Origin of the sequence: Nocardiopsis halophila DSM 44494 (genome assembly GCF_000341245.1) — a bacterium.
GTDB lineage: Bacteria > Actinomycetota > Actinomycetes > Streptosporangiales > Streptosporangiaceae > Nocardiopsis_A > Nocardiopsis_A halophila.
This window is the reverse complement of sequence record NZ_ANAD01000017.1, coordinates 1-42841: the sequence shown is the minus strand read 5'-3', so window position 1 is coordinate 42841 and position 42841 is coordinate 1. Positions and strand designations below refer to the sequence as shown.

General features: G+C 72.0%; 45 protein-coding genes and 1 CRISPR repeat array. Of the genes, 30 read left to right on the top strand and 15 right to left on the bottom strand.

The features are described 5' to 3' along the window. The 4 genes from D450_RS0102085 to D450_RS0102070 all read left to right on the top strand — a co-directional run. The coding region (locus D450_RS0102085; protein WP_017537027.1) for a hypothetical protein at positions 1 to 415 on the top strand (415 nt) is incomplete at its 5' end. Further along, a complete protein-coding gene (locus tag D450_RS0102080; protein ID WP_017537026.1) occupies positions 412 to 669 on the top strand; it encodes a hypothetical protein in 258 nt (85 codons plus the stop codon). The genes D450_RS0102085 and D450_RS0102080, both read left to right, overlap by 4 nt. A 324-nt stretch (positions 670 to 993) precedes the next feature. Next, a complete protein-coding gene (locus D450_RS34390; RefSeq protein WP_241483026.1) occupies positions 994 to 1263 on the top strand; it encodes a hypothetical protein in 270 nt (89 codons plus the stop codon). 139 nt (positions 1264 to 1402) lie between these two features. Next, complete coding sequence (locus tag D450_RS0102070; RefSeq protein ID WP_017537024.1) at positions 1403 to 2188, top strand: hypothetical protein; 786 nt, start codon at positions 1403 to 1405, stop codon at positions 2186 to 2188. A gap of 239 nt (positions 2189 to 2427) precedes the next feature. On the opposite strand, the gene D450_RS0102065 is transcribed toward D450_RS0102070, so the two are convergent. Then, positions 2428 to 2862, bottom strand: coding sequence for a VOC family protein (locus D450_RS0102065; RefSeq protein ID WP_017537023.1), 435 nt, complete (start codon positions 2860 to 2862; stop codon positions 2428 to 2430). Between the two features lie 104 nt (positions 2863 to 2966). Between D450_RS0102065 and D450_RS0102060 the strand changes: the two genes are divergently transcribed. After that, positions 2967 to 3560: a TetR/AcrR family transcriptional regulator gene (locus D450_RS0102060; RefSeq protein WP_017537022.1), complete on the top strand. Its 594-nt coding sequence runs from the start codon at positions 2967 to 2969 to the stop codon at positions 3558 to 3560. 89 nt (positions 3561 to 3649) lie between these two features. After that, positions 3650 to 4447: a hypothetical protein gene (locus D450_RS33170; RefSeq protein WP_152520781.1), complete on the top strand. Its 798-nt coding sequence runs from the start codon at positions 3650 to 3652 to the stop codon at positions 4445 to 4447. Between the two features lie 91 nt (positions 4448 to 4538). Here D450_RS33170 and D450_RS0102050 read toward each other — a convergent pair whose 3' ends face one another. Both D450_RS0102050 and D450_RS0102045 read right to left on the bottom strand, forming a co-directional pair. Further along, a complete protein-coding gene (locus D450_RS0102050; RefSeq protein WP_017537020.1) occupies positions 4539 to 5432 on the bottom strand; it encodes an NAD(P)-dependent oxidoreductase in 894 nt (297 codons plus the stop codon). Between the two features lie 195 nt (positions 5433 to 5627). Then, a complete protein-coding gene (locus D450_RS0102045; RefSeq protein ID WP_275041880.1) occupies positions 5628 to 6494 on the bottom strand; it encodes an AraC family transcriptional regulator in 867 nt (288 codons plus the stop codon). A gap of 367 nt (positions 6495 to 6861) precedes the next feature. Between D450_RS0102045 and D450_RS0102040 the strand changes: the two genes are divergently transcribed. The 8 genes from D450_RS0102040 (at position 6862) to D450_RS0102000 (ending at position 13605) form a co-directional block, all read left to right on the top strand. Beyond that, complete coding sequence (locus D450_RS0102040; RefSeq protein WP_017537018.1) at positions 6862 to 7422, top strand: quercetin 2,3-dioxygenase; 561 nt, start codon at positions 6862 to 6864, stop codon at positions 7420 to 7422. Between the two features lie 217 nt (positions 7423 to 7639). Continuing rightward, positions 7640 to 8614, top strand: coding sequence for an alpha/beta hydrolase (locus tag D450_RS0102035; protein WP_017537017.1), 975 nt, complete (start codon positions 7640 to 7642; stop codon positions 8612 to 8614). Positions 8615 to 8840: 226 nt separating this feature from the next. Beyond that, positions 8841 to 9236 carry a hypothetical protein gene (locus D450_RS0102030; protein WP_152520780.1) on the top strand — a complete coding sequence of 132 codons (396 nt, stop codon included), beginning with the start codon at positions 8841 to 8843 and terminating at the stop codon, positions 9234 to 9236. Positions 9237 to 9658: 422 nt separating this feature from the next. Next, positions 9659 to 9862, top strand: coding sequence for a response regulator transcription factor (locus D450_RS0102020; protein ID WP_083932525.1), 204 nt, complete (start codon positions 9659 to 9661; stop codon positions 9860 to 9862). A gap of 108 nt (positions 9863 to 9970) precedes the next feature. Next, a complete protein-coding gene (locus D450_RS0102015) occupies positions 9971 to 10240 on the top strand; it encodes a metal-sensitive transcriptional regulator (RefSeq protein ID WP_017537014.1) in 270 nt (89 codons plus the stop codon). 172 nt (positions 10241 to 10412) lie between these two features. Then, positions 10413 to 11807, top strand: a complete 1395-nt coding sequence (locus tag D450_RS0102010) for an MBL fold metallo-hydrolase (RefSeq protein ID WP_017537013.1) — start codon at positions 10413 to 10415, stop codon at positions 11805 to 11807. 354 nt (positions 11808 to 12161) lie between these two features. Next, a complete protein-coding gene (locus D450_RS0102005) occupies positions 12162 to 12767 on the top strand; it encodes a rhodanese-like domain-containing protein (RefSeq protein WP_017537012.1) in 606 nt (201 codons plus the stop codon). A 52-nt stretch (positions 12768 to 12819) separates the two neighbouring features. Continuing rightward, the gene (locus D450_RS0102000; RefSeq protein ID WP_083932524.1) at positions 12820 to 13605 is read left to right on the top strand and encodes a sulfite exporter TauE/SafE family protein; all 786 of its coding nucleotides are present in this window, start codon (positions 12820 to 12822) and stop codon (positions 13603 to 13605) included. A gap of 34 nt (positions 13606 to 13639) precedes the next feature. Here the strand turns inward: D450_RS0102000 and D450_RS0101995 are convergent, their stop codons facing one another. Beyond that, positions 13640 to 14275: a maleylpyruvate isomerase family mycothiol-dependent enzyme gene (locus D450_RS0101995; RefSeq protein WP_017537010.1), complete on the bottom strand. Its 636-nt coding sequence runs from the start codon at positions 14273 to 14275 to the stop codon at positions 13640 to 13642. Between the two features lie 205 nt (positions 14276 to 14480). Here D450_RS0101995 and D450_RS0101990 point away from each other — a divergent pair, with 205 nt between their 5' ends. Together D450_RS0101990 and D450_RS0101985 are read left to right on the top strand one after the other, a co-directional pair. Next, on the top strand, positions 14481 to 15464 hold the full coding sequence (locus D450_RS0101990; protein ID WP_017537009.1) for an alpha/beta hydrolase: 984 nt from the start codon (positions 14481 to 14483) through the stop codon (positions 15462 to 15464). Between the two features lie 82 nt (positions 15465 to 15546). Next, positions 15547 to 16287: a siderophore-interacting protein gene (locus tag D450_RS0101985; RefSeq protein WP_017537008.1), complete on the top strand. Its 741-nt coding sequence runs from the start codon at positions 15547 to 15549 to the stop codon at positions 16285 to 16287. A gap of 318 nt (positions 16288 to 16605) precedes the next feature. Here D450_RS0101985 and D450_RS0101975 read toward each other — a convergent pair whose 3' ends face one another. Continuing rightward, positions 16606 to 16869 carry a hypothetical protein gene (locus tag D450_RS0101975; protein ID WP_017537006.1) on the bottom strand — a complete coding sequence of 88 codons (264 nt, stop codon included), beginning with the start codon at positions 16867 to 16869 and terminating at the stop codon, positions 16606 to 16608. Positions 16870 to 17397: 528 nt separating this feature from the next. Then, entirely contained in the window at positions 17398 to 18126 is a 729-nt protein-coding gene (locus tag D450_RS0101970) for a glucose 1-dehydrogenase (protein WP_017537005.1), read from the bottom strand. A 150-nt stretch (positions 18127 to 18276) separates the two neighbouring features. On the opposite strand from D450_RS0101970, the gene D450_RS0101965 reads away from it, so the two are divergent. From D450_RS0101965 to D450_RS34250, 3 genes are all read left to right on the top strand, one after another. Beyond that, entirely contained in the window at positions 18277 to 18846 is a 570-nt protein-coding gene (locus tag D450_RS0101965; protein WP_017537004.1) for a TetR/AcrR family transcriptional regulator, read from the top strand. A gap of 359 nt (positions 18847 to 19205) precedes the next feature. Beyond that, entirely contained in the window at positions 19206 to 20459 is a 1254-nt protein-coding gene (locus D450_RS0101960; protein WP_017537003.1) for an MFS transporter, read from the top strand. A gap of 30 nt (positions 20460 to 20489) precedes the next feature. Further along, entirely contained in the window at positions 20490 to 20906 is a 417-nt protein-coding gene (locus D450_RS34250) for a Dabb family protein (protein ID WP_017537002.1), read from the top strand. A 665-nt stretch (positions 20907 to 21571) separates the two neighbouring features. On the opposite strand, the gene D450_RS0101950 is transcribed toward D450_RS34250, so the two are convergent. Both D450_RS0101950 and D450_RS0101945 read right to left on the bottom strand, forming a co-directional pair. Further along, the gene (locus D450_RS0101950; RefSeq protein WP_017537001.1) at positions 21572 to 22729 is read right to left on the bottom strand and encodes a M20 family metallopeptidase; all 1158 of its coding nucleotides are present in this window, start codon (positions 22727 to 22729) and stop codon (positions 21572 to 21574) included. A 114-nt stretch (positions 22730 to 22843) separates the two neighbouring features. Continuing rightward, complete coding sequence (locus D450_RS0101945) at positions 22844 to 24388, bottom strand: AbgT family transporter (RefSeq protein ID WP_017537000.1); 1545 nt, start codon at positions 24386 to 24388, stop codon at positions 22844 to 22846. Between the two features lie 188 nt (positions 24389 to 24576). Here D450_RS0101945 and D450_RS0101935 point away from each other — a divergent pair, with 188 nt between their 5' ends. Beyond that, positions 24577 to 25599: an Lrp/AsnC family transcriptional regulator gene (locus tag D450_RS0101935; RefSeq protein ID WP_017536998.1), complete on the top strand. Its 1023-nt coding sequence runs from the start codon at positions 24577 to 24579 to the stop codon at positions 25597 to 25599. Positions 25600 to 25674: 75 nt separating this feature from the next. Here the strand turns inward: D450_RS0101935 and D450_RS0101930 are convergent, their stop codons facing one another. Beyond that, complete coding sequence (locus tag D450_RS0101930; protein WP_017536997.1) at positions 25675 to 26418, bottom strand: tetratricopeptide repeat protein; 744 nt, start codon at positions 26416 to 26418, stop codon at positions 25675 to 25677. Positions 26419 to 26553: 135 nt separating this feature from the next. Between D450_RS0101930 and D450_RS0101925 the strand changes: the two genes are divergently transcribed. Next, positions 26554 to 27075, top strand: coding sequence for a hypothetical protein (locus D450_RS0101925; RefSeq protein WP_017536996.1), 522 nt, complete (start codon positions 26554 to 26556; stop codon positions 27073 to 27075). A 7-nt stretch (positions 27076 to 27082) separates the two neighbouring features. Here D450_RS0101925 and D450_RS0101920 read toward each other — a convergent pair whose 3' ends face one another. Beyond that, positions 27083 to 27748, bottom strand: a complete 666-nt coding sequence (locus D450_RS0101920) for a TetR/AcrR family transcriptional regulator (protein ID WP_017536995.1) — start codon at positions 27746 to 27748, stop codon at positions 27083 to 27085. An 87-nt stretch (positions 27749 to 27835) separates the two neighbouring features. On the opposite strand from D450_RS0101920, the gene D450_RS0101915 reads away from it, so the two are divergent. Then, on the top strand, positions 27836 to 29062 hold the full coding sequence (locus D450_RS0101915; protein WP_017536994.1) for an MFS transporter: 1227 nt from the start codon (positions 27836 to 27838) through the stop codon (positions 29060 to 29062). A 90-nt stretch (positions 29063 to 29152) separates the two neighbouring features. Continuing rightward, positions 29153 to 29854, top strand: coding sequence for a DUF1963 domain-containing protein (locus tag D450_RS29195; protein WP_206539648.1), 702 nt, complete (start codon positions 29153 to 29155; stop codon positions 29852 to 29854). Between the two features lie 57 nt (positions 29855 to 29911). Here the strand turns inward: D450_RS29195 and D450_RS0101905 are convergent, their stop codons facing one another. Then, positions 29912 to 30946 carry a BtrH N-terminal domain-containing protein gene (locus tag D450_RS0101905; protein WP_017536992.1) on the bottom strand — a complete coding sequence of 345 codons (1035 nt, stop codon included), beginning with the start codon at positions 30944 to 30946 and terminating at the stop codon, positions 29912 to 29914. A 261-nt stretch (positions 30947 to 31207) separates the two neighbouring features. Here D450_RS0101905 and D450_RS0101900 point away from each other — a divergent pair, with 261 nt between their 5' ends. The 4 genes from D450_RS0101900 to D450_RS0101885 all read left to right on the top strand — a co-directional run bounded on the left by D450_RS0101900 (position 31208) and on the right by D450_RS0101885 (position 36137). Next, a complete protein-coding gene (locus D450_RS0101900; protein WP_026128329.1) occupies positions 31208 to 31861 on the top strand; it encodes a LysE family translocator in 654 nt (217 codons plus the stop codon). Between the two features lie 282 nt (positions 31862 to 32143). Next, a complete protein-coding gene (locus tag D450_RS0101895) occupies positions 32144 to 32839 on the top strand; it encodes an ABC transporter ATP-binding protein (RefSeq protein WP_017536990.1) in 696 nt (231 codons plus the stop codon). Continuing rightward, a complete protein-coding gene (locus tag D450_RS35100; protein ID WP_017536989.1) occupies positions 32839 to 35289 on the top strand; it encodes an FtsX-like permease family protein in 2451 nt (816 codons plus the stop codon). The genes D450_RS0101895 and D450_RS35100 overlap by 1 nt, the downstream gene beginning before the upstream one ends. A gap of 74 nt (positions 35290 to 35363) precedes the next feature. Then, on the top strand, positions 35364 to 36137 hold the full coding sequence (locus D450_RS0101885; RefSeq protein ID WP_017536988.1) for a maleylpyruvate isomerase family mycothiol-dependent enzyme: 774 nt from the start codon (positions 35364 to 35366) through the stop codon (positions 36135 to 36137). Positions 36138 to 36186: 49 nt separating this feature from the next. On the opposite strand, the gene D450_RS0101880 is transcribed toward D450_RS0101885, so the two are convergent. After that, entirely contained in the window at positions 36187 to 36648 is a 462-nt protein-coding gene (locus D450_RS0101880; RefSeq protein ID WP_017536987.1) for a nuclear transport factor 2 family protein, read from the bottom strand. A gap of 86 nt (positions 36649 to 36734) precedes the next feature. Between D450_RS0101880 and D450_RS0101875 the strand changes: the two genes are divergently transcribed. After that, positions 36735 to 37358, top strand: coding sequence for a TetR/AcrR family transcriptional regulator (locus D450_RS0101875; protein WP_017536986.1), 624 nt, complete (start codon positions 36735 to 36737; stop codon positions 37356 to 37358). Between the two features lie 87 nt (positions 37359 to 37445). Then, a complete protein-coding gene (locus tag D450_RS0101870; protein ID WP_017536985.1) occupies positions 37446 to 37748 on the top strand; it encodes a LapA family protein in 303 nt (100 codons plus the stop codon). Between the two features lie 115 nt (positions 37749 to 37863). Here D450_RS0101870 and D450_RS0101865 read toward each other — a convergent pair whose 3' ends face one another. The 3 genes from D450_RS0101865 to D450_RS0101855 all read right to left on the bottom strand — a co-directional run bounded on the left by D450_RS0101865 (position 37864) and on the right by D450_RS0101855 (position 41142). After that, complete coding sequence (locus D450_RS0101865) at positions 37864 to 38502, bottom strand: DUF4352 domain-containing protein (RefSeq protein WP_241483025.1); 639 nt, start codon at positions 38500 to 38502, stop codon at positions 37864 to 37866. Between the two features lie 444 nt (positions 38503 to 38946). After that, a complete protein-coding gene (locus D450_RS0101860; RefSeq protein ID WP_017536983.1) occupies positions 38947 to 39624 on the bottom strand; it encodes a response regulator in 678 nt (225 codons plus the stop codon). Between the two features lie 39 nt (positions 39625 to 39663). Further along, positions 39664 to 41142: a sensor histidine kinase gene (locus D450_RS0101855; protein ID WP_017536982.1), complete on the bottom strand. Its 1479-nt coding sequence runs from the start codon at positions 41140 to 41142 to the stop codon at positions 39664 to 39666. A gap of 163 nt (positions 41143 to 41305) precedes the next feature. On the opposite strand from D450_RS0101855, the gene D450_RS0101850 reads away from it, so the two are divergent. Then, positions 41306 to 42355: a lactonase family protein gene (locus D450_RS0101850; RefSeq protein WP_017536981.1), complete on the top strand. Its 1050-nt coding sequence runs from the start codon at positions 41306 to 41308 to the stop codon at positions 42353 to 42355. 124 nt (positions 42356 to 42479) lie between these two features. Continuing rightward, a CRISPR array of direct repeats spans positions 42480 to 42752; the repeat unit is 29 nt; unit sequence GTGAGCCCCGCAGGCGCGGGGATGGACCG. Positions 42753 to 42841: the final 89 nt, after the last annotated feature.

Here is a 42841-nt window from a genome sequence, read left to right as displayed (position 1 = left end):
CGCGCGCCCGCGCCCCTACACCGCCCCGCTCGCGGTGCCCGACTACGCCCGATTCTGCGAGGCCGCCGTGCGCCACCGCGCCCTGTGGCGCCTGACCTACGAGCCCGCCGACCGCGCCCCCTACCAGGCCCACCACCGTGCCGAAGAGGAGACCACCCTGGCCGCCACCGACATCGGGGCCCTGGACTTCGCGCTGAGCGAGTTCACCCCGCCCGGCCACGCCCGCGCCTACCTGCCCGCCCAGGCCTCCGGCCCTAAGGCCCCGGCCGCCCGCGCCACCGACTCCGCTGTGACCGGTGCTGCTCCCGCGGTCCCGGGCCTGCCCGCCGGCCGGCCCCGCCCGCCCGGTGACCTGCTCGCCCCGGCCCCCGCCCTGCCCGCCGGCCCCGTCGCCCGTCCGGGAGGGGCCCGGTGACCGCGCGGCCGCCCGACACCCCCGGCCCCGACCCGGAGAGCGGTTCCGAGGGGCACCGCACCCTGTCGAGGCTGAGCCCGGACCAGATCCGCATCGAGGAGAACGGCGACCGGATCACCCTCACGCTCTCCCCGACCACCGAGATCGTGCTCGACCGCAGCGCGCCGGACCGCGACGTCCAGCACGACTACGTCCAGCACCTGGCCTGCGCGGCCCGCATCGCCCGGACCCTCATGCGCCGAGCGAGCCCGTGACCCCGCCCGACCCCGACAGACCCCACCCACCACAGCCCAGAGCGGGGCCCTCCCCAAAGGAGGGCCCCGCCGCATGCGGTGACCGCCCTTATCCTGAGCGCCGGAGCAGCCCCCACTCCGGAAGGAACCATGCGCCGTCGATCGACCGCCGCCAAGGCACTTACGGGAATTGCCGCACTCGTCGCCCTGGCGGCCGTGTCGGTGTTCGTGATCAGACCCGTCGTTCCCGCTGACGAGAGCCATGACGATGACGGTTTCGGATACGTTCAGCTCCTCAGCATCTCTTCGTCTCAGGTCCGGGACGGCGTAGAGGTGTCATGGAGCATGGAGTTCATCAACCAGACCGGTGGGGAGCTGCACCTGGAGGCGTATTCGGACTGCGGCCCCCGTGTCCTGCTGCCCTGGAATGACGCCGCCTCCGCATCTGAACCGACGCCCGTCACCGTGCCCGCCGGACAGGCGACCGGCTGGGGTGACTCCTGCACGGTCGAACAGATCCGCGACCGCTTCTTCTACGAGCTGGACCTCCGGGGGCAGGACGGGAACGAGCCGAAGATGAACCTGGTGTTCACGGGCCTGGCCCCTTGGCCCTGACCTGGCAACCCCGGCGTCTGACCCCGTCTTCGCATCCCCGTCCTTGCTTACGGCGTCGCTGGTCACACCTCAAGAGAGCGGGTGTCGCAGGTGCCCTCTAAACTGTGGGCGCTCGACGCCTCGCCGATTCGAAAGCACCATGACCAGCACTCCCTCTCTGACGGCCGACGCGGTTCTCGCTGAGATTCCCGAACTCGTGCCCTACACGCGCGACGCCGTCGTCCTCCATCCCGAGCGCGCAGAGCCTGGCTTCCGTGACAGTTCGATCGGCGGACCGCTGCTATGGCCCCGTGACGAACCGTGGCCCGAATGCTCCCTGCCCGACGAGACCGATCCTGAGGGCGTTCCCGCAACGGCGATGGTGCCCGTCGCGCAGATCTACCGGCACGACGCCCCGGGACCCTGGTGGCCCGCCGACAGGGACGTCCTGCAGGTCCTGTGGTGTCCCAACGAGCATTGGGATCCCCCGGCCCGCCAGGCCGACGCCGCTCCTGTGCTCGAGGTGCGATGGCGTCGGGCCGCGGACGTGACCGACCGGCTGACGACCCCGCCGTCGCCCTCGCGGTGCGACGAGGACGGCTACCTTCCGCAGGCGTGCACCATTACCGGCGATCCCGTCACCGACCTGCCCTTCCGCGAAGAACTCCCGGCAGAACTCCGTGCACGGCTCGAGGACCTGGTCCGGGCCGGAGACGGTGGAGACGGCGTCACCCGCCTCGCCGGCTGGAAACTCGGTGGTTGGCCGACCTGGCACCTGACGCACCCCAGAGTCTTCGCCTGCCGTGACTGCGGCACCGAGATGGCACTGCTGTTCACCGTGGCCAGCGACGACGAGACAGAGGTCGTGGTCGGCCGGTGGGGGGACCTGCGCATCTTCGCCTGCCCGGCCGACCATGCTCATGCCTTCCAGGCTGATCTGCACTGAGCAGCATTGACCTGCTCCGACCTGTGCAGGCCTGTACTGGTCTGTACTGAACTGCGGCCCATCGCCCGCGACCCCGGACGCCGTCCATGCTTCCCGTCGGTCGCGTGCACGGCCGCTGAGTGAAGGCGTCCGGCACGTCGGCAGCCGCCCCATGTCGGCTGGTGACTGTTGGCTGGTGGCGGCGCCGAGCTTCGCGGGACAGGCCGTGGTGCTCGCTGGAGCGTCGCGGCTGCGCAGGTTCAGGGGGCGTGGCCGGGGGCGTACTGCTCGGCGAACTCCTCGTTCGCGGGGACGACGGTGATGACGTCGATCATGACGCCGTCCGGCGCGGCGACGATGAAGTGGCGCTGCCCGAACTCCTCCGTGCGCAGGGGGAGCAGTTCGGTCAGGCCCTCCTCGCCGACCAGCCTGCGGTGCTCGGCGTCGACGTCGTCGACCTCGAAATTGAGCAGCAGGCCGCCCTGGACCGGCGCCCGGTGCCCCTCGGGCAGGGTCGGGTGGGCGTGGTCGAGGAGGGCGAGTTCGTAGTGCGGGGCGTCCGGGCGGTGGAGGCTGACGTACCAGTCGGCCTCGAAGGTGACCGCGAAACCGAAGAGCCGGGTGTAGAAGCGGCGCGCCTCGGCCACGTCGCGGCTGGCGATCACCGGGTAGAAGCCTTTGAGTTCGCTCTGCATGCGCTCGGTCCCCTCGTCCGTGGAGATTGGGTTCACATACCCGGGGTATGTGAAATGGAACGCTAGCATACCCGAGGTATGTGAAAGAGGGGAGTGGGGCGGAGATGGCCGGCACGCGGGCCGAGCAGCGGGCGGCGACGCGCGGGGCGCTGTTGGCGGAAGGGCGGCGGAGGTTCGCCGAGGAGGGGTACCAGGCCGTGGTGCTGGCCGACGTCGCCCAGGCGGTGGGCGTCACGAAGGGGGCGGCCTACCACCACTTCACCAGCAAGGCGGGGCTCTTCCGCGCGGTGGTCGCCGACGTGCAGCGCGAACTCGGGGAGCGGGTCGCCGAGGCCGCCGACCGGCAGGACGACCCCTGGGAGCGACTGCGGGCCGGATGCCGGGCCTTCCTCGCCGCGGGGAGCGACCCGACGGTGCGCCGCATCGTCCTGACCGACGCCCCGGCGGTGCTCGGCTGGGACGAATGGCGGGCCATGGACGAGGACTCGTCGGCCCGGCACCTGGCCGAGGCGCTCACCGACCTCGTGGCGGCCGGCACCATCCCCGAGCAGCCCGTGGAACCGCTCGCCCGGCTCCTCTCCGGGGCGATGAACGAGGCGGCCCTATGGCTGGCCCGCTCGGAGGGCCCGGACGCCCTGGAGCAGACAGAGCGCGCGCTCGACCGCCTCCTCGCCGGGGTGAAGGCCACGACTGAGTGAGGGCAGCCTGTTCAAAGCGGGGCCGCATCACCCGGGGTTCTCGTCTCAGGTGTCGTGCGAGACGTGCGCCGAGTCGGCATAGTAAGTACATGCAGAAGATGAGAAATGAAGAGGCTTGGGCGCAAGTATGTATGCAGGTTGCTCTGCCGGGTGTAGAGGTTTCCCATAACGATGATGGTAGGGCTGACGCCGTTCACGACTTCAACCTCTTCCGTGGTGGGCATAGATTTGCGGCAGTGGAAGTGACGACTGCCGCGGATTCTGCGTCGCTGGCGCTTTGGAAAATCATGAACGGTGGTGGACGATGGATTCGTGAGGATCTGGATGGTGGATGGTTGGTTGCGCTTACGTCGACTGCGCGCGCCAAGCGGATCTGGGCAGATCTCCCTGCGTTACTCGTGGAACTGGAACGGCTGGGAGCCCAGAATCTGAGTGACCTGCACGGGTATAGCCGTCACCTAATCAATCGAGCGCAACGACTGGGTGTGGTGCACGCCCATCAATCTGCCACTGATTACCCCGGAAGTATCTACATCACTATTGAACTTCCGCTAGAGCGAAGTGGTGGCATGGTAGGTGACACGGGGGATGCCTTCGCGCGCTGGGTAGGAAGTTGGCTTCGCCAGCCATCTCAGGCGGACAACCTTAGTAAGTTGCAGCGTTCTGGCGCCGACGAGAGGCATTTATTCTTGATTCTTCCGGGTTTCACTGTGGCGCCATTCGAAGCTTACGACCCTCTGATGAGACCGAGTGGCCCTCTGCCTGCCGTGGCTCCTTCGATGCCCAAGGAGATCACCCACCTCTGGGTTATGAGTACCTGGAACTCGGGTGACGTGTTCTTCTGGAGTCCTGAGAAGGGGTGGAAGCGATTCGAGAAGGTCATGTGAGTTTTTTGTGCGTCCTGCTATCAATCCGTCGGGTGGGCCAAGTTCGCTCGGTCCGTCTGTCCTTGTGTCTAAGGGGGTAGTTAACTCGTGGTCATGAATCGTCGCCGAGCAGGGGGAACAGCCCGGAGAAGCCCTCGTCTCCGTGGCCGTCGGCGATCCGCCGGTCCATGAGGTGCTTGACCTCCCGCATCCGGGTCGTGTCGACGCCGAGGGAACGCCGGTGGTCGATCAGGTCGTCCATCAGGGCGGCCTGGACCGACAGCGGTCCCATGTCCGGAGGGAACGCGCCGTCGCGCACGGCCTTGCCGATGCCCCTCAGCAGTGCCGGGTAGTCGTCGGCCACCGAATCCGCGGCCCGGTCGGCGAACTCGGCGGGGTCGGCGCCCTCCGCCTGGACCAGCCGAAGGGTGTGCAGGAAACCGATCAGCAGCTCGTAGGCCGTCGCCACCTGCGCCATGAACTCCACCGAGGCCAGGCCGGCGTCGGCGCCGTAGTAGGTGCCGGTGCCCAGCTCGCGCAGCGTCGCCTCGTGGGCGTCGAACGCCGCCCGGGAGCCGCTGAAGGAGAAGTGCGCGTGGGGTGTCCCCAGGTCCGGCGGGTCGGCCATGATGCCGCCGTCGATGTACTCGGCGCCGTGCTCGCCCGCCCAACGCGCGGCCTCGCGGGCCTGGGCGGGCGAGCCGCTGGTGAGGTTCACCAGCACCTTTCCCGCAGCCGCCCCGCCCACGTCGGCCAGCACCTCCTCGGCCGCCTCGTGGTCGAGGAGGCAGGCCACCACGAGCGGACTGGCCGCGGCGGCCTCGGCCGCGGTGGCGGCCGTCGCGGCGCCGGCCTCGGCCAGAGGGACGGCCTTCGCGGCGGTGCGGTTCCAGACCGTCACCGGGTGCCCGCGGTCGAGGAAGGTCCGGGCGATGGCCGAGCCCATCGCACCGAGCCCCAGCACGGTGATCGGGGTGGCGGAGTCGTCGGAGGGCGTCGTGGCCATGGGGGCCTCCTGGTCGCGTCAGAGTGGTCGGGCAAGACGCCCTTCCGCGTCCGCCCCCTGCCGCCGGGGCAGGGCCGGAGGGGGCGCGGCGCGTCCGGCCGCCCTGCGGATCCGAACCTAGAAGTTCCAGTTAACGTGAAGTCAAGAAGACGTCCCGGAGCCGAGCGCGCGCACAGCGCAGCAGCGGGGCAGAGGTCAGGCGACGCCGTCCGCCCCGCACGCCGGACCGGTCGTCCCCCGGGGCCGCGGTGCCCCGGACGTCCCTTCCTCCGCCCCCGTCGTCTCGCGGCGGAAGGCGCTCGGGGACAGGCCGGTGCGCCGGCGGAAGAACGCGCTGAAGGCGGTGGCCTCGGGGAACCCCAGGAGCGCACCGATCTCGGCGGACGGCGCGGTGGTGTGCACCAGCATGCGCTTGGCCTCCAGCAGTACCCGGTCGTCCAGGAACCGCTTCGCGCCCACCCCGGCGGCCTCCCGCGTCGCCCTCGTCAACGTGCGCAGGCTGTAGCCCAGTCGGCGCGCGTAGTCCTCGACCCGGTGCGTGTGCGCGAACCCCTCCTCGACCGCATCGCGGAACCGGAGGAAGGCCTCGCTCCGGGCTGTGGGCGAGTGCTGAGTCTCCTCCTCCAGGTGCGCCAAGCGGACCATCAGCGCCGACGTCAGGTGGCGCATGACCTCGATGTGGTCGTCGAGCGGGAGGTCGCCCAGGCGCCGGTACTCCTGCTCCAGCGCCTCCAGCAGGCACTCCAGCTGCGAACGGTCGGTGCCGGCGGGGGTGACCGGGCGGCAGACCGGGTTCCGGTTCCCGGCGGCCACGGCGCCCCGGGTGTTCACGAACCCCGTCGGGAACAGCACCACCGTCCCCTGCGCCTGCTCCGTGGGCGCGTGGAACCGCACCACCTGGCCGGGGCGCACCCACAGCCAGGTGCCGGGCCCCGCGTCGCAGTCGCGGAAGTCCACCGAGCAGTGCAGGCGCCCCGACCGGACCACCAGGAGCTCATGGAAAGCCGGTCGGCGAGGCCGGTGCAGACCGGCTGCACCGTCGCCTCCGGCGCGCTCCGCCATGTGGGGGAGACCGACCACCTCCACCCCGGGAGGCACCCCCGGTGCCGGGCGGTAGGGGACCGGCGGGATCACCGCGTGAGCCCCGCGCGGCGAATCCTGTCCGTTTCTCTTCATTCTGTGACCTGAGTTTAGGGGCCTCCGCCCGCCATGCCTCCTTAGCGTTGGGGGAGTCCGGGGCCACCGCTCCCTCGTCTCCTGTCCGAAAGGCGACGGTCGGAAGGCACCCCGTTCCACCGCGTACGAGCAAGCCCGCGCAGGCCTGTCGGCGACGTCGTGGCCGCCCGAGGCGGGACGCGGCTCCCAGCCCGTCATGGCCTGCCCGCCGCACGATCCCTGCCCCTGAAGCCCTGTCCCCTTGGAGGGCCGTGTGACCATCGAATTCGCCACCCCGTACCGTTCCCGCTCCCACATCCCGCCCGACCCCGGTGTCCCGTACTTCATCGAGAAAGGCATGGGGGACCGGGCGCACCTGTTCGCCGACCTGATCACCGTCTACGCCGGAGGCGAGCAGACCGAGAACACCTTCAACTTCTTCACCGTCGAAGGCCCTAAGGGCGACACCATTCCGGCCCACTCCCATCCCGAGACCTACGAGGTGTTCTACGTCGTCGAGGGGGCGGTGCGGCTCTTCGTAGAGGACCTGAAGGGACGGCAGCACGAGAAGGTGCTCACTCCGGGCGACTTCGGATTCGTGCCCAAGGACTGCCCGCACGCCTACCGCATCGAACGCCACCACAGCCGCATCGTGGGCGTGGCCGCCGGGCCGGGCGGCACGTTCGAGCGCTTCTTCGAGAACCTCGGCGAGCCCACCGACGAGCTCGTCATGCCGACCGAGCCGGTCGTTCCCGAGGCACATGCGTTCGCGGTTGTGCCAGAGCGCTTCGACGTCGGGTTCCTACCGGGCCATCAGTGGCGAACGGGGAGCTGAGCCGTCGTGCCGTTCGTCCAGGCCCCTCCGGCGGGCGTACCGGTCGACGCCCTCTCTGATGGGTCATTGAGGGATGAGCCATGAGGGCGTTCGCCCGCACCACCGGTCCCGGCTCCGCCGGACACCTCGTCCCAAGCCGGTCCTGCACACCCCCGACCACTGAGAACACGTGGCGCTCGCTGAGCCAGGCGCCGACCGCCGAGCGGAGGACACATCAATGAGCCCGGCAACACCCCCGACGCACTCGACCCGCCTCCCGGCCCCGGAGGACCCGGGCACTCTCCCGCTGCCCCCGGCCGCCTTCCCCGACCCCGGCGTGGAGCTCCTCCGCGGTGCCTTCTACGCCCAGCGCCCGGGGTCGCGCCCCCTGTCCATGGACCTCTGGCTGCCGCGTGACCGCGGCGCGCCGGTACCCGTGGTCGTCTTCGTCCACGGGGGAGGGTGGCGCATCGGCAGGCGTGATGACCTGGGCCCGCGCTTCCGGGCGTGGCAGCCCGGCCCCTTCGCCCGGATCGCCCGGCAGGGGATCGCGGTGGCGTGCCCGGACTACCGGTTGAGCGCGGAGGCGACGGCGCCCGCGCAGCTCGAAGACCTCTCCGACGCCCTCGCCTGGCTGGGGGCGCGCGCCGACGAGATCGGCGTCGACCCCGGCCGCACGGTGATGTGGGGCGAGTCGGCCGGGGGCCACCTCGCCGCCCTGGCGGCCCTGACAGCGCCAACGGCGCCCACTGGGCCGACGGCACCGGCGGCGGGCACGGAGACCGGTGCCGCTTCCGGGAGTGTCACCGTCCGGGGGTGCGCGGCCTGGTACGCCCCCTCCGACCTCACCAACTTCGGCACCGACCACCCGAAGGAGCGCTTCGACCCCCGCGACCCGGACAGCTCCGAGGCGCGTCTCTTGGGTGTGCCTCCCGCCGAGGACCCGGAGCACGCCCTGGCCCACAGCCCCGTCGGCAGAGTCGCCCCGGGGGCGCCCCCGTTCCTGCTGATGCACGGCGACGAGGACCGCACCGTCGCCCTGCACCAGTCCGTCCGCCTCGCCGAAGCCCTCCACGCGGCCGGGGCCCAAGCCGATCTCCGAACGGTCCCGGGCGGCGACCACCAGTGGCGGGCCCTGCCGGAGGAGGACGTGCTCTCGTGCTTCACCACCACCGTGGACTTCTTCCACGACCGCCTCGGCACCCCCGCCTGAAAAGGAGGTCGGCTCCCCGGCCGTTGCCCGCACGAGGGCACTGTCCCGCACACGAGGTCCTCGAATGTCGACCACGGTCGGATGCCCCGGCCCCTGCTCGGTCGCCGCGAGACGCGTCATTCCGCCGTGACCGTCCTATTTTGAGCATAGTTGAAATATATTGCTCCCTAAGGTCTGAAATTCCTAGTTTTCTAGGGTTTGTTGCCCCGGAAAACAGGGAGATGGCATGGCACGAATCAGGCGTTCCTTCGGGCTTGCGGCGGCGATCGGTGTCCTGGGAGTCGCGGGCTCTCTTGCGATGGCGGCGCCGGCCTCGGCCGGCGAGGTGGAGGCGCAGTTCACGGGCGGCGAGATCACGAACGCCGCCCGGTCGGAGAAGTGGCTGGTCGTCGCCGACGACTGGAACTGCGGCGGAAGCGGCACGGCCTGCGGCAACAAGGTCCGCCTCTACCAGCTGGAGAGCTCCAAGGACCACATGAAGGACGCCGACGGGTACTACGTGCCGAACGGCTGCACGGGCACTCACTACTCCACCGGGAAGTACCCGCGGCCGACGACGGTCGGTTCCGGGTGGCACAAGATCAATGACCTCGTGGACCGGGTCGTCCTCATCAACTGCTGACCCGCGGGGCCACGGTCGTGCGCGATCTGCGCGCCATCCCCGCACCGCCTCGCAGGCAGTTCCTACGCTCCCGGCCTTCCCCCGGACCATGAGATCCCGGCCGTTAGGCCGTTCGTGTGGCCGGAGGTGACGCACGGGCCGTGGGAATCCCGCAGCGGCACCGTCGGTACGCACCACCACTGAGAGGCGGGGCTCCCCGGTCGAAGAGGAGCCCCGCCCGTGTCCGTCCGGCCCGCGTCGAAGTGTCGACCACGGTCGGATGCCCCGGGCCCTGCTCGTCCGGTTGGATCGTGTCACAGGCATGGGCGGGGCGGGTCCCAGGGGCGAGGGTCGGCGGACCCATTTTCGCGTCGACTCCTCTGACACCGCCGACACCACCACCGCTTCCGCCGACGGCGCGGTCGGCCCCGGGGCTCGGGGAACTGACCCCGCTGGAGGTCGAGGTCATGGCGGCGATCGCCGACCGCATGACCAACGGCGAGATCGCCGAGCACTTCGTGCTGTCCGAGGCGACGGTGAAGACCTATGTGGGCCGGATCCTGCGCAAGCTGGGGCTGCGGGACCGGGTGCAGACCGTCATCCGCGCCTACGAGGTGGGCCTCGCGTTGTCGGCCAGCCCCCGCTGACCCTGTGCGGCCCCCACGTGGGCGGGGTCTCCGAGGCACGGTTTTCATACGGGTAGGGGTATGGGGTACCGTGGCGGTGACGGCAGGCGGACGAAAGGCGGTGGACGGATGGAGATGTCCCCGGAGCTGGTGGGCGACGCGCTGACCCGGTTGCGGCGGGCCCAAGGGCAGCTCGCAGGCGTGATCTCGATGATGGAGGACGGCGCCGACTGCAAGGCGACGCTGACCCAGCTGGCCGCCGTCTCCCGGGCGCTGGACCGCGCCGGGTTCAAGATCGTCGCCAGCGGCATGCGGCACTGCCGGCAGGCTCGCGAGGACGGTGATGAGCCGCCGATGACCGAGGAGGAGCTGGAGAAGCTGTTCCTCGCCCTCGCCTGACGGGCGGCGGGCGCGGCGCGTTCGCGCGCCGTCTCTTTTTGCCCGGTCCATACCCCCCAGGGTGTGTGACTAAAAGGAATGAGTTTTAACTGAAAGTAGTCACCGGGCCCCGGTGCCGCGAGCCGATGCCCGGCCCGCCCCACCGACCGACTTCACCGATACGGAGGCCGACATGACGGCGCAGGCCAACGACGTCCACGTCATCAGCACCTCGTCCCTGGGGGACCGCAGCTACCTCGCGACCGACGGCGAGGCCGCCCTCGTGGTCGACCCCCAGCGCGACGTCGACCGCATCCTCGCCCTGGCCGGCCGCCTGGGCGTGCGCATCACCCACGTCCTGGAGACCCACATCCACAACGACTACGTCTCCGGCGGGCTGGAGCTCTCCCGGCTGACCGGTGCCGCGTACGGGGTCGCCGCCGCCGACGAGGTCCCCTTCGAACGCGTCCCGCTGGCCGACGGCGACGTCGTGGAGGTCTCGTCGTCCATGCGGGTGAAGGTCCTGGCCACCCCCGGGCACACCTTCCACCACCTCTCCTACGCCCTCGACGGCCCGGACGGCCCCGAAGGCGTGTTCACCGGCGGGTCCCTGCTGTTCGGCACCACCGGCCGCACCGACCTGCTCGGCCACCACCACGCCGAGGACCTGGCCCGCCACCAGCACGCCTCCGCGCGCCGCCTCGCCGAGCTGCTGCCCGACGGCGTGCGGGTGTGGCCCACCCACGGCTTCGGCAGCTTCTGCTCGGCCACCCAGGCCTCCGGCGACGACTCCACCCTCGGCAGGGAGAAGCAGATCAACCCCGCCCTGCGCCTGGCCGCCGACGAATTCGTCCACGAGACGCTGGCCGGGCTCGACGCCTACCCCGCCTACTACGCCCACATGGGCGTGGCCAACCTCGCCGGGCCCGAGCCGGTCGACCTGCGCACGCCGGTCCAGGCCGACCCGCGGGAGCTGCGCGACCGCCTGGAGCGCGGCGAGTGGGTGGTGGACCTGCGCAACCGCAAGGCCTACGTCGGCTCCCACCTGGCCGGGACCGTGAGTCTGGGGTTGGACGGGCCGATGGCCACCTGGCTCGGATGGATGATCGAGTGGGGCGCCCCCGTCACCCTGCTCGGCGAGACGCCCGACCAGGTCGCGCAGGCCCGGCGCGAACTGGTGCGGATCGGCATCGACCGCATCGCCGCCGCTGCCGCGGGTGCGCCCGAGGAGCTTGCCGCCTCGCCCGACCAGCTCCGCTCCCTGCCGACGGCCACCTTCGACGGCCTGGCCTCGGCCATGGACGGCGCGGTCCCCGACGGTCTTCCCGCCCCTGACGTCGTGCTCGACGTGCGCCTGAAGAACGAATGGGATGCCTCGCACGTGCGCGGTGCCGTGCACATCCCGCTGCCCGAGCTGGCGGGACGCATGGACGACGTCCCGCACGGCGCGGTGTGGGTGCACTGCGGCAGCGGGTACCGCGCCACGGCGGCGGCGTCGCTGCTGGCGCGCGCCGGGCGCCGGGTCGTGCTCGTGGACGACGCCTTCGACCGGGCTGAGTCCGAGGGCGTGCCGATGGCGGTGGCGTGAAGGTCCTGTCCCGTAGGCCCCTGAGGCCCCTCGCGATGGCGGCCGTCGGAGGCGTTGGAGCGGCGGACGGTCCGAAGCTCAGGGAGCGCGACGGAGCCGCCACCTCGACCGCACTGGCGGGGCGGTCCGCCGCACCGCATCGGTCGCGCGTCCCGTGCGCGTGCGCTGTGCCGAGATACCCGGCCCGCGCCGCGTGCCCTCCAAACGGATCGAGAGTGGCGGAATCACCACTATCGGCGGCGTGGAGTGGTGAATTCACCACTCTCGATCGCCGGTCCCTGCCCGGCCGCCATCACCGTCCCCGACCCGCTCACTGCCCCCACCCCGAATCCTGAGCACCGAGATCGAGGAACCATGAACGAGTCCATTCCCTCCGCCCACTCCGCCTCCCTCACCGTCGACGAGCTGCGAGCGCTGAGAGAGAACGACCCCCGCGTGCGCCTGATCGATGTGCGGACTCCGGGCGAGTTCGCCTCAGTGCACATCCCCGGCTCCTACAACGTTCCCCTGAACCTGCTGCAGGAGCACCGCAACGAGCTCACGGCCGACCACTCCGACCCGGTCGTGCTGGTCTGCCGTTCCGGCATGCGTGCCGACGAGGCGCGCAAGCTGGTCGACGCGGCCGGTCTCACCGGCATCAGCGTGCTCCAGGGCGGTGTCACCGCCTGGGAGACGGCGGGCGCGCCGGTCGAGAAGGGGCGCGGCACCTGGTCCATGGAGCGGCAGGTCCGCTTCACGGCCGGGGCGATCGTCCTGGTGTCGGTCCTCGCCGGCCTCGCCTTCCCTCCGCTGACCTGGATCGCCGCGATCATCGGAGCGGGGCTGGTGTTCTCGGCGGTCACCGACACCTGCGGGATGGCCCGCGTCTTGGCGCTGATGCCGTGGAACCGCGCCGTGTCCTGCGATTCGGGAACGATGCTCACGGCGCTGACCGGCCCGGACGCCGGGGGCTCCCGGTGAGCGCCGTCTGTCGCGTCGGCGCCCGCGTACCCGAGAGCGCGCGGGGGCGGCCGTGTTAGCGGCGCTCCTGTCCGGACTGGCCATCGGCGCCCTCATGGGGGTCCTCGGTGCGGGCGGGTCGATCCTCGCCGTTCCCGCCCTGGTGTTCGGCGTCGGCCTGTCGGTCCACGCCGCCATCCCCGCATCGCTCGCCGTGGTCGGGGCCTCGTCGGTGGCCGGGGTCCTGCCGCGTCTGCGGCAGGGCGTCATCCGCTGGCGCGTCGCCTTGGCGTTCGCTGTCCCGGGGATCCCGGCGGCGTTCGCGGGGACGGCGATCGGGCAGCGGCTCCCGGAGCAGTGGCTGATGCTCGGCTTCGCGGCCGTGATGGTCGCGGTCGCCGTGCGCATGCTCGTCGCGTCGCCGGGCGAGGACGGGGCGTGCCGCACCCGCTCGGGCGGGGTGGACTGGCGCTCCTGCCTGCCCAAGGCGGCCGCCGCCGGGGCCGCGGTCGGCCTGCTCACCGGGCTGTTCGGGGTGGGCGGCGGGTTCGTCGTGGTGCCCGCGCTGGCCCTGCTCCTGGGGCTGGACGCGGCCGAGGCCGTGGCGACCTCGCTACTGGTGGTGGCGCTCAACTCCGCGTCCGGGCTGGTCGCGCACTGGGGTTCGGCGCCCCTGGAGGGGGCGGGCACGGTGGCCGTGTTCGCGGCCGCTGCGGTGGTGTCGTCCCTGGTGATGGGGCGCTTGGCCCGTCGGATCCCCGCCGAGCGGCTGAAGCGGGCCTTCGCCGTCCTCGTCATGGCCGTCGCGGCGGCCGTGGCGGGCGCGGCCCTGCTGTGGCCGGAACTCCTGGCAGGGTGACCGGGCGGTCGGCGCCCGCCGCGTCCGGGACGCGTCAGTCCTCCATGCGTTCGCGCAGGATCCGCACTCCGTCGCCGCTGAGGTCGTCCAGGTGGGCTGGCCGTCCGGTCATCGCCATGATCAGGGCGAGGGTGCTCCCGGAGACGAGCGGTCCGGCCCCGGAGGCGAACGGCCCGTCGGTGGCGCGGAGCTCCAGCCCCTCGACCCGGCTCTTGGCCACGACGACCTGGTCCGAGCCCTTGTAGTAGTCCGCCACACGGGTCAGCACGGCGATCGGACGGTCACTCGGGATGCCCAGCGGCCGCCGGATGTCCTCGCCGTGGACGACCGCCTCGCCGAGGATGGCGGGCTTGGGCAGGGGCGGGAACGTCGTGCTGTCGATGACCGCCCGGAAGCGTTCCAGGGTCTCGGCCCCGGAGGCCCCCATCTGCTCCTCCAGGCGCATCGCGACCTGGGCGTCGAAGTCGAACCGGCAGCGGACGACCCCGGCGAACCATCGCAGGCCGTTCAAGGTGGCCGCGGCCGTCATGTGGGCGAGGACCTGCCGCACGGTCAGGCCTTCGCACAGCGACGGGGTCGCCCACCGCTCATCGGTCAGGTCCGCCAGGTCCTCGGCCAGCGCCGCCCGCTCTTGGTGGATCAGCGGCCACAGGTCCTCACGGCCGCTCATCGGTGGGCTCCACGGCGCGGGCCCGGTGCTGGTGACGGCATCTGACGCTCCTCGGCTCGGTACGCGACCTGCCCCGTGGCCACGGGGCAGGCAGGATTATCGCCTCGGCCTCTGACGATTCGAGGGCAGACAGGCCGTACACCCCCTCCACCGGACAGGGGGAGGGGGGCTAGGGTCCCGGTGTCCCATCCCCGAGGAGGGCCTCATGTCCGAACCCCCTGTCCCGCCGCCCGTGCCCTTCGACGCCGAGGTGGTGCCGGCCCTGCGTGCCGCGCGCGCTGTGGGGCCGCCCCTCGAAAGCCTGGACCAGATCGCCGCCATCCGCGCCGCCTACGCTGAGGTCGCCTCGGTGGCCGACGAGGACCTGCGGCGCGGCGGCGCCATCGATGTCGAGGAGCGCACGGTCCCCGGAGCGGACGGGGCTCCCGACATCTCTCTGCTGATCTGCCGTCCGGCCGTCGTGGACGGCCCCGTCCCCGCGCTGTACTACTCGCACGGCGGGGGGATGGTCATCGGCGACAACCGGCTCGGCATGCCGGAAGTGGTCTCCTGGGCCGCGGAGGAGGGGTTCGCGGTCGTCTCGGTCGAGTACCGGCTGGCCCCTGAGCATCCGCACCCGGCGCCCGTCGAGGACTGCTACGCCGGGCTGCTCTGGGCGGCGGAGAACGCCGCCGCCATCGGCGTGGACCCCGACCGGATCGTCGTCGGCGGGGGGAGCGCCGGCGGCGGCCTGGCCGCCGCGCTGGCCCTGATGGCCCGCGACCGCAAGGGACCGGACCTCAAGGGGCAGATGCTCCTGTGCCCCATGCTCGACGACCGCAACGACAGCGTCTCCATGCGGCAGATGGACGGACTCGGCATGTGGGACCGCCCGGCCAACCACGTCGGCTGGACGGCCCTGCTCGGCGAGGCGGCCGGCGGTCCGGACGTCTCTCCGTACGCCGCCCCCGCCCGGGCCGGAGACCTGTCCGGCCTCCCGCAGGCCTTCATCGACGTCGGCTCGGCGGAGGGCTTCCGCGACGAGGCCGCCGCCTATGCCTCCGCCCTCTGGGCGGCGGGCGGGCAGGCGGAACTGCACGTGTGGGCGGGCGGCTTCCACGGCTACGACTGGATGGCCCCCGGCGCGGCCGTGTCCCGTGCGGCGCGCGACGCCCGGCTCAGCTGGCTGAGGCGGGTCCTGGGGCGGTAGACCTCGGCGCGATGGCAAGTTAGATTAGGCTCACCTAATATCGACCGCCATCGTCGTCGACGCCTCCCGGAGAGGGGACCGAATGAGCCGGTTCGAACGCGCCGTTCTGCGGGTGCTGAGGGCCCCCGACCACTGGATCACGGTGCAGGGCGCCGCCGACGTGACGCCCCACTACCGCAGGGTCCGCTTCCACGGCCCCGACCTGCTCGCCGAACACGCCACCCCTCCGGGTTTCTGGCTGCGGCTCTGGTTCCCCAGCGGGGGCGATGAGTACCAGCGCGGATACACCGTCACCGACGTGGACCGGGAGAACGGGGAGTTCTCCGTCGAGTTCGTCCTGCACGAGGGCGGGAGCCTGGCCTCCGACTGGGCGCGCGCGGCGGAGAAGGGGGACCGCCTCAAGGTGACCGTCTACCCGGGCAAGTCCTTCTCGGTCCCGGAGCCGGCTCCTGCCGGGTACCTGCTCGTCGGGGACCCCGCATCGCTCCCCGCGATCAACGACATACTGCGCGCACTGCCTGAGCGGACCCGCGCGCGCGTGCTCCTCCAGCGCCAGCATGTCGAGGACATGGACCTGCCCACCGCAGTGCGCGAGGGCGACGAACTCACCTGGGTCGTGGAAGAGGACGGGCTGCCGAAGGCGGTCGAGGCGCTGAAGGGCGAACTCGACGGGTGGAGGGCGTGGGTGGCCACGGACACCGGCACCACCAAGCGCGTGCGCACTCTCCTGCGCGACACCTGCGGCCTCCCGAAGGACGCCGTCACCGCCCGCGGCTACTGGATCAAGGGCCGTTCGATGGGCGGAGCGCCGAAGGGGGAGTGAGTCCCCTCGGGTGCGGGCGGCGGACCCGCCCTGGGGCGTCCGGGGCGCCCGTCACGGGTGCCCCGGCCACACGCCCTTCGCGGCGGAGGCCGTCACATGGACATGTAGCCGCCGTCCGGCGATGACACGGCCCTGTCGGACTTCACCGAGCAGAACTGCTCGGAGGGCCCTGTGCGGTAGCCGGTGCGGTCGTGCAGGCCGCTCCGGTGCGCGGGAAACGGGGCGGGGCTGCGGATGCGGGCGCCCGTAGGGCAAAGCAAGCGCTGTCGGTGTCCTCGGATGCGCACACCGACAGCGCTCGAAGCCGTCAGCGAGCCACTATTTACTGCGGCTCATGAGGTTCATCTTGGGGGGATTGCTGGTGACACACCAGTAGTCGCGGGTGGAAGAAAGGAAGGTGTAAGTGTCGGCGAGATACTCGCACATGGGCTCGGGGAGGTCCTTTTGCTCGAGCCTCGTGTCGTTCGGCGGGCCGTAGGTTCCCGCGGTGTCGGCTCCGGCGGGTGCCGTGGCGAGAAAGGCGCCGGAGGTCGCAGCCGCGGCCACCAGGAGCGTGGCCGCGCCCTTCTTGATGCGCTTCATGCGGGATTCCCCTCGTCGGGTGAAAATTCTCGTCGTCCGAAGCCCGGCGCGATACAACGCCAGGCTTCTTTCGGACCCCTTGTAGGTATGGCCTTCAGGGGAGGGCGGGCGGAGCGGGCGCACGTAAACGCCCCAGTGTCCTGTGTGACGGCTCCGACTCCGCCCGTTGGGGCGGTAATGAAGGATCTATCCCTGAAAGATTTCCTCATTTCGCCGGTTCAGACGCTAGCTGTCGCCTGCGGGGGTCGCAAATTGCATGAGGGTACGTTGGAAGTGCGGCGAGTAGAAGGGGTGGCGGGGCGCTGGCCTGCCCTGATCCGGCGACGAGAGAGATCGCCCGTGCATTGTCGAGGGTTTTGATTCGCGTTGAAATTCCCTGGTGCGGCGGAGTGCCCGAGTGCAAGGAATGAGGGGTGCGTGATGTCGGTCACTCAATGGTTGTGGTGTGCGGCGCCGCCGGTGAGCCGATCTCCGGAGTCACCGGCGGCTCCGTGTCGTCCGGCCGCGCGCGTTCCGTGGCGGAGGCCGTCACATGGACGTGTAGCCGCCGTCAGCGATGAACTCCGAGCCGGTGGAGTAGCTTGACTCGTCGGACGCCAGGAACAGGACCAGGTTCGCCAGTTCCTCCGGGCGGCCGGTGCGGCGCAGGGGCTGGATCCTCGCCAGGTCGTCGACGCCGGAGCCCTCCGTCATCGGTGTCGTCACGAAGCCGGGGTGCACCGAGTTCACGCGGATGCCCTCCGGACCGAGTTCCTGTGCGGCGCCCTTGGTCATGCCGCGCACCGCCCACTTGGTGGCGGTGTAGCCCATGATCCCCGAGAAGGCGATGATGCCGCCGATCGAGGAGATGTTGACGATCGAGCCGCCGCTGGCCGTGCGCATCGAGCCGATGACCGCCTTCATGCCCAGGAACACCCCGACCTGGTTGACGTCGATGTCCCTGCGGAAGTCCTCCTCGGACATCTCCTCCAAGGGCTGGTTGTGCACGATGCCCGCGTTGTTCACCAGCACGTCCACCGGCCCGAAGAGCCGCTCGGCCGCGGTGACCGCGTCCTTCCACGCCTCGGCATCGGTCACGTCGAGGTGCACGAACCCGGCGGCATCGCCCAGTTCGGCGGAGAGCGCCACGCCCTCGTCGTCCAGCACGTCGGCGATGACGACCCGCGCCCCCTCGTGCACCAGTGCCCGGACCTGCGCGGCCCCCAGACCCCGCGCGCCGCCGGTGACGATCGCGACCTTGCCTTCGACCCGTCCCATGGTGGACCTCCACGTCCTCTCATGCGGGCGGCGGCCCTGCGTCGTCGCCCGGCTATGAGGGAACGGGAGACGGCTGTCGAGTATTCCTATTAGGAAGCAAAGAGGGGAGGGGAGGTTGACGGGGAGGAGTGTGAGTGGTTTATTACTCACATGACGACGCCAGAGTCCCGCCGACAGCTGTCCACCGCCGACGAGCGCAGGAGGACGGTCCTGCGGACCGCGATCAGCGCCTTCGCCGAAGGGGGCTACTTCGGCACCACGACCACGGCCGTGGCCCAGCGGGCGGGCATCTCGCAGGCCTATGTCTACCGGCTGTTCCCCGGCAAGGAGGCGCTGTTCACGGCGGTGGTGGAGCACTGCTTCGCCCTGATCCGCGAAAGTCTGGGCGACGGTGCCGCCGCGGCCGACGGCAGCTCGCCGGAGGCGGTCCTGGACGCGATGGGCGAGGCCTACGCCCGGCTCATCGCCGACCGCGACCTGCTGATGCTCCAGTTGCACGCGCAGTGCGCGGCGGCTTCGGAGCCCGCGATCGGGGAGGTGGTGCGGGCGGGGTACGCCCGGCTGGTCGAGTACGTCCGCGGGGTCTCCGGTGCGGCGGAGGCCGACGTCCAACGGTTCTTCGCCACGGGCATGCTGTGCCACCTCGTGGTCGCCCTCGATGCCGGCCGCATCGACGCCCCGTGGGCGCGGACGCTGTCCGACGGGCTCCGCCATTTCTGACGCCCGCACGGCGGGGCGGAGGCGGGGGCATGGCCCGCGCCCCGTGCCGGTCTCGGGGCGGCCGGTTTCACGGGGGCGGGCGGGCGCGTGCCCGGACCGCCCTGGACGGGGACGCCGTCCATGCCGTGGCGCCGAGCGCCCCCGCTGCCCGTACCGCCGCCCCGATGGCCGTTTCTTCGGCCCGAAGAGTGAGTGGTCGACCACTCATACTGCACGTTGAGGAGGCCGTTGTGACCGCCCCGCCGGACCCTGCCGACGCGTCCGCCTCCCCACCCCCCGCGTCGGCCCTCAGGGCCGCGCTCGGGAACCGGCCCGTCGGCCGGTCTCCCGGCCCGACCTCCGAGAGAGGAGCACCTGCCATGCCGCTCGCGTCGACCCGGCCTGCCCGGCCGCGCCAGGAGCCGTCGCGCCCGGCGCGCGCCGCGGTGCTGGCCGCGGCGATGATGACGATCATGGCGGCGGCGATCATCTCGCCCAGCCTGCCCGCGATGCGCGAGGTGTTCGCCGACACCCCCGGAGCGGACCTCCTCGTCCGCTCCGCGCTGACCGTCACCTCCCTCGCCATCGCCGTCAGCGCCCCCCTGTCCGGACTGGTCGCCGACCGCGTGGGGCGCCGACCGCTGCTCGTGTCCGGCCTGGTGCTCGCCGCGGTCAGCGGCACCGCCGGACTCCTGGTCACCGATCTGTACGTGCTGCTGGCCACCAGGGCGCTGCTCGGCGTCGCGGTGGGCGGGATCATGACGGCGGTCGGCGCCCTGATCACCGACTGGTTCGACGGGCCGCGGCGCGCGTCCTTCCTCGGCCTGCAGCAGGCGTTCGCCAGTCTGGGCGGCGTCGTGTTCCTGCCCCTGGCCGGGACACTGGCCGCGGTCGACTGGCGGGCGCCGTTCTGGATCTACGCCGTCTCGGCGGGCGTCGCCGCGTTCGCCATCGGCGCTCTGCGCACGGAGCCGCGCATCCGGCGCACCGGGCACGCGGAGCACGCCGCAGCGCCCCGCCGCCCGTCCCGCCGCCCGCCCCGTCCGCCCGTCCGGACGACGACCAGCCGCATCCTCGGCGTCTACGTGCTGGCGCTGGTCGCCACCCTGGTGTTCTACATGGCGCCCACCCAACTGCCCTTCCTGCTCAGCGGTCACGGAACCGGGCCCGCCCTCACCGGCGCGGTGATCGCCGGAAGCACCCTCACCGGCGCGGTCGGCGCGCTGGCGTTCCCGGCCCTGCGCCGCCGCCTGACGCCCTCCGCGATCACCGCGATCAGCGTCGCCCTGCTCGGCGCGGGCTGGCTGCTGGTCGGCACGGCCGGCACCGTCGGACCGATCGCGGCCGGGCTGCTCGTCGGCGGCGTCGGCGTCGGGTTCATCGTCCCCAACCTCAATCTGCGGCTCAGCGAGCTCGCCCGCCCCGACCGGCGCGGCCGGGTCCTCAGCGGCCTGGTCACGGCGATCTTCCTCGGGCAGTTCCTTTCGCCGCTCGCCGTCCACCCCCTCGTCCACGCCACCGGCCTCGCCGCCGCGTTCACCTGGACCGGCGGCGCGATGGCGGCAGTCGCCGCCCTCGCCGTCATCGGGCCATGGGCGGCCCGCACAGGCCGGGACCACGGCGCCTCGCACTGAGGCTCCTCACCCCACCGAAAGGAAAGAACGATGATCCAGCACGGAATCCGCTTCACCTTCAAGTCCGGCGTCACGCCGGAGCAGCGCGAGGAGGCATTGGAGAGCCTGCGCGAGCAGGGGCGGGCCATCCCGGCCGTGACCTCCTTCGTCGTCGGCCGCGACTACGGCGGCGAGTACGAGTGGGGGGCCGCCTTCGCGATCGAAGACCTCGACGGCTACTGGGAGTACCTCATCCACCCCGCCCACCTGCACACCGACCGGGTCGGGCTGCCGCTGGTCGACAGGTTCGCCTCGTTCGACATCACCGACGACCCCTCCCCGGACTTCGGCGAGAGGATCGCCGCCCTGCACCAGCGCCGGTTCGACAGCCTGCCCGACATCACCAAGCTCGTTTCCGATCTGGGCGAGTACGTCGGCAGCGCCGCACCGGGCCCGCACGGCGACTGACCGCGGCCCCGGCACGGGGGCGAAGGGAGAGGGAGGCAATGGTGCCCGGGACCGCCGCTCCGCGTAAGGGCGGTCCCGGGCCGCGGCGCCCCCGACCCCAGAGGAGGAAGGCCGGTCCGCCGCTCAAGGGCGTGGGCCTTCCCGGGAAGGCCGTGCGAACCCCGTGCGCGACGCGCGACGAGGGGGTGCGCGCCCGGCCACGGGGCCGCCGCGCCGCCCTCGGGCGCGACGAGGGGGAAAGCCTAGGAGGAAACCGGCCCAATTGCGGACCTAGTCGTGCGAACCAGGCCGGTTTCGGCCATGCCTGGCCCGGCCTCGGTGCAGGGCGGTATAGGGAGGTATAGGGCCGCGACGGCGGGGGTGACCGGCCCGCCGCCCTGGCGTTCTCCCGTCGTCCTCCAGCGATCCGGAAGGAGGAGAAAGGGGAAAGCGCCCCGGGACGGGACCCGCACGGGTCGGGCGGAGCGCTTCCCCGGCTTCACGGCCCGCGGTCCTCAGGCCGCTGGGGCACGGACATCGCAGACTGTGCGGGCCGGCCATGGAGGCGGCGCGGGCACAGCGGTCCGTGCAGGGCGTGCAGGCCGCATGAACCCCTGCAGGCCCCATGAACCGCGCAGGCCGCGCAAGCCGCCCAGACTGCACAGGCGGCCCCGGGGCCGGTCCTCTCACCCCTCGGACAGGCGTGTCAGCAGCCCGGACAGCAGGGCCACCTGGTGCGGGGTGCGGCCGATGCTCACGTGCTCGTCGCGGGAGTGGGGGCCCGCGCCGGCCGCGCCCAGGCCGTCCAGGACCGGGCGGCCCAGGGCGGCGACCAGATTGCCGTCGCTGGCCCCGCCCACCGAGATCTGCCCCAGGTCCTCGCCGAGCCCGGCCGCCACCTCGCGGGCCAGCCCGAAGGCGCGGTCGGTGGCCGGCCCGGGGTTCATCGGCGGACGGTTCCACCCGCCCGACACCTCCACCTTCACCCGGCCGTCCGAGGGCGCCAGCGCCGCCAGCCCGGCGTCGACGCGCGCGGGCTCCTCCGGGTCCTGAATACGCACGTCCACCTGGCACGAGGCCTTGCCCGCCACGACGTTGCGGGCCGTTCCGCCACTGAAGACCCCCACGTTGACCGTGGTTCCGCGCTCGGGGGCGGCCAGGGCCGCCATCCTGGGCACGAGCTCGGCCAGGGCGTGCACGGCGCTCGCCCCCGCCTGCGGGTCCAGCCCCGCATGCGATTCGATCCCGGTCGCGGTCACGTCGAACAGGCCCATGCCCTTGCGGCCCGTCTTGACCATGCCCTCCCTGCTGGGCTCCAGCACCAGCGTCACGTCCGCGGCCCGGCCCGCGTGTTCGATGTGCGGGCTGGAAGCCGGACTGCCGACCTCCTCGTCGCCATTGAAGAGGAAACGGATCGACGGCAGGGGCAGCCCTGCATCACGGAGGGTCTTGACCGCCCAGACGCCCTGCACGATGCCGGCCTTCATGTCGAAGCACCCCGGGCCGCTGAACCGGTCGCCGTCGATGCCGACCGGCCATTCCTCCAGGGTCCCCTCCGGCCACACGGTGTCGTAGTGGCACAGCAGCAGCACCTCGCCGCCGCCGTCACCCGGGTACAGCATCTCCAGCACGTCGCCGTGGACGCCGCCGTCCCTCCGGACGCGTTCGGCCGGGGCGCCCAGACGCTCCACCGCCCACGCCTCGATGTCCTCCAGCCCGGCGTCCAGCAGGCGCTTGTCGCTGCTGGGCGTCTCCTTCTCCACCAGGCGGCGCAGGTCGTCGAGGATCAGGGGCAGGTCGCGCCGGGCCGCCTCGGCCAGCCCGGGCAGGGACGCATCGCTCACGTCGTCACCTTCTCGTCGGTCGGAACCAGGGACAGGGAACACGGGGGGTGTGCGGGGCGGGGCCGTGGGCCGCCTGAAGGGGCGGACCGGCGGCCCCGCTGGCGGCCTCGGTCCTCATCGGACCGGAGCGCCAGGGCCGAGCGGAAGGCCCAGGCCCCACCAGGCCAGGAGGATCAGCGTCCACCCCACGAGCATGGCCACCGAGATCGGCAGCGTCATCGACAGCAGGGTGCCGATGCCCGCGTCGCGCCGGTAGCGCTGCAGGAAGCCCAGCGCCATCGCGAAGTAGGGGCTCATCGGGCTGATCACGTTGGTAGGGGAGTCGGCGACGCGGAACACCGCCTGGGTGGTCTCCGGCGGGATGCTCAGCAGCATGAACATCGGCACGAACACCGGTGCCACGAGCGCCCACTGCGCCGACCCGCTGGTGATCATGATGTTCATGACGGTGCACACCAGGACCATCCCGACCAGCATCACCGGGGTGGGCACGCCCGCCGCGTCCAGCAGCTCGGCGCCGCGCACCGCCAGCACCTCGCCCAGGCCGGTCCATGTGAAGTAGGCCAGGAACTGGGAGGCGGCGAAGAACAGCACCAGCACCGGCGCCAGGTCCCGCACGCCGGTGGCCATCGCCTCGGGGATGTCGCGGGCCCGGGGCATGCTGCCGGTGGTGCGGCCGAAAACCGCGCCCATGACCAGGAACAGCAGGCCCATGATGAAGGCGATTCCGGTGATCAGGGGCGAGCCGAGCACACCGCCGTCCTCGCCGCGGAACGGCGAGCCGGAGGGGATCAGCACGGCCGCGATGAGCGCCGCCGCCCCGGCGAACACCAGCCCGGCGTTGCGCAGGCCGCGCCGCTCGTCGGCGGTCAGGCGCATCTCGCCCAGCTCGGCGTCGGCGTCCTCGCCGTCGACCTGCATCCGGGCGGTGGCCGGGGCCAGGACGAACTCGGCGACCGCGGTGATGATCAGTGCCAGCAGCACCGCGCTGACCGCGGTGAAGAAGTAGTTGGCCACCGGGGTGACCACGTACTCCGGGTCGATGATCTGCGCGGCACCGGTGGTGAGCCCCGCGAACAGGGCGTCGCCGGGTGTCAGGGCCACCGAGGCGTTGTAGCCGGCCGAGATCGAGCCGAAGGCCACCACCAGGCCGAGGACGGGGCTGCGCCCCGCGGCCTTGAAGATCATGGCGCCCAGGGGGACGAGCACCACGTAGGCGGCGTCGGAGGCCACGCTCGCGCTGACGCCGACCGCGGACAGCGCGAAGGTCAGCAGCTTGTCCGGCACGCGGGTGACGCTGCCGCGCAGCGCGGCGTTGAGCATGCCGGCGCGCTCGGCCACCGCCACGCCGAGCATCACGACCACGATGAGCGCCATGGGCGGGAAGGCGGCGAAGTTGTCGACCGCGTCGCCGAAGATCACCTGCACGCCCTCGGAGCTGAGCAGGCTCTCGACCGCGATGCGCTCCCCGTCGGCGGGCGAGACGGCGCCGACGCCGAGGGCGTCGAGGACCGCGCTGAGCACCACGACCAGGGCGCCCATCAGGATGAACAGCCAGAACGGGTGCGGCAGCCGGTTGCCCGCGCGCTCGATGAACTGGAGGAACCGCATGAGCCCGGCCATGGTGCGGCCGGTGCTGCGGAGGTCGGCAGTGGCCACCGTCGACTCCTCGGGGATCGGAAGGGCAGGGGAGGGGCGTGTCGCCATGAGCTGCGTCACGTCGCCCTATGACGAGCAAGAGTCCCTCGCGGTGGTCAGTCTTGTCAATATCGAGCATGAAAATGGGCGATTAAGTCAGCAGAGGGGGATGGTGTAGTGGCTATCATCCACATGTGGGTGCACAGGAGATGGATGAACTCGACCTCGACCTGGTGGCGGCCCTGCAGTACGCCCCCCGCGCGCCCAGCAGCGCGCTCGCCGAGGTCCTCGACAGCTCCCCGAGCACGGTGGGCCGGCGCCTGCAGAGGCTCCAGTCCTCGGGCCAGCTCAGGGTGGTCGGACAGCTCGACTGGTCGCTGGTCTCCGACGCCCACCCGCGCCACATGTGGCTCCACGCCGAGTCGGGCAGGGCGGTGGAGGTCGCCCGCCGCCTCGCGCGCATGCCCGAGACGCAGCTGGTGGCGCTCAGCAGCGGACGCGCCGACATCTACTGCGTGGTGCATCCGGCGGAGCGCGCACGCGCCGCGGAGCTGCTGACCACCGAGATCCCATCGGTGGAAGGGGTGCGGGGGACCCAGTCCGACCTCGTCCTGCGCCCCGTGACCCGCGCCGACGCCTGGACACTGGACCGCCTGCCGCTCGGTCGCCTTGAGGCGCTTCGCCCCTATCGGACGCACGTGCCCGAGCCGGACGAGGGAGCGGTCGCCTCAGGACCCTTGTCGGACGACGAGATCGCGGTGGTGGGCGTCCTCCACGCCGACGCGCGCGTGGGGTCGGGGGACGTGGCCAGGGAACTGGGGGTCAGCCAGTCGACCGCGTACCGGCTGGTGCAGTCGCTGCTGGAGCGCGGCGTCGTGCGCCCGCGGGTGGAGGTCGAGCCGGAGCGCCTGGGGATGCACCTGGAGGTGATCCTGTCCCTGACGGTGCGTCCGGGGGCGATCGCCCACGTGGCCGAGAAGCTGTCGGCCCACCCGTCGGCGCGCTATGTGTCGGTGGTCGCGGGGGAGGTGTCCCTGATCCACCACGGTGCCTTCCGGGACGAACGCGAGCTGGGGCGGTTCATCACCGAGGACCTGGCGGCGCTGCCGGGGATCGCCGACGTCAGGTCCTCGGTCCTGCTGGAGGTCTTGCGCCGGTACTGGATCGACCGGGACAAGGGCCTCCTGGGAGAGGCGAGGCTGCCGTTCACGAGCAGGGGCGGAGGCCGGTAGCGAGCGCGCCTGAAGCGCGCGCCACCGCACGGATGCGAAGGGGCAGGGGGCCGGCCGCGGTCCCGCCCCGCCCGCTCAGCCTGCCTGGAGCAGGCGGGCGCGCTGGAGCGTCCCCACGATCTTCGTCTGGGTCGGGTCGTAGGGGTGGGCGAGGTGGCCCGCCCTGATGGCCGACCTCTCGGCCTCCACGGCGGCTTCGGCCTTCCTCTCCTTGCCGGCGGCGATGTGCAGCAGCAGCTGGGCGTGGGTGTGCTGGTACTTCGACATGCGGGGGTCGTCGGGGTGGGCGACCTGCAGCGCGCGCTCGGCGAACTCCAACGCCTCGTCGAGGCGGTCCGGGCCGTCGGCGCCCTGCCCGAGGAACTCGGCCACCTGGAGCAGGCGAACCGGAAGGTGCGGGCTGCCGGCATCGGTCATCTCCAACGCCTCGCGGGCCAGGCGTAGGCTCTCACTCAGCTCGGTGGGGTCCTTGCCGGGGTCCTTGAGGGCGGACGCCGACCATTGGGCCCCCAGGGCCCCCGCCAGCTGCTGGCGGTACATCGCGGCGTGGGGGTCCTCGCTCCCGCCCAGTCTGATCGCCTCGCGAAGGTGCTCCAGGCCGCCGTCGATGTCGGCCTGGGCGCCGCTGTCGAGGTAGCGCATGGCCAGCGCCAGGCCCAGGAGGTAGTGCGGCCACGGGTCGCGGCTCTCGGGCTTCAGCAGCGCGCGGGCCCGGTTCACGGCCTTCTCGATGCCCTCACTGCCGGTGCCGGCGGTCGTGTGCTCAGAGAAGAGGACGTCCCTGAGGAGTTCGGAGCGGATACGGGCGAGATCGGACATGGGAGGTTCCTGGGGTCGTCCGGGCACAGGAGGCCGATGGTAGCCACCTGCGGTGCGGAAGGCACCTGTATAAGGTGATTCGTGCTCCGACCGGCTCCGACCGCACACCCCCTCGACCCCCCGAACGGAGAGCGCGTGTCCGCACCCCAGCAGCCCGTCCTCATGCAAGCCGTGGCCTCGTGGTCGCGGATGGAGGCCCTGATCGGCACGCCCCTGGGCGAGCAGGCCTGGCGTGAGCACTGGGCGGTGGTGGCGCGGCTGCGCAGGTCGTACGTGCTCTTCTGCCTGGGGCTCGGGCTGTTCTCCGGAGGGGCCGCCGCCGTCACGGTGACGCTGCTCGGACTCGTGTGGCAGGAAGGGGAGGGCTTCCCCTTCACCGTCCTGCCCTTCGTGCTCACGCCGGTGGTCCTCGGGCCCGTGTGGAAGCGCCGGACCGCCCTGACCGTGGCCCCGTTCCTGGGGCAGCGCCGCCACGTGTGGCCCCGGTGGCTGTTCTCGCTGGTCTTCCCCGTCGTGCTGATCCTCGGGGTGTTCGTGCCCTGGAACCCTGCCTGGACGGTGGTCGCGGCGTTGCTGTGCGCGGGCCCGTGGTGGCTCAGCGCGGGGCTGGAGATCCGCCGCCCCCTGCCGGACTACCCCGGGGCCTGGCGCGCCTGACCGTCCGTCAGGAGCCCTCCGGCCGGCCGTCCCCGCCGGGGCCGTCCCCGCCGGGCCCACCGCCGCCGTCGGGTCCCCCGTCGCTCCAGTCCGCCGTCGCCTTGCGGACCACCTCGACGATGGTGTCCCGGACGGCGGTGTCCAGGTCCTCCCCGGAGGTCGGCTCCTCGGACACGTCCGAGATCAGGCGGTTCAGCTGCGGCAGGGTGGACGGCCAGGCCGCCAGGCCGATCAGCACCATCATCAGCGACGTCGTCCGCCGGTCGGCCCGCGTGCCCAGCAGCCCCGCCAAGGCCCCCACCTTCTCGGTGTAGAGGGCCCGGCGGTTCTCCCGTCCGGGGAGTTCGGCGTCCTCCCCGTAGTGCAGCGACTCCCACATGAGCAGGCGCAGCAGCTGCGGGTTCTTGCGGTGGAACTCGTAGAGCCGCCCCGCGTACTCGGCGATGTCGCCCGAGGGCAGGCCGATGCCGTTCGTGTGCTCGGCGAGGGCGTCGACCATCACCGCCTCGAACAGGGCCTCCTTGTTGCCGAAGTGCCCGTAGATGCGCTCCTTGTTGACGCCCGCGCGCTTGGCGATGCGTTCGACGCGCGCACCCCCGACCCCGTGCTCGGCGAACTCGTCGCGGGCGGCGGAGAGGAGCTTGGCGCGGGTGGCAGCGGCGTCGCGGGGCATGGCGGACAGGGTACCGCCCACCGACCGGTCTGTCGGGAGCCGTGGAGAAGTTGCCAACCGAAAGGTTGGTTGTATAAGGTCCCGGCCATGACCCCACCTACCTCCGCGGTTCCCCCGTCCCCGCCCGCCGCCGGTCCCGGCGGCGCCGCTCCGGCCTGGGCGCGCACGGGCCCCGCCATCGCCCTGCTCGCGGCCGCCGCGATCCCGATGGTCGGCCAGATGTACTCCGTCCTCGCCCTGCTCGGGCCGATGGCCGAGGACCTGGGATCCACCCCGCACGCCCTCACCTGGGTCTCCACGGCCTTCGCCCTCGCCTACGCCGTCGGCTTCCTCTTCGCGGGCCCCCTGTGCGCGCGCTTCGGCCCCCGCGCCACCATCACCTGGGGCCTGGTCGCCACGGCCGCCACCACCGCGCTCGTGGCCGCCGCGCAGTCCCCCGAGTCGGCCATCGCCCTGCGTGCGCTGCAGGGGCTGACCACCGCCACGCTCGCCCCGGCCGCGTTCGCCTACGTCGCCGAGCACATCCGCCCGGAGCACCGCCCGGCCGCGATGACGGCGGTCAGCGGGGCCGCCCTGGCCTCCGCCCCCGTCATGCAGATCGCCGCGCAGGGCATCACCCTCGTCGCGGGCTGGCAGGCGGTCTTCCTGGTCAGTGCCGCCGCCCTGCTGGCCGCCGCCCCCGTCGCACGCGCCGTCCTCCTTCCGTCCCGGAACGACGGACGGCGCGGCCTGCTCGGGGCCTTCGCCGCCATGCCCGGCCTGTTCTTCGAGCCCCGGCCGGCGGCGCTCTTCGCCGCCACCGCCACGCTGCTCGGCGGGTTCGTCGCGGTCTACACGGCCGTCACCGTCGCAGGGCCGCCGGAGATCGCGGGCGACGACGGCGCCCTGCTCGTCCTGCGCGCCTCCGCGCTGCCCGCGATGGTGGCCGTCCCCTTCCTCGCGGGCGTCCTGGGGCGATGGAACGCCGGGACGCGTGCCGTCGCCGGTCTCGCCCTCGCAGCGCTCTCGGTCCTGGCCACCGCTCTCATGGGAGGCAGCACCATCGGCCTCGGCGCCGTCCTGCTGGTCTTCACCGCCGCCATCCTGGTCGCGGCGCCCGCGCTGGTGCAGAGCATCGGCGAACACGCGGGGCCGGAGCGCCAGGGGGTGGGGACGGCGCTCTACGCCTTCTCCATGTTCGTCGGTGCGGGCATCGGCCCCCAGCTGGCCGCCGGTGCCGCGGGGCTCGGGTTCGCCGGGATCGTCGTCGTGGTCGCAGGGGTGCTCCTCCTGGGAGCGCTCCTCGCGGCGGCCGCACGGCGCCCGTCTGCCTAGGGTGTCCGCCATGCCCGATGAATCCACCAACGGAGACCGGTTCCGCGCCGAGGCCGCATCGCGGAACCTTCCCGCCGACGAGACGGAGGAGTGGATCCGAGACGTCCTGCCTGCGGTCTACCTCGGAGACGGCGGCGACAGCGGAGACGGACCGCCTGTGGCCAGGCTGGGCGGGAACCCGACTCTTCCGCAGGGGCGCCCGACCCTCCGTCGCCCTTCGTCGCCTCGATCGACTGCGCAGCCCTCCCGTCCGGCGGAACCGACCTCCCCCTGCCGGCGGGAGGGCACCTCCTGCTGTTCGCCGACCCCGCTGACAGGAGACAGGGGCCGGCGCCCGGCGAGGTCGTGCACGTCCCCGAGGGGTCGGCCGCGGTCGCCCGCCCCGTCGGCGAGCGCGTCCCCTTCACGGCGAAGCAGGCGACCCGGTCGTATCGACGCTTGGAGCCGCAGTCCTGCGAGAGCTTCGCCGTCGACCGGTGGGGGCCCGCGCCTGAGGACGAGCACTTCGAGCTCGCTGAGGAATTGGACGACGCATGGAGGGAGGTGTACGGCCTGCCGCCCGGATGGGACCTCCAGATCGGCGGGCACCCGATCGTCCTCCAGAACGACCCTGTCCACTGGGCCCGCGAGAAGGCCGGGGAGGAGGCTGAGGACTGGGCGCTCCTGGCCACGTGGAGGTGCGGGGACGACGTCGAGGAGCTGGACGGCGGCGTGATCCACTGGGTGCTCCGCCGTCGGGACCTTGCGGCCCTGCGCTTCGACCGCGTGCACCGCTACACCGACATGGCATGACCGGCACCCGAGGCCTGGAGCGGTGTTCGGTTCCCGGAGAGGCCGGGAACGCCGCACCTAGACGGCAGGCCTCGGGTCCTCGTCTCCCAGAAGGCTCAGGGCCTGCATCGCCTCACGCTCGATGCGTGAGAGATCGCCCAGAACCGTCCCCGCCTGGTCCAGGTACCGCGTTTCACCCGTTCGACCGGCCTTCGCGATGAGATCCGCGGCTTCCGTCCATAGGGGGGCCGCCTCGCCGTAGAGGCGGTGGCCGGTGCGCAGGCGGGGACTGTCGACCAGCCCGGTGCACTCGCCGAGGAAGTCCCGATAGAGGTTGCGGAACAGGGCCCCTCCGGTACCGCCCTTCTCCATCAGCAGGGCGGCCTGTGGGAGGTCGACCTCCGGATCCTCGGTCCTCCGGAGCCATCCCCTGACCAGCGTGCCGGCCTTGTCGATTCCGCGGTGGCCCAGGTTGGCGATGGGCGGGTCGAGGAAGGCGCGGGCGCACGCGGTGACGGCGGGAACGATCCGCTCCCGGAGCGGGGACGGATCCCCCGCCCTGTCGGGTACGGCGGCGACCGAGAAGGACCGGTTCCTGGCGGTCATCGGACCGCGCGCGGCCCTGGCCTGAGCGAGTGAGGACCGGCTCGTGGAGACCGTCCCGCCCTGCTGGTCGGTATCGATCAGGTACGCGTCGTGCTCGTCGTAGCCGTACATGGCAACGACATGGCCCCCGAAGTGCACCTTCGAGCCGAAGTAGTCCAGGTGGTAACTGTCGAGCTGCAAGCCGACAGGGCACCCGGCGTCGATGAGGGAGGCCGCGTTCTCCCACGCCTTGCGCGCGGAGGTCGTCTCGCGGACCGAGAGTTCCAGCCCGAGTGCGGAGGCCAGGTTCTTGGTGAGCTCGAAAGGCTTGACCCGTCCCCCGAGGAAGGGGAAGGGCATCTGCTTGCTGTCCCAGTAGACGAAGGAGAGTCCGGCCCCTAGGCCGAAGAGCATGGGCTCGGACAGATCGATCCCTCGGTGCCGAAGGAGCACGCCGAGCGCCGTCGTCTCGCAGTGCTGCATCCCGCGGGCTTCCGCCCCGTCCACGATCACCTTGCCGAGCTCCATGGCGGCCCCTCTCCGTTCCCGAACCGAGGCGAACGGCCGGGCCCCCATTATGGTCGCGCGGCCGTGCGGGCAGTGGGGCGGCTCCGGCCGGTTCTCGTTGATCTCGGGGGAGTCGGCCTTGTACCGGCCGGTACAAGGCCGACTCCCCCGAGATCAACGCGGGTTCGGGCCGGTGGGGCGCCTTTCAGACGGATGTCCTCCCGTATCCCCACGTGACGCCCCTACTCCCAGCGCACAGGCGCCGCGTGGCAGAATCCCGGCATGGATCCCGCCATGGTCGCCGCCTTCTCCCTCGCCGTCCTCCTCCTCAGCATCGCGCCGGGGCCCGACATGCTCTACATCATGGCCAACGCCGCCGCCGGCGGCCGCAAGGTCGGGGTGGTCGCGGCCCTGGGGATGTGCACGGGGCTGTTCGGCCACACTCTGGCCGCCGCCTTCGGCCTCGGGGCGCTCATCAGCGCCGCCCCCCACCTCCTCGACGCCGTGCGCCTGCTGGGCGCCGCCTTCCTCGCCTACCTCGCGTTCACCGCGCTCCGCGACAGCCGCCGCCGCAAGGACGAGGCCCCTGACGCCACCGGCGCGGCACCGGTCCCGGCCGCGCGCTCACTCCGCCGGGTCTACGCCATGGCGACGCTGACCAACCTGGCCAACCCCAAGGTCGTCCTGTTCTACCTGGCGTTCCTCCCGCAGTTCGTGACGACGGGTCCGGGGGCCCTCCCGGTGACCGCCCAGCTCCTGCTCCTGGGGTGCCTGTTCGTCGTCATCGGGCTGCTGGTGGACGGGACCGTCGGCATCATGGCCGGCATGCTCTCCGAGCGCCTGCTCCGCCGCGGGCCCGTGCGCCGGTGGATCGACCGGGCGTGCGCGGCCGTCTTCGGTGCCCTCGCCGCCCGCCTGGTCCTGGACGTGCGCTGAGGCCGCGGGGCCGACCGGCCGTCGGCCCCGCACACGACGCCCCCCGCACACGATCCCCCGCACCGTGCCGGGCGGTGGAACCCTGACGAAAGCAAGGGGTACCTCCCTGCCGATCGGCGCTGTCGACGCTGGTCCCCCGCTTCATAACGTGCCGTCCACGGCCGGACACGACACGGAAGCGGAGACATGCGTCCAGCTACACGGAGCACGAAGGCCACACAGGCCACCGGGACCACACCGCCCCGCACGGGGCACGAACACGCCCTCCAAGCGACCGGACTGGTGAAGCGGTACGGGCAGGGGCCCACGGCCGTCACCGCCGTGGCAGGGGTCGACCTCGCCTTCTCCCGCGGGGAGTTCACCGCCGTCATGGGCCCTTCGGGCTCGGGCAAGTCCACGCTCATGCACCTGCTCGCGGGGCTCGACACCCCGACGGGCGGGACCGTCGCCGTAGAAGGGCACGACCTTGCGGCGCTCAGCGACCGCGAACTGACCGCCCTGCGGCGTGAACGCATCGGCTTCGTCTTCCAAGCCTTCAACCTCCTGCCCGCACTCACCGCCGAGCAGAACATCCTCCTGCCCCTCAAGCTCTCGGGGCAGCGACCCGACCCTGCGCTCTACGACGAGATCGTCTCCTCGCTGCGCCTCGGGGACCGCCTCGACCATCGGCCCGGCCACCTGTCCGGAGGCCAGCAGCAGCGGGTCGCGGTCGCCCGCGCGCTCCTCACCCGGCCTGCCGTCATCTTCGCCGACGAGCCCACGGGGGCCCTCGACGTCGCCACAGGCCGGGAACTCCTCGACCACCTCCGGGCCGCCTGCGACCGGCTGGGCCGGACCATCGTCATGGTGACCCACGACCCCGTCGCCGCCACCTACGCCGACCGGGCCGTCCTGATGTCCGACGGCGCGCTGAACGGAACGGTGGACCGCCCCACCGCCGAGGGCGTCATGGCGGCCATGGCCGGGGCGGGGGACTGATGCTCCTTCAGGCCTGGGCGCACGTGCGCGCCCGTCCCGTCCGCCTGGCCGCCGTCCTGCTCGCCGTCGCGCTCGGCACCGCCTTCCTCGCAGCGACGGCCGTGTTCACCGCGACCACGGACGCCGGACTGCGCGCGGTCGCCGCCGCTCCGCTGTCCGCCGCCGACGTGGTCGTCGACCGCGACCCCGACGCCGCGGACCCCGGCCCCGACTGGGCCGACGGCATCGCCGAACGGTCCGGAATCGCGGCCGTCGCCCCCGTCCACGCCCGCACCGTCCAGCTCCTCACCGAGGAACGGCGCGGTACGGCCAACGTCTCCGGCATCGCCGAACGGCCCGACCTGCGCTGGTTCGAGCCGGCCGAGGGGCGGTGGCCCGAAGCGCCCGGCGAGGTCATGGCCGACCCCGCCACGGTCCGCGACGCCGGACTGGGCGTGGGCGACCGGGTCCGGCTCCTCGACGCCGACGGGGCCGAGGCCGAGGCGACCCTGGTGGGCGTCGCCGACCTCGACTTCCGGCCGCTGACCGGCGTGCAGTACCGGCTCTACGCCCCGGAAGGCTTCTTCGCCGGCGACACCCCGGACACCGCGCTGGCGCTGACCGCCCCGGGCACGAGTCCCGAGGAGGCGGTCGCGCGGTTGAACGCCGGGCTGCCGGCGGGCCTGGAGGCCTCCACCGCCGAGCGGCAGGCGGAGGAGGCCGCCGACCGCTTCGCGGGCGGCTCGCGGCAGATCGAGGTGGTGCTGCTGGCGTTCGCCCTGGTCGCCCTGCTCGCGTCGGGCATGGTCATCGCCAACACCTTCACCGTCCTGCTGGCGCAGCGCCGCCGCGACACGGCCCTGCTGCGCCTGGTGGGGGCCCATCGCGGCCAGGTACGGGCGCTGGTCGCTATGGAGGCGGCGATCACCGGGGCGGCGGGTGCGCTGGCGGGCACCGCCGGAGGGACGGCCCTCGGGTACGCGGGCGCCGCGGCGATGGGGCTGGCAGGGGACGGCTTCAGAGTGGGCCTGTGGGCTCTGCTGGCGGCCTTCCTCGTGGGAACGGGCACCGCGGTCGGCGCCGCATGGCTTCCGGCGCGCCGGGCGGCGGCGACGGCCCCCGTGGAGGCGCTGCGCTCGGCGGCGCTGAGCGGATCGGTCCGCTTCGGCGCGGTGCACGCGGCGGGAACGCTCGCGGCCGTGGCAGGGGCGGTGGGGATGGCGGTCGGGACGGCCGCCTCGTCCCCGGTCGTCACGGTGGTCGCAGGGTTCGCCGCTGCGCTCGGACTGCTGGCGGCGCTCAGGTACCCCATCGCCCGGTGCCTCCAGGGCGTGCAGGTCCTGATGCGCGGAATGGGCGGGGTGGCGTCCCTGGCCGGGGCGAACCTGGCGCGCAACACGGGGCGTGCGGCCACGGCGACCCTCGCCCTCGTCCTGGGGCTCGGACTCATCACGGCCCTCTCCACGGCGGCGGCGACGGGACGGGCGACGATCGACGCGGATCTGCGCGACCGCTACCCGGTGGACGTGAGCGCGCGCGTGGCGGACGGACCGGTCTCGCCCGACACCGTCCGGTCGATCGAATCGCTCGATTCCCTGAGGGCGGCGGAGCCCGTGCGCACGGCCGACGTGCGGATGGGGGCGCTGGGCGAGACGAGGCTGGTCGGGGTCTCGCAGGCTTTGGCCTCGGAGGCCGACGTCGGACGGTTGGACGGCGGCGCCGACCCCACGCTGCTCGTCACCGACGACCAGATGAGCACACTCGGCGCGAGAGCAGGCGACAGGGTCCGCCTGACCCTGGAGTCCTCAGGCGGGAGCACCGAGCGCGACTTCACGGTCCGCACGTCGGAGCTCGCCTCGGCGTCGGGGACACCGGCGCCGGTGGTCCGTGACGACGTCCTGGACGCGCTGGGAGTGGAGACCGTTCGCTCGATGGTGTGGGGCGTGGCCGAGGACGGCGCCGACCGCGACATGATCGCGGACGGGATGGCCCGCATCGCGGCCGACGACCCGCAGATCCTCGTCGGCGGCGCGCTGAGCGAGCGCGGCGACATCACCGAAGTGCTCGACATGCTCGTCGGCCTGTCGCTGGCGATGCTCCTGGTGACCGTGGTGATTGCGGCGGTGGGCGTCGCCAACACCCTGGGCCTGTCGGTCCTTGAGCGCACGCGGGAGTCGGCGCTCCTGAGGGCGCTGGGCCTGTCCAGGGCGGGACTGCGGGGGACGCTGGCGGCCGAGGCGGTGGTGATCGGGCTGCTCGGCGCGGCGCTGGGGATCCTCATCGGTGTGCCGTTCGGGATCGCGGGCGTCGGCGCGATCGTCGGGGCGACCGCGCCCCTCGTGGTCGACGTCCCCTGGGGGTCGCTCGCCCTGGTCGCGGCCGCGTCGTCGGTGATCGGGGTGGCGGCCTCGGTGGTACCGGCCCGCCGGGCGGCCCGGGTGGCACCTGCCGAAGGGCTGACCGACGACTGACCGGCTCCCGGGCGGATGTGCGGCGGATCCTTCTGCGACCATGGATCCAAATAACGGAAAGAAAATTTCGCGATATGAGAATCCATGTCCCGTGGAAGGTCGCCGTGCCCGCCCATCCCCGTGAGCCCCTCGAACTGCCTCCCGAACCGGACGGCCTCCGGCTGCTGCGGGACGCCACCGCACGGCTGTCGGCCACGTGCGAGCGCCTGACGGACGCGGACATCGCCGCGCCCACGTCCCTGCCCGGGTGGACGCGCGGGCACGTGCTCAACCACCTCGCCCGCCAGGCGCCGGCGCTCGGGCGGCTGTTGGAGTGGGCGCGTACGGGCGTGGAGAACCCCCAGTACCCCAGCCGCGAGGCGCGGGACACCGAGATCGAGCAGGGGGCGGACCGGTCGGCCGCGGACCTGGTCGCGGACATCGTCCGTACGGCAGGCGATCTGGAGCAGAGCATGCTCGTCCTGCCGGACGCGGCGTGGGGGCGGCGCATCCGGCCGTTCACGGGTGAGGAGTGCACGCCACGGAGGATCCTCGTCATCCGCCTCAGGGAGCTGGAGGTCCACCATGCGGACCTGGACATGGGATACGAACTCTCAGCCGCTCCGGAGGATGCGACCCGCATCGTTCTAGAAGACGTGGTCCGCTACTTCTCCGCCCATGAGGACGTTCCGCCGATGGAGCTGCGCGACCTCCACGGGGCACCTGTCGGGGTGTTGGGCGGCCGAGGGAAGGCGAGCCGCACGGTCGCAGGAGCCCCTGGAGACCTCCTCGGCTGGCTCGCCGGGCGCACGAGGGGGGAGCGGCTCACGTGCCCTCAAGGACTCCCTGACCTGCCGGGGTGGGTCTGACCGGGACGCCCATCCGAGGCTCGGGTGGGCGGCCTATCGGGTGGTCGGCCTACCGGAGGGGGATCTCGATGCCGTACTCCGCCTCGGGGCGGGGGCCGATGATGCGCCGGTCGGACTCGGCGATGGCAACGTCGTTGATGCTGGCCTCGCGGCGCAGCATCAAGCCCTGCGCGTCGAACTCCCACTGCTCGTTGCCGTGGCTGCGCCACCACTGGCCGGCAGAGTCGCGGGACTCGTACTGGAACCGGACCGCGATCCGGTTCCCGTGGAAGGCCCAGAGGCTCTTGCGCAGCGCGTAGTCCAGTTCGCGCTCCCACTTGCGCGTCAGGAAGGCGATGATCTCGTCGTGACCCTGAAGGAACGTGTCGCGGTTCCGCCAGACCGAGTCGGGGGTGTAGGCGAGCGCCACGCGGTGGGGGTCGCGGGTGTTCCAGGCGTCTTCGGCGGCCTGCACCTTCTGCAGGGCCGTCTCCAGGGTGAAGGGCGGGACCGGGGGTCGGGACTCGGGCACGGGGCCTCCTGTGGTCGAGAACGGTCGTTCTCCAGTGGTGTGGACTAACGTAGAGAACGTTCGTTCTCTACGTCAAGGAGGCGTCGATGCCCGCCCCGATCAGCGAGGAGCAGAACCGGCTGGACCGCGAAGCGCTGCTCGACGCCGCGGAAGGGCTGTTCTACGAGCACGGCATACGGGCGGTCGGCATGGACGCGGTCCGTGCGCTCTCCGGGCTGCCGCTCAAGCGGATCTACCGCTTCTACCCGTCGAAGGAGGAGCTGGTCGTGGCGGTGCTCCGGCGCCGCGACGAGCGGTGGAGGGGGCGGCTCGCGGCGCACGTCGAAGCGGTGCCCGATCCGCGCGAGAGGGTGGGGGCGGTGTTCGACTGGCTCGCCGAGTGGTTTGCCGAACCGGGCTTCCGCGGATGCGCCTGGATCAACGCCCATGGAGAGATGGGGACCGACTCGGAGGAGGTCCAGGCCGAAGTGCGCGCACACAAGCGGGCGTTCAGGGAGCAGATCGGAGCGTGGGTCCGGGGTGCGTGCTCCGCGGGATCCACAGGGGGAACGGGGGATGACGGCCCCGAAGGGGGCTGCGAGCGGATCGCCGACGCCGTCTTCCTTCTGGCCGAGGGAGCGATCGTGACGGCAGGCATCACCGGGGAGCCGGCGGCGGCCGTACAGGGGCGCAGGGCGGCTGTAAGGCTCGTGGGAGCACCGTCGGCGTAGGTGGCGAAGTGTTGGCCGTCCCTTGCCTTGGAGACAGGGGATTTCCGGGCAGGTGATGAAGGGCCGGAGGTAGCGAGGCCGAGCCGGATGACGTACGGGGGCACCATGGTCGAAGGCGGCCTGCCGGGCAGTGCGGCGGCGGGGGAGGGGCCGAGGGAGCGGAAGAGCGTGCTCCGGTCGGTCCCGCCGAGGGTGTGGGTCGGTCTGGTCCTGCTGGTGGTGGCGCTGCTGTTCGTGTTCCAGAACCGGGACACCACCCAGATTCAGGTCCTGCTCATCTCGGTGGTCGCACCGCTGTGGGCGACCCTGGCCGGAGCGGTGGTGGTGGGGGCGGTGATCGGTTTCCTCCTCAGGCCGACGGGGCGCAAGAAGGCGGACAAGCGGCGCTGAGCGAGAGACGCCCCGCGCCGACCGGGGCCGGGCGCGGGGCGGAAGAGCAGGATCGCCGTGGGCGGCGGAAGGCCTGCGCCTGTCGGGACGGAAGCCGCCGGGCGCAGGCTCGCCCCTAGGCCCCGGACACGTCCACCACGGCCGAGGAGTCGAGGCTGATGAAGTCCTGAAGCTCCAGAGTGTCGAGCTCCACCCCCTCGGGCACGTCGAAGATCAGCTGACCCTCGACCGAGTTTCCGGGGTTGACCTCGTTCACGAAGCTGTCCGTGCCGCCGGTCATCTCAGCCGCTGTGTCGGTGCTGTACTCCTTGCCGTCGGCGTCGATCAGCTTCTGCGACGACGAATCGAAGATTCCGGACTCGTCACCGACGTTCTCGACGGTGACGTCCACGACCACGTACTGGCCGTCGGGCGTCTCGGTCAGCATTCCGGATTCATCGGAGACCTCGGTGACGCCGGTCTCCACGTTGGTGACGGTGAACGCGAAGGCGCCGGACTCCACGGTGTCCCCGATCGCCGCGGTCTCGGAGCCGCCGCCCTCGGAGTTCCCGCCGTCCCCGCCGTCGGACGACGAGCCTCCGCCGCCGTCCGAGTCGCTGGAGACGATCGCGGCCATGCATCCCCCGATGACCAGGATGAAGACGAGGACCACCGCCAGCCCGCAACCGAGCCCGATCTTGGCACCGGTGGACATGCCGCGCTTCGGCGGCTGGCTGGGCGGCGGAGGTGGGGGAGTGTTGTTGCCGTAGGCCATGGGGGTTTCTTTCTGATTGGTGCAAACTGCCGTTGAGAATGTAGCGGCATCCGTGAATGCAGAAGGCGCGTTTGTACGAATGCGGCCGTCTCTGGCCACCAGGTAAACCGAAGGTAAAGCAGGGGCGTCCGTGGGTGGCGTGGTCGGGAAATGGGGGAGGGAATGATAGGATAATCACCTGCGGTGGCTCGGGGTAACGAAACCGCCACCCTTGATGATCGGAGCCGTGGAGTCGCCTCGCGCAGGCGAAGCACCGGTCTAGGCATGCCGGTGAGGGGAGACCCTGTAGGAGCAGCGATATTCGCGAGCCTGTCCGCCACTGGAACGGAAGCAACCCCTCCTTTTGTCGGAGACGTGGGTGTCTGAACCGGTGTGTTCACCATCGCCATCAGGGGGCGGTGAAATGTGTAACCGCATTCCACTCGACGAATCGGTCCCCGATTCCTAATCGGAGCCTTCGCGCCCCTCGGTTCCCTGCACCAGCCCGGCCTCGTGGGCCATGACGGCCGCCTCGACCCTGTTGCGTGCGCCCACCCTGGTCAGAATCGTGCTCACATGCCCCTTGACCGTGCCCTCGACCAGGAACAGCCTCCGCGCGATCTCACCGTTCGACATCCCCGCCGCCAGCAGCGCCAGGACCTCGCGCTCACGCCCCGTCAGCTGTGACAGCTTGCCCCGCGCTTTGAGGCGGTCCACAGAACGGTCGTGGTCGAGCCGTTGGAGTACCCGCCGCGCGACCTTCGGAGACAGGAACGCGCCGCCTTCGGCGACCGCTCGAACGCCCAGCAACAGCTCCCTCGGGTCGCCCGTCTTCAGCAGGAAGCCGTCCGCGCCCTCCGACAGCGCCCGGGCCACGTACTCCTCCTCGCCGAAGGTCGTGAGGACGACCACACCCACCGCAGGCGCCGCGCGCTTGATCTCGGCCGCCGCGTCCAGACCGTTCATCCCCGGCATGCGGATGTCGAGGAGTACCACGTCGGGCCGGTGCGACAGGGTGAGGTCCACCCCTTCGCGCCCGTCCGCCGCCTCGGCCACCACCTCGACGTCGGCATCCGCATCGAGAATCGACCGCACGCCTGCGCGGATCATCGCCTCGTCGTCCACCAGCAGAACTCGGATCACGTTCGGCCTCTCCAACGCCCGTCCCCGCCCCAATCCATGTCACCGGCCCGCCGTCTCCGCCGAGACCAGCACATCGCCATCGAAGCACAGGCGGTACGGGTTCCCGCTTCCGCCGATCCCTCCGCCGTCAGAGCGGTAGTAGAGGCACTCCAGCCCGTCCGGCCCCTCGGGGCGCTCACCGCTCGCCAAGGGCCCTTCGTAGAGGTCCCTCGCAGGAAGGAGCCCGTCCAACTCAGCGCGTTCCTGTCCCGGCTCCAGGCGCTCGAAGGCGGACGTGTCCAGAGTCGCGGTGGCGGCCTGAAAGGCGGTGTAGGCGAGCGACACCGTGTAGGCGGCGACCACCATCCCGATGGGCAGACCGACTGCCGCCGCGATGGCCCACCCGGCCCGACGCCTTGAACGCTGGAGCTGCGCGTCAGCGGAGCCTGTGCCGCCCACCTTCTCCTCTGGCGGTTCGTCTCCCAGAGAGCCCGGGCCCGCCAGTCCTCCCGCAGTTCGAAGCGGAATGCGTGCCGTCACCGACCAACCGGGACCCTCTGTGCCCTCGGCACCCTCCGCCCAGGGGCCGGCCGCAAGGACTCCGCCCACAGAACGCATGCGCTCCTTCAGGCCGACGAGCCCGGTCCCGCCACCCGGGACCGCGGCGGCGGACACCTGCTCTTCCGCACCGGAATCGATCACCTGGACCGTCACCTCGTCCGCCCGCCGTTGCACCGCCACACGGACGTTCGCGCCCGGCGCGTGTTTGGCCGCGTTGGTCAGCCCCTCCTGCACGACCCGGTGGACGGCGCGCTCGACCAGCACCGGTACATCGCGCACGCCGCCCCCGTCCTCAAGAGCCACGTCCATCCCGGACTCCCGCGCGCGCTCCACGAGGACGGCAAGGGCGGTCTCCCCGTCGCCCGTCGGGTGGAGCGCCGGCGCCTCAGGGGCGGTGTCGGTGCGCAGTACGCCGACCGCCTCAACAAGGCGGTCGGCGGCCCTGCCGGCCGCCTCCCGAAGCTCGGAGGCCTGAGCCCTTCGGGCGTCGGAGAGGTCGGACGCCATCTCCAAGCCGCCGGCCCGAAGGGCGAGCAGGCTCAGCTCGTGGCCCACCGCGTCGTGCAGGTCCTGGGCGATGCGCGACCGCTCCCGCATACGCGCGCGCTCGGCCACCAGTCGGGCCTCGTGCTCCAGCCGCCGGGCCCTTTCCCAGCCGGCCTGCTCCAAGGCGGCCGTGCTGCGCAGGTACAGGCCCACCAGCCAGGGCAACAGCACCGTGAACACTGCCAGGCCGCTCCCGGTGACCCACATCCCGACCGGCTCCCCGGCGATGCCGAACCGCAGCGCCCACGCCGCGATCCCGACGCAGTACACCGCCGCCGCCGGGCGCGGGTCTGCGGACAGGCGCCCGGTCAGCAGCGCCGCGACCGGGAGGGCGAGCAGCGATGGCGGCCACCACCACGCGGCCAGCCCGGCCAGGACAACGCAGGCCAGGGCCGCCTGGCCGAGGGAGGGGCGACGACGCAGAACGTGCATGGCCAGGACGCTAGCCAGAGGTGGTCACCGGCGTCATCTATCGAAAGTCAGGGCCGGCCTGCGGGCCCGGCCCGCATTCCCGGCCCGACCCGTCGGGGCGGCGCAGGCGTCGTGCGATCCTCGGTCGTGCACGTGACGAGGACGGGACGGAAAGGCGCTGCGGATGAGCGAGAGGCTGCTGTGGGTCGGGACCTACACCCGTGACTCGGAGCCGGTGGGGCGCGGGGTCGGCGTCTACCTCGCGTGGCTGGACACCCGGACCGGCCGCCTCGGGGGCGGCAGCGCGGCGGTGGAGGCGTCGGGGCCGTCGTTCCTGGCGATGCACCCGGACGGCGCCAAGGTGTACGCGGTCTCCGAGCGCGCGGAGGGGGCGCTGTCCTGGTTCGCGGCCGGTGAGGGGTGGGCCTCGGTGACGCTGGGGGAGACCCCGACCGGCGGGGGTTCGCCGTGCCACGTGATGGTGCACCCGGCAGGGCGGCACATCATCACGTCGAACTACGCCGACGGAACGGTGAGCGTCCACCCGATCGACGGCGACTCCACACCGGGGGCCGCCATCGCCCGCCTTGTGGGGGAGGGCTCGGGGCCGGTGGAGGGCCGGCAGACAGGGCCGCACGCGCACAGCACTGCCATGGGGCCGGAGGGGCGGTACCTGCTCATCGCCGACCTCGGCGCCGACGTGATCCGGGTGCACCCCTTCGACCCGGATACGGCCGATCCGGTCGGTGGGGAACGGGACCCGATCCGCCTTGAGCCGGGAACCGGCCCCCGACACATGGCGGTGAGCCCGGCGGGGTTCGTGTACGTGGCGGGGGAGCTCGACGCGCGGGTGCACATCGTCCGCTGGGGGGCGACGGCCGAAGTACTGGGAGCGGTGGACGCGTCCCAGGCGAAGGGGGAGGAGGCGGTCTACCCGAGCGAGATCGCCCTGTCGGCCTCGGGAGAGCGGCTGTACGTGGCCAACCGGGGCGCGGACACGGTGACGACCTTCGCGGTGGAGGAGGGAGGGGCGTCCCTCCGCTTCTTGGAGGAGGTGGAGACGGGTGGTGAGTGGCCGCGCCATTTCGCCATCGTCGACTCCCACATCGTGGTCGCCAACCAGAACAGCGGCACGATCACGAGCCTCCCGATCGACGGCTCGGGGGTGGCGCAGGCCCCGATCGACCGCCTGTCCATCCCGGACCCGGCCTGCATCCTCCCGGCGGGAGAGTGAGTGAAGGCGACCAACTTCCATCGGCCTGAGACTTGGGAGGGGAATTGAGGACAGGACCTGTCCGAAGAGGGAGCGACTTCGGTTGCTTTTCGGTAACGTCCGCCATCAACCCAGCTCACAAAGGGTGAGCCCCGCAGGCGCGGGGATGGACCAGAGTGCCGCGGCCGCCGTCGCCCTCGTCGAGCGTGAGCCCCGCAGGCGCGGGGATGGACCCGGATCGCGGTCGGGAGGACGTTGGCCTCCGGCGTGAGCCCCGCAGGCGCGGGGATGGACCGCACCAGGGGGCGCCATTCATTCCGTACCAATTGTGAGCCCCGCAGGCGCGGGGATGGACCGATCCACATCGAGTCCCCGAGGCGGCCGCCCTCGTGAGCCCCGCAGGCGCGGGGATGGACCGCACATGGGCCAGGCCGTCCACGAGCGGGGGAGGCCCGCTCCTGCCGATCGCCTGAGTGTTTACTAGGCGGCGACCCCTGCACCCGTGAG

Excerpts from the sequence above, each read along its gene's own strand:
- D450_RS0102060 (WP_017537022.1), top strand. The coding sequence starts at position 2,967 with ATGGCCGGCACGCGGGCCGAGCAGCGGGCGGCGACGCGCGGGGCGCTG.
- D450_RS34250 (WP_017537002.1), top strand. The coding sequence starts at position 20,490 with ATGATCCAGCACGGAATCCGCTTCACCTTCAAGTCCGGCGTCACGCCG.
- D450_RS0101920 (WP_017536995.1), bottom strand. The coding sequence starts at position 27,748 with ATGCCCCGCGACGCCGCTGCCACCCGCGCCAAGCTCCTCTCCGCCGCC.
- D450_RS0101930 (WP_017536997.1), bottom strand. The coding sequence starts at position 26,418 with ATGTCCGATCTCGCCCGTATCCGCTCCGAACTCCTCAGGGACGTCCTC.
- D450_RS0101995 (WP_017537010.1), bottom strand. The coding sequence starts at position 14,275 with ATGAGCGGCCGTGAGGACCTGTGGCCGCTGATCCACCAAGAGCGGGCG.
- D450_RS0101850 (WP_017536981.1), top strand. The coding sequence starts at position 41,306 with ATGAGCGAGAGGCTGCTGTGGGTCGGGACCTACACCCGTGACTCGGAG.
- D450_RS0101965 (WP_017537004.1), top strand. The coding sequence starts at position 18,277 with ATGACGACGCCAGAGTCCCGCCGACAGCTGTCCACCGCCGACGAGCGC.
- D450_RS34390 (WP_241483026.1), top strand. The coding sequence starts at position 994 with ATGGAGTTCATCAACCAGACCGGTGGGGAGCTGCACCTGGAGGCGTAT.
- D450_RS0102030 (WP_152520780.1), top strand. The coding sequence starts at position 8,841 with ATGGCACGAATCAGGCGTTCCTTCGGGCTTGCGGCGGCGATCGGTGTC.
- D450_RS0101865 (WP_241483025.1), bottom strand. The coding sequence starts at position 38,502 with ATGGCCTACGGCAACAACACTCCCCCACCTCCGCCGCCCAGCCAGCCG.
- D450_RS0101970 (WP_017537005.1), bottom strand. The coding sequence starts at position 18,126 with ATGGGACGGGTCGAAGGCAAGGTCGCGATCGTCACCGGCGGCGCGCGG.
- D450_RS0101975 (WP_017537006.1), bottom strand. The coding sequence starts at position 16,869 with ATGAAGCGCATCAAGAAGGGCGCGGCCACGCTCCTGGTGGCCGCGGCT.
- D450_RS0101985 (WP_017537008.1), top strand. The coding sequence starts at position 15,547 with ATGAGCCGGTTCGAACGCGCCGTTCTGCGGGTGCTGAGGGCCCCCGAC.
- D450_RS0102065 (WP_017537023.1), bottom strand. The coding sequence starts at position 2,862 with ATGCAGAGCGAACTCAAAGGCTTCTACCCGGTGATCGCCAGCCGCGAC.
- D450_RS0101915 (WP_017536994.1), top strand. The coding sequence starts at position 27,836 with ATGACCCCACCTACCTCCGCGGTTCCCCCGTCCCCGCCCGCCGCCGGT.
- D450_RS0102015 (WP_017537014.1), top strand. The coding sequence starts at position 9,971 with ATGGAGATGTCCCCGGAGCTGGTGGGCGACGCGCTGACCCGGTTGCGG.
- D450_RS0101960 (WP_017537003.1), top strand. The coding sequence starts at position 19,206 with ATGCCGCTCGCGTCGACCCGGCCTGCCCGGCCGCGCCAGGAGCCGTCG.
- D450_RS0101990 (WP_017537009.1), top strand. The coding sequence starts at position 14,481 with ATGTCCGAACCCCCTGTCCCGCCGCCCGTGCCCTTCGACGCCGAGGTG.
- D450_RS35100 (WP_017536989.1), top strand. The coding sequence starts at position 32,839 with ATGCTCCTTCAGGCCTGGGCGCACGTGCGCGCCCGTCCCGTCCGCCTG.
- D450_RS0101885 (WP_017536988.1), top strand. The coding sequence starts at position 35,364 with ATGAGAATCCATGTCCCGTGGAAGGTCGCCGTGCCCGCCCATCCCCGT.
- D450_RS0102035 (WP_017537017.1), top strand. The coding sequence starts at position 7,640 with ATGAGCCCGGCAACACCCCCGACGCACTCGACCCGCCTCCCGGCCCCG.
- D450_RS0101870 (WP_017536985.1), top strand. The coding sequence starts at position 37,446 with ATGACGTACGGGGGCACCATGGTCGAAGGCGGCCTGCCGGGCAGTGCG.
- D450_RS0101935 (WP_017536998.1), top strand. The coding sequence starts at position 24,577 with ATGGATGAACTCGACCTCGACCTGGTGGCGGCCCTGCAGTACGCCCCC.
- D450_RS0102050 (WP_017537020.1), bottom strand. The coding sequence starts at position 5,432 with ATGGCCACGACGCCCTCCGACGACTCCGCCACCCCGATCACCGTGCTG.
- D450_RS0102005 (WP_017537012.1), top strand. The coding sequence starts at position 12,162 with ATGAACGAGTCCATTCCCTCCGCCCACTCCGCCTCCCTCACCGTCGAC.
- D450_RS0102070 (WP_017537024.1), top strand. The coding sequence starts at position 1,403 with ATGACCAGCACTCCCTCTCTGACGGCCGACGCGGTTCTCGCTGAGATT.
- D450_RS33170 (WP_152520781.1), top strand. The coding sequence starts at position 3,650 with ATGCAGAAGATGAGAAATGAAGAGGCTTGGGCGCAAGTATGTATGCAG.
- D450_RS0101900 (WP_026128329.1), top strand. The coding sequence starts at position 31,208 with ATGGATCCCGCCATGGTCGCCGCCTTCTCCCTCGCCGTCCTCCTCCTC.
- D450_RS0102010 (WP_017537013.1), top strand. The coding sequence starts at position 10,413 with ATGACGGCGCAGGCCAACGACGTCCACGTCATCAGCACCTCGTCCCTG.
- D450_RS0102045 (WP_275041880.1), bottom strand. The coding sequence starts at position 6,494 with ATGGCGGAGCGCGCCGGAGGCGACGGTGCAGCCGGTCTGCACCGGCCT.
- D450_RS0101855 (WP_017536982.1), bottom strand. The coding sequence starts at position 41,142 with ATGCACGTTCTGCGTCGTCGCCCCTCCCTCGGCCAGGCGGCCCTGGCC.
- D450_RS0101875 (WP_017536986.1), top strand. The coding sequence starts at position 36,735 with ATGCCCGCCCCGATCAGCGAGGAGCAGAACCGGCTGGACCGCGAAGCG.
- D450_RS0101905 (WP_017536992.1), bottom strand. The coding sequence starts at position 30,946 with ATGGAGCTCGGCAAGGTGATCGTGGACGGGGCGGAAGCCCGCGGGATG.